Annotated in this window: 56 protein-coding genes, 1 tRNA gene and 1 pseudogene (1 of these 58 cut by a window edge); 29 read left to right on the top strand and 29 right to left on the bottom strand. The window is 61.1% G+C overall.

The genetic code is table 11. The annotated features are described in order from the left end of the window. The 6 genes from AB4Y87_RS15635 to AB4Y87_RS15610 form a co-directional block, all read right to left on the bottom strand. Positions 1 to 484, bottom strand: partial view of a DNA-3-methyladenine glycosylase I gene (locus AB4Y87_RS15635; protein ID WP_442005241.1) — the 5' portion only. Its footprint begins 134 nt before the window's first position; the window shows 484 of its 618 coding nt (coding positions 1-484); it begins with the start codon at positions 482 to 484; its stop codon lies off the left edge, out of view. 102 nt (positions 485 to 586) lie between these two features. Next, positions 587 to 1303 carry an alpha-ketoglutarate-dependent dioxygenase AlkB family protein gene (locus tag AB4Y87_RS15630; RefSeq protein ID WP_442005240.1) on the bottom strand — a complete coding sequence of 239 codons (717 nt, stop codon included), beginning with the start codon at positions 1301 to 1303 and terminating at the stop codon, positions 587 to 589. Then, positions 1300 to 1929 (bottom strand): methylated-DNA--[protein]-cysteine S-methyltransferase, encoded by a 630-nt coding sequence (locus AB4Y87_RS15625; RefSeq protein ID WP_442005239.1) that lies wholly within the window; start codon positions 1927 to 1929, stop codon positions 1300 to 1302. Before AB4Y87_RS15625 ends, AB4Y87_RS15630 begins: the two co-directional genes overlap by 4 nt. After that, on the bottom strand, positions 1926 to 2504 hold the full coding sequence (locus tag AB4Y87_RS15620) for an RNA polymerase sigma factor (protein ID WP_442005238.1): 579 nt from the start codon (positions 2502 to 2504) through the stop codon (positions 1926 to 1928). Before AB4Y87_RS15620 ends, AB4Y87_RS15625 begins: the two co-directional genes overlap by 4 nt. Next, the gene (locus AB4Y87_RS15615) at positions 2504 to 3013 is read right to left on the bottom strand and encodes a methylated-DNA--[protein]-cysteine S-methyltransferase (RefSeq protein WP_442005237.1); all 510 of its coding nucleotides are present in this window, start codon (positions 3011 to 3013) and stop codon (positions 2504 to 2506) included. Before AB4Y87_RS15615 ends, AB4Y87_RS15620 begins: the two co-directional genes overlap by 1 nt. Before the next feature lie 45 nt (positions 3014 to 3058). Beyond that, on the bottom strand, positions 3059 to 3313 hold the full coding sequence (locus AB4Y87_RS15610) for a cell division protein CrgA (protein ID WP_442005236.1): 255 nt from the start codon (positions 3311 to 3313) through the stop codon (positions 3059 to 3061). A 158-nt stretch (positions 3314 to 3471) separates the two neighbouring features. Here AB4Y87_RS15610 and AB4Y87_RS15605 point away from each other — a divergent pair, with 158 nt between their 5' ends. Together AB4Y87_RS15605 and AB4Y87_RS15600 are read left to right on the top strand one after the other, a co-directional pair. After that, positions 3472 to 4296 (top strand): class E sortase, encoded by an 825-nt coding sequence (locus AB4Y87_RS15605; RefSeq protein WP_442005287.1) that lies wholly within the window; start codon positions 3472 to 3474, stop codon positions 4294 to 4296. 170 nt (positions 4297 to 4466) lie between these two features. Then, entirely contained in the window at positions 4467 to 5108 is a 642-nt protein-coding gene (locus tag AB4Y87_RS15600; protein WP_224094520.1) for an aminodeoxychorismate/anthranilate synthase component II, read from the top strand. A 30-nt stretch (positions 5109 to 5138) separates the two neighbouring features. On the opposite strand, the gene pknB is transcribed toward AB4Y87_RS15600, so the two are convergent. From pknB to AB4Y87_RS15565, 7 genes are read right to left on the bottom strand one after another with little or no spacing between them, the layout of a single operon-like run. Beyond that, the gene (pknB, locus tag AB4Y87_RS15595; RefSeq protein WP_442005235.1) at positions 5139 to 7040 is read right to left on the bottom strand and encodes a Stk1 family PASTA domain-containing Ser/Thr kinase; all 1902 of its coding nucleotides are present in this window, start codon (positions 7038 to 7040) and stop codon (positions 5139 to 5141) included. A 9-nt stretch (positions 7041 to 7049) separates the two neighbouring features. After that, positions 7050 to 8900, bottom strand: a complete 1851-nt coding sequence (locus AB4Y87_RS15590; RefSeq protein ID WP_442005234.1) for a protein kinase domain-containing protein — start codon at positions 8898 to 8900, stop codon at positions 7050 to 7052. After that, positions 8897 to 10354, bottom strand: coding sequence for a penicillin-binding transpeptidase domain-containing protein (locus AB4Y87_RS15585; protein WP_442005233.1), 1458 nt, complete (start codon positions 10352 to 10354; stop codon positions 8897 to 8899). The genes AB4Y87_RS15590 and AB4Y87_RS15585 overlap by 4 nt, the downstream gene beginning before the upstream one ends. Beyond that, a complete protein-coding gene (locus AB4Y87_RS15580; protein WP_442005232.1) occupies positions 10351 to 11781 on the bottom strand; it encodes an FtsW/RodA/SpoVE family cell cycle protein in 1431 nt (476 codons plus the stop codon). The genes AB4Y87_RS15585 and AB4Y87_RS15580 overlap by 4 nt, the downstream gene beginning before the upstream one ends. After that, positions 11778 to 13469, bottom strand: coding sequence for a PP2C family protein-serine/threonine phosphatase (locus AB4Y87_RS15575; RefSeq protein ID WP_442005231.1), 1692 nt, complete (start codon positions 13467 to 13469; stop codon positions 11778 to 11780). Before AB4Y87_RS15575 ends, AB4Y87_RS15580 begins: the two co-directional genes overlap by 4 nt. Positions 13470 to 13472: 3 nt before the next feature. After that, positions 13473 to 13961 (bottom strand): FHA domain-containing protein FhaB/FipA, encoded by a 489-nt coding sequence (locus AB4Y87_RS15570; RefSeq protein WP_442005230.1) that lies wholly within the window; start codon positions 13959 to 13961, stop codon positions 13473 to 13475. Further along, positions 13958 to 14707: an FhaA domain-containing protein gene (locus tag AB4Y87_RS15565; RefSeq protein WP_442005229.1), complete on the bottom strand. Its 750-nt coding sequence runs from the start codon at positions 14705 to 14707 to the stop codon at positions 13958 to 13960. Before AB4Y87_RS15565 ends, AB4Y87_RS15570 begins: the two co-directional genes overlap by 4 nt. Positions 14708 to 15094: 387 nt before the next feature. Here AB4Y87_RS15565 and AB4Y87_RS15560 point away from each other — a divergent pair. Then, positions 15095 to 15177 (top strand) — tRNA-Leu (locus AB4Y87_RS15560). Positions 15178 to 15239: 62 nt separating this feature from the next. Here the strand turns inward: AB4Y87_RS15560 and AB4Y87_RS15555 are convergent. The 3 genes from AB4Y87_RS15555 to AB4Y87_RS15545 all read right to left on the bottom strand — a co-directional run bounded on the left by AB4Y87_RS15555 (position 15240) and on the right by AB4Y87_RS15545 (position 17895). Beyond that, a complete protein-coding gene (locus AB4Y87_RS15555; protein ID WP_442005228.1) occupies positions 15240 to 15938 on the bottom strand; it encodes a FadR/GntR family transcriptional regulator in 699 nt (232 codons plus the stop codon). Between the two features lie 10 nt (positions 15939 to 15948). Beyond that, positions 15949 to 17076: an L-talarate/galactarate dehydratase gene (locus AB4Y87_RS15550; RefSeq protein ID WP_442005227.1), complete on the bottom strand. Its 1128-nt coding sequence runs from the start codon at positions 17074 to 17076 to the stop codon at positions 15949 to 15951. An 84-nt stretch (positions 17077 to 17160) separates the two neighbouring features. Then, positions 17161 to 17895 (bottom strand): TetR/AcrR family transcriptional regulator, encoded by a 735-nt coding sequence (locus AB4Y87_RS15545; protein ID WP_442005226.1) that lies wholly within the window; start codon positions 17893 to 17895, stop codon positions 17161 to 17163. 80 nt (positions 17896 to 17975) lie between these two features. On the opposite strand from AB4Y87_RS15545, the gene AB4Y87_RS15540 reads away from it, so the two are divergent. After that, a complete protein-coding gene (locus AB4Y87_RS15540; RefSeq protein ID WP_442005286.1) occupies positions 17976 to 19379 on the top strand; it encodes a flavin monoamine oxidase family protein in 1404 nt (467 codons plus the stop codon). Between the two features lie 58 nt (positions 19380 to 19437). Here the strand turns inward: AB4Y87_RS15540 and AB4Y87_RS15535 are convergent, their stop codons facing one another. Further along, a complete protein-coding gene (locus AB4Y87_RS15535; RefSeq protein ID WP_442005225.1) occupies positions 19438 to 20022 on the bottom strand; it encodes a hypothetical protein in 585 nt (194 codons plus the stop codon). A 113-nt stretch (positions 20023 to 20135) separates the two neighbouring features. Between AB4Y87_RS15535 and AB4Y87_RS15530 the strand changes: the two genes are divergently transcribed. Continuing rightward, complete coding sequence (locus AB4Y87_RS15530; protein ID WP_442005224.1) at positions 20136 to 20516, top strand: VOC family protein; 381 nt, start codon at positions 20136 to 20138, stop codon at positions 20514 to 20516. A 68-nt stretch (positions 20517 to 20584) separates the two neighbouring features. On the opposite strand, the gene AB4Y87_RS15525 is transcribed toward AB4Y87_RS15530, so the two are convergent. After that, complete coding sequence (locus AB4Y87_RS15525; protein WP_223935217.1) at positions 20585 to 21034, bottom strand: DUF5997 family protein; 450 nt, start codon at positions 21032 to 21034, stop codon at positions 20585 to 20587. A 33-nt stretch (positions 21035 to 21067) separates the two neighbouring features. Here AB4Y87_RS15525 and AB4Y87_RS15520 point away from each other — a divergent pair, with 33 nt between their 5' ends. Next, the gene (locus tag AB4Y87_RS15520) at positions 21068 to 21793 is read left to right on the top strand and encodes a LysR family transcriptional regulator substrate-binding protein (RefSeq protein WP_442005223.1); all 726 of its coding nucleotides are present in this window, start codon (positions 21068 to 21070) and stop codon (positions 21791 to 21793) included. Here the strand turns inward: AB4Y87_RS15520 and AB4Y87_RS15515 are convergent, their stop codons facing one another. Then, on the bottom strand, positions 21794 to 22492 hold the full coding sequence (locus AB4Y87_RS15515) for a GntR family transcriptional regulator (RefSeq protein ID WP_442005222.1): 699 nt from the start codon (positions 22490 to 22492) through the stop codon (positions 21794 to 21796). Between the two features lie 109 nt (positions 22493 to 22601). Between AB4Y87_RS15515 and AB4Y87_RS15510 the strand changes: the two genes are divergently transcribed. The 4 genes from AB4Y87_RS15510 to AB4Y87_RS15495 are packed head-to-tail and all read left to right on the top strand — an operon-like array spanning position 22602 to position 28227. Then, the gene (locus AB4Y87_RS15510) at positions 22602 to 23360 is read left to right on the top strand and encodes a LamB/YcsF family protein (protein ID WP_442005221.1); all 759 of its coding nucleotides are present in this window, start codon (positions 22602 to 22604) and stop codon (positions 23358 to 23360) included. A 45-nt stretch (positions 23361 to 23405) separates the two neighbouring features. Further along, a complete protein-coding gene (locus tag AB4Y87_RS15505) occupies positions 23406 to 24740 on the top strand; it encodes an MFS transporter (RefSeq protein WP_442005220.1) in 1335 nt (444 codons plus the stop codon). An 18-nt stretch (positions 24741 to 24758) separates the two neighbouring features. Beyond that, positions 24759 to 26444 carry a 5-oxoprolinase/urea amidolyase family protein gene (locus AB4Y87_RS15500; protein WP_442005285.1) on the top strand — a complete coding sequence of 562 codons (1686 nt, stop codon included), beginning with the start codon at positions 24759 to 24761 and terminating at the stop codon, positions 26442 to 26444. 7 nt (positions 26445 to 26451) lie between these two features. Continuing rightward, positions 26452 to 28227: an acetyl/propionyl/methylcrotonyl-CoA carboxylase subunit alpha gene (locus tag AB4Y87_RS15495; protein ID WP_442005219.1), complete on the top strand. Its 1776-nt coding sequence runs from the start codon at positions 26452 to 26454 to the stop codon at positions 28225 to 28227. 106 nt (positions 28228 to 28333) lie between these two features. On the opposite strand, the gene AB4Y87_RS15490 is transcribed toward AB4Y87_RS15495, so the two are convergent. The 4 genes from AB4Y87_RS15490 to AB4Y87_RS15475 form a co-directional block, all read right to left on the bottom strand. Beyond that, entirely contained in the window at positions 28334 to 29587 is a 1254-nt protein-coding gene (locus AB4Y87_RS15490) for a D-arabinono-1,4-lactone oxidase (protein ID WP_442005218.1), read from the bottom strand. 115 nt (positions 29588 to 29702) lie between these two features. Then, the gene (locus tag AB4Y87_RS15485) at positions 29703 to 30695 is read right to left on the bottom strand and encodes a bile acid:sodium symporter family protein (protein ID WP_442005217.1); all 993 of its coding nucleotides are present in this window, start codon (positions 30693 to 30695) and stop codon (positions 29703 to 29705) included. Between the two features lie 96 nt (positions 30696 to 30791). Next, the gene (locus tag AB4Y87_RS15480) at positions 30792 to 32288 is read right to left on the bottom strand and encodes a SulP family inorganic anion transporter (protein ID WP_442005216.1); all 1497 of its coding nucleotides are present in this window, start codon (positions 32286 to 32288) and stop codon (positions 30792 to 30794) included. A 7-nt stretch (positions 32289 to 32295) separates the two neighbouring features. After that, positions 32296 to 33402, bottom strand: a complete 1107-nt coding sequence (locus tag AB4Y87_RS15475; protein ID WP_216924310.1) for a GTP pyrophosphokinase — start codon at positions 33400 to 33402, stop codon at positions 32296 to 32298. 109 nt (positions 33403 to 33511) lie between these two features. On the opposite strand from AB4Y87_RS15475, the gene AB4Y87_RS15470 reads away from it, so the two are divergent. Genes AB4Y87_RS15470 through AB4Y87_RS15455 form a run of 4 tightly spaced genes read left to right on the top strand, consistent with a single transcriptional unit; the run spans position 33512 to position 36734 of the window. After that, complete coding sequence (locus tag AB4Y87_RS15470; RefSeq protein WP_442005215.1) at positions 33512 to 34333, top strand: alpha/beta hydrolase; 822 nt, start codon at positions 33512 to 33514, stop codon at positions 34331 to 34333. A 41-nt stretch (positions 34334 to 34374) separates the two neighbouring features. After that, on the top strand, positions 34375 to 35316 hold the full coding sequence (locus AB4Y87_RS15465) for a carbohydrate kinase family protein (RefSeq protein ID WP_442005214.1): 942 nt from the start codon (positions 34375 to 34377) through the stop codon (positions 35314 to 35316). Between the two features lie 39 nt (positions 35317 to 35355). Then, the gene (locus AB4Y87_RS15460) at positions 35356 to 35883 is read left to right on the top strand and encodes a YbhB/YbcL family Raf kinase inhibitor-like protein (protein ID WP_442005213.1); all 528 of its coding nucleotides are present in this window, start codon (positions 35356 to 35358) and stop codon (positions 35881 to 35883) included. Positions 35884 to 35924: 41 nt separating this feature from the next. Then, on the top strand, positions 35925 to 36734 hold the full coding sequence (locus AB4Y87_RS15455) for an HAD family hydrolase (RefSeq protein WP_442005212.1): 810 nt from the start codon (positions 35925 to 35927) through the stop codon (positions 36732 to 36734). On the opposite strand, the gene AB4Y87_RS15450 is transcribed toward AB4Y87_RS15455, so the two are convergent. After that, positions 36731 to 37552, bottom strand: a complete 822-nt coding sequence (locus tag AB4Y87_RS15450) for a methyltransferase family protein (RefSeq protein ID WP_442005211.1) — start codon at positions 37550 to 37552, stop codon at positions 36731 to 36733. The genes AB4Y87_RS15455 and AB4Y87_RS15450 overlap by 4 nt on opposite strands. 53 nt (positions 37553 to 37605) lie before the next feature. Then, positions 37606 to 38487: pseudogene (locus AB4Y87_RS15445) on the bottom strand (SDR family oxidoreductase); the annotation flags it as partial. 110 nt (positions 38488 to 38597) lie between these two features. On the opposite strand from AB4Y87_RS15445, the gene AB4Y87_RS15440 reads away from it, so the two are divergent. The 5 genes from AB4Y87_RS15440 to AB4Y87_RS15420 all read left to right on the top strand — a co-directional run bounded on the left by AB4Y87_RS15440 (position 38598) and on the right by AB4Y87_RS15420 (position 41563). Further along, positions 38598 to 38867 carry a hypothetical protein gene (locus AB4Y87_RS15440; RefSeq protein WP_442005210.1) on the top strand — a complete coding sequence of 90 codons (270 nt, stop codon included), beginning with the start codon at positions 38598 to 38600 and terminating at the stop codon, positions 38865 to 38867. Positions 38868 to 38880: 13 nt separating this feature from the next. Further along, entirely contained in the window at positions 38881 to 39678 is a 798-nt protein-coding gene (locus AB4Y87_RS15435; RefSeq protein WP_442005209.1) for a glycerophosphodiester phosphodiesterase, read from the top strand. A 199-nt stretch (positions 39679 to 39877) separates the two neighbouring features. After that, on the top strand, positions 39878 to 40156 hold the full coding sequence (locus AB4Y87_RS15430) for a hypothetical protein (protein WP_442005208.1): 279 nt from the start codon (positions 39878 to 39880) through the stop codon (positions 40154 to 40156). A 44-nt stretch (positions 40157 to 40200) separates the two neighbouring features. Next, on the top strand, positions 40201 to 40431 hold the full coding sequence (locus tag AB4Y87_RS15425; protein ID WP_442005207.1) for a hypothetical protein: 231 nt from the start codon (positions 40201 to 40203) through the stop codon (positions 40429 to 40431). Further along, positions 40424 to 41563 carry a baeRF2 domain-containing protein gene (locus AB4Y87_RS15420; RefSeq protein ID WP_442005206.1) on the top strand — a complete coding sequence of 380 codons (1140 nt, stop codon included), beginning with the start codon at positions 40424 to 40426 and terminating at the stop codon, positions 41561 to 41563. The genes AB4Y87_RS15425 and AB4Y87_RS15420 overlap by 8 nt, the downstream gene beginning before the upstream one ends. Positions 41564 to 41621: 58 nt before the next feature. On the opposite strand, the gene AB4Y87_RS15415 is transcribed toward AB4Y87_RS15420, so the two are convergent. Continuing rightward, on the bottom strand, positions 41622 to 43454 hold the full coding sequence (locus AB4Y87_RS15415; protein WP_442005284.1) for a glycoside hydrolase family 2 protein: 1833 nt from the start codon (positions 43452 to 43454) through the stop codon (positions 41622 to 41624). Between the two features lie 202 nt (positions 43455 to 43656). Between AB4Y87_RS15415 and AB4Y87_RS15410 the strand changes: the two genes are divergently transcribed. Both AB4Y87_RS15410 and AB4Y87_RS15405 read left to right on the top strand, forming a co-directional pair. Beyond that, positions 43657 to 44619 (top strand): D-2-hydroxyacid dehydrogenase family protein, encoded by a 963-nt coding sequence (locus AB4Y87_RS15410; RefSeq protein ID WP_442005205.1) that lies wholly within the window; start codon positions 43657 to 43659, stop codon positions 44617 to 44619. A gap of 55 nt (positions 44620 to 44674) precedes the next feature. Continuing rightward, positions 44675 to 45817: a glycerate kinase gene (locus AB4Y87_RS15405; protein WP_442005204.1), complete on the top strand. Its 1143-nt coding sequence runs from the start codon at positions 44675 to 44677 to the stop codon at positions 45815 to 45817. 11 nt (positions 45818 to 45828) lie between these two features. Here the strand turns inward: AB4Y87_RS15405 and AB4Y87_RS15400 are convergent, their stop codons facing one another. Continuing rightward, positions 45829 to 46086 (bottom strand): DUF2630 family protein, encoded by a 258-nt coding sequence (locus AB4Y87_RS15400; RefSeq protein ID WP_442005203.1) that lies wholly within the window; start codon positions 46084 to 46086, stop codon positions 45829 to 45831. 94 nt (positions 46087 to 46180) lie between these two features. Here AB4Y87_RS15400 and AB4Y87_RS15395 point away from each other — a divergent pair, with 94 nt between their 5' ends. Beyond that, on the top strand, positions 46181 to 46624 hold the full coding sequence (locus AB4Y87_RS15395; protein WP_442005202.1) for a YdeI/OmpD-associated family protein: 444 nt from the start codon (positions 46181 to 46183) through the stop codon (positions 46622 to 46624). Positions 46625 to 46654: 30 nt separating this feature from the next. Here AB4Y87_RS15395 and AB4Y87_RS15390 read toward each other — a convergent pair whose 3' ends face one another. Further along, entirely contained in the window at positions 46655 to 47206 is a 552-nt protein-coding gene (locus AB4Y87_RS15390; protein WP_442005201.1) for a dihydrofolate reductase family protein, read from the bottom strand. Positions 47207 to 47217: 11 nt separating this feature from the next. After that, positions 47218 to 47526 carry a hypothetical protein gene (locus AB4Y87_RS15385; protein WP_442005200.1) on the bottom strand — a complete coding sequence of 103 codons (309 nt, stop codon included), beginning with the start codon at positions 47524 to 47526 and terminating at the stop codon, positions 47218 to 47220. A 736-nt stretch (positions 47527 to 48262) separates the two neighbouring features. Between AB4Y87_RS15385 and AB4Y87_RS15380 the strand changes: the two genes are divergently transcribed. The 7 genes from AB4Y87_RS15380 to AB4Y87_RS15350 all read left to right on the top strand — a co-directional run bounded on the left by AB4Y87_RS15380 (position 48263) and on the right by AB4Y87_RS15350 (position 55494). Continuing rightward, the gene (locus AB4Y87_RS15380; protein ID WP_442005199.1) at positions 48263 to 49312 is read left to right on the top strand and encodes a hypothetical protein; all 1050 of its coding nucleotides are present in this window, start codon (positions 48263 to 48265) and stop codon (positions 49310 to 49312) included. Between the two features lie 49 nt (positions 49313 to 49361). Beyond that, entirely contained in the window at positions 49362 to 50999 is a 1638-nt protein-coding gene (locus tag AB4Y87_RS15375; RefSeq protein ID WP_442005198.1) for a carbamoyltransferase C-terminal domain-containing protein, read from the top strand. Positions 51000 to 51079: 80 nt separating this feature from the next. Beyond that, a complete protein-coding gene (locus AB4Y87_RS15370; protein ID WP_442005197.1) occupies positions 51080 to 51982 on the top strand; it encodes a hypothetical protein in 903 nt (300 codons plus the stop codon). A 376-nt stretch (positions 51983 to 52358) separates the two neighbouring features. Beyond that, positions 52359 to 52703 carry an HAD hydrolase family protein gene (locus AB4Y87_RS15365; RefSeq protein WP_442005196.1) on the top strand — a complete coding sequence of 115 codons (345 nt, stop codon included), beginning with the start codon at positions 52359 to 52361 and terminating at the stop codon, positions 52701 to 52703. Positions 52704 to 52753: 50 nt separating this feature from the next. Continuing rightward, a complete protein-coding gene (locus AB4Y87_RS15360; protein ID WP_442005195.1) occupies positions 52754 to 53245 on the top strand; it encodes an NUDIX hydrolase in 492 nt (163 codons plus the stop codon). Next, positions 53238 to 54452 (top strand): MFS transporter, encoded by a 1215-nt coding sequence (locus AB4Y87_RS15355; protein ID WP_442005194.1) that lies wholly within the window; start codon positions 53238 to 53240, stop codon positions 54450 to 54452. Before AB4Y87_RS15360 ends, AB4Y87_RS15355 begins: the two co-directional genes overlap by 8 nt. Further along, the gene (locus tag AB4Y87_RS15350) at positions 54436 to 55494 is read left to right on the top strand and encodes a galactosyltransferase-related protein (protein ID WP_442005193.1); all 1059 of its coding nucleotides are present in this window, start codon (positions 54436 to 54438) and stop codon (positions 55492 to 55494) included. Before AB4Y87_RS15355 ends, AB4Y87_RS15350 begins: the two co-directional genes overlap by 17 nt. The last annotated feature ends 332 nt before the right edge of the window (positions 55495 to 55826 follow it).

The raw sequence follows: 55826 nt of genomic DNA, 5'->3' as shown, positions 1-55826 counted from the left end.
TGCGGAGCGCCTTGGACAGAGCAAGGGATTCGGGCGAGGTGGTGGGGATTTCTGCGTAGGATCGGGGCGCAGGGGTGGTTTCCGGCTTGAAAGACCACACGAAGTCCACCAGCCCGCCCTCTGTCCTCAGGGCGATGGTGGCCTTGGCGTTGGTGATGGCGGCCTGGATCTTCAGGCGGTTCCTGACGATGCCTGCGTCCAGCATGAGCCGCTCGACATCCGCGTCTGTGAAAGCAGCGACGCTTTCAGGGTGGAAATCCAGGAAAGCCTTCCGGAAGGCATCCCGTTTCCGAAGAATGGTTGCCCATGACAAGCCGGCTTGGAAGGCTTCCAAGCTGATGCGCTCATACATTCCTTGCTCGTCCCGGACCGGCATGCCCCACTCGTGATCGTAGTAAGCCTGCATCAGGGGATCCGAGGCAGCCCACAACGGCCGCGCCAAGCCGTCCTGTCCGATGATGATGCCGGTTTCCTCCGTGGTCATGAATGCTCCTCTGCGGCCGTCCCGCGGACGCCAACCCTTGCTCTTGCCTTTAGGGACATTCTGCCCGCTACCTGTGACATTTTTGCCGCTGGGATCCAGTCGCTAGGACAACCCGGTGACACGCATGGTGATATTGATTCGTCCATGCGAGAGCCCACATCCTTCCGGACAGGTTCCGGGGAGGACCTTTGGGATGCCGTGATACGCAAACCTTGATGCTCCGCCGAAAACGAAAAGGTCCCCGGATTGGAGTTTGACGTCCGTATATGGCTTGGTCCGCGTCTGGGTGTTGCCGAAGCGGAAGAGGCACGTCTCCCCGATGCTGAGGGACACTACCGGAGCATCGGAACGTTCATCCTTGTCCTGATGCATCCCCATGGCGGCACCGCGATCGTAGAAGTTCACCAGTGCGGCATCGGGTGTGTAATTGCCAGCGAGTTCGCCGAGCGCCTCGTTGCCTTCCGGCCCCGACGAGTAAGCATCCAATACGGCCTTCCTGCCCAAGCGAACCATCCACTCCGGGAACTCGAGTACGGGCTGGCCGTTTACATCCGTAGCTTCCCGCGTGTAGCGGTAGGGCTGCCAATGCCAGCCAAGGCAAACGGTCCGGACAGACATCTGGTGCCCTCCCGGCAGCGTGGCCGCACGCAGCGGCACCGGGCCTTTCGTCCATTCGCCAAAGCGTTGCACGATCCACCTCTGCTGCTCCAGGCTCAGCCAGCCGGGCACGTGCACGGCGCCTGGAGCTATAACCCGAGGCGCGGCGTCGTGGGTGTCAGGTTGGATAAGCGTCAACGGAAACAGGGCGTCCCCGCTCATGCGGCGGCCTCAAGCGTGAGGAGCCTTCGCTTCGCTGCCGTTCCGCCGAGGTAACCGCCGAAAGTGCCGTCGGACTTCACCACGCGGTGGCAAGGAACGATGACCGGCAGCGGGTTGGTGGCGCAAGCCGTTCCAACGGCGCGCACAGCTTTGGGGCTGCCGGCGGCCTGGGCCACTTGTGCGTAACTTTCGGTCCTTCCGTAGGCGATCTGCGGCAGGTGGTGGAGGACGTTGAGGCGGAACCCGCGTGCGAGCTGGAAATCCAAGGGAAGGTTGAAATCTTTACGGGTGCCGCTGAAATACTCGTCCAATTGGCGGGCAGCGGCCTCAAGCCGAGATGGCGCATGCAGAATGCGGGGACTCACCGTGTTGGCCAGCAACTCCAATACGGCCTCGTGGTTCTCACGCTCAAACGCCACGCGCACTACACCATGCTCCGTAGCCGCCAAAAGCAACTTGCCCACAGGAGAGTCCACCACCCTGTAAGCAATGTCCAGGGAATGGCTTTCCTGTGCAGAGCGGACAAGCCTCGCATGGAGGCTGGCCAGGGCAGGCTCGATTCCGGCGTCGAGGGGTTGAAGTAGTGTGGCAACCGCGGCGCGGTCCGAAAGGGATTCAAGAGTCATCGGATTTCTCCTTTCGCCGATGCTGGGACGGATGATGTAGTCACGGCCGTGGAATGAACCAGGAGGGCTCGTTCGGATTCGGGCTCGTCACGGAGCATGGAACGGAGGGCTTTCACACCGTCGGACCCCGCACGTCGTGCGGCATCTGGTGTCCCGCCGAGAAGTGACGCAACGTCCCGATATGGGAGGCCCGCCAAATAGTGGTAGGCCACTGCCTGGCGTTGTTTAGGTGGCAACTGCCCGACGGCGTTGAGTAGCTCCGCTTGGTTGTCACCCGGAATGCCAATTTTCGAAGGCCGCTCGGGTGGCTCATCGACAGGCAAAGCGCGCCGATTACTGGAACGGATGAAGTCGATGCATTTCCGATGCGCAATAGTGACGAGCCAGGCCTCAAGGTTGGCATCCGCAGGGAGGGCGCCATAAGCCTGCAAAGCCGCAAGAAAGGTTTCGGACCACGCGTCGTCGGCATCGTGAAGGCCCACCACTGCACGGCATACCCGGAGCACAGTGCCGCCATGTTCCTGGACGACTGCTTCGAATGGCCTCTTGGTGTGGGCCGGCTGCCGGCGCTGCATCAGAAGAGCTTGCTCTCTTTCACGGCGGCAGGCTCTTCGAGCTCGAGGAGGAAGCGCTTGTTGCGCAATCCACCCGCGTAGCCGGTGAGTTGCCCGTTGCGCCCCACCACGCGGTGGCACGGGATGATGATGCTGATGGGGTTTCTCCCCACTGCGGATCCGACAGCCTGGGCCAGGTGGGGATCGCCCATCTCGAGAGCCACTTCACCGTAGCTGATGGTTTCCCCAAAGGGAATGTGTTGGAGCCGCTGCCAGACCTTCTCCTGGAAGGCATTGCCCCGGGCCTCAAAGGGAATGTCGAAGTCGGTGCGCTTTCCTTCGAGATACTCCCCGAGTTCGCCCCGGGTCTGCTCGAAGAGTGGTTCCTCGATCCCTGCCGGGACGCCAAAGTAGTCCGGCGGAGGCATGTGCCAATGGCCTTCGTAAAAGATGCCCGTCAAAAACTCCCCACGGGCAGTCAGCGTCAGCTGCCCCAGCGGGGAATTCATGGTGGTGTGCCTGGTGTTCATATCCTGTAGACGTTCGCGGGCACCGAAATGTGAGGTGTGGGATTCCTAGGCGCGCCAGCGCGTGGTCATGAGGAATCCGACGATTGCGATGCCGAACCCAGCCACGATGTTCCACGAAGCCCAGTCCTGAACTGGGAACCGGCCCTCAGTGATATAGAACGTGATGATCCAGATCAGTCCAATGATCATGAGGCCAAACATGACCGGCTTGTACCAAACGGGATTCGGCTTGTACTGCTGCGCGGCGGAAGTCTGCTGGGCCTGACGGGCAGGCCGCTTGCGGGGCTTGGACTCGGGCACGGATCCTCCTTGGCTGTTCGATTGAAACCCGATGCTGCCGGCCTTGGTATCCTGCAGGAAGGAAAAATTCCAGCGGTCAACGGCCACGCGGTGCTCCGGGTTGTTACTAGCTGTCAAGTCTAGCCGCAACCGGGGTAGGCCAGCGCCRCCCACGCCCTATACGAGGAGACCCTGTGGCGGACCAGCAGACGACGGCGGCTGCCGCCGTGCCGTCCGCCCAAGGGACGCAGGGAAAGCCTCCCAAGGCCCGGCGCACAGCTTCGGACGTTATCCGGAAAATCAGCCAGGTGCTGGGCGAGTTGCTCATCACCGCAGGCATTGTCCTCCTGCTTTTTGTGGGTTGGGAGCTGTGGTGGACCAACGTGGAGGCCGACGCCAAGCAGACCGAAGCCGTGAAGAGTTTTGCACAGGAGTTTGCGGGACCGGTAACGCCGGCCGTCAGCCAGGCTACCGACTACGGTCCGCCGGTCGTCGGGACAGCACCTGCCCATGGGAAAACGATCGGGATCATGTACATCCCGCGATTTGGTCCGGACTACACGCGGCCAATTATCGAGGGAACAGACCAGGATGTCCTGGACACACTGGGCCTGGGGCACTACGGAAACACCGGCATGCCCGGAGCCCTGGGCAATTTTGCCGTCGCAGGACACCGGCAAACGCACGGCGCTGTGCTGGATAACATCCACACCCTGGTCCCCGGGGACAAAATCTACGTCCAGACGCCAGACGGCTATTACACCTATGTCTTCCGCAACAACCAGATTGTGTTGCCCAGCCAAACCGACGTCCTGATGCCCGTCCCCACCCAACCCGGAGTCACGCCCCGTGAAAGCATCCTGACCATGACCAGTTGCAACCCGCGCTTCGGATCCCAGGAACGCATCATCGCCTATTCAGTCCTTGAGGGTTGGCAACCGGCCTCAGCGGGACCGCCATCGGAAATCGCCGCCCAAGTAGCCCAAGCCCAAGGAAAGGGGTAACGGATGTACGCCTGGATCTTTCGGAATTTGCCCGGCCCCTTGTGGGTGCGGATACTGACATCGGTGGCGCTTGTGGCCGTAGCCCTCGTCCTGATGGTGGAGTTCCTCTTCCCGTGGTTCTCACAATTCACTTCTTTGACCGACTCAACGATTGGTTTAGTGCAGCAGCCATGAGCTCAACAAAAATCCTCGTCGTGGACAACTACGACAGCTTCGTTTACACCCTGGTGGGCTACCTGCAAGAACTCGGCGCCGAGACAACCGTGGTCCGAAATGACGACGTGACACTCGCAGAAGCAAAAGAGCTTGCCGCAGCCCGTGACGGAGTCCTCATCTCTCCCGGTCCAGGAACGCCGGCAGAAGCCGGTGTTTGCATCGACCTCATCAAGTGGTGCGGCGAGGCCGCCAAGCCTATGTTCGGCGTCTGCCTTGGCCACCAGGCCCTTGCCGAAGCCTATGGCGGCGTGGTCACCCACGCGCCTGAGCTGATGCACGGCAAAACCTCGCCAGTGCAGCACGAAGGCAAGAGCGTCTTTGTCGGGCTTCCGTCGCCCGTTACGGCTACGCGCTACCACTCACTCGCTGCGGTTCGCGACTCGATCCCGGACGTCCTGGAGATCACAGCCGAGACCACCAACGGTGTGGTCATGGGTCTGCAGCACAAGACCGCTCCCCTCTGCGGCGTGCAGTTCCACCCGGAATCAGTCCTCACCGAAGGCGGCTACCAGATGCTGGGCAACTGGCTGGAGTCCCTTGGCATGACCGGCGCTGCCGAACGTGCTTCGAAGCTGAGCCCGCTGATCCAGCACTGAGGGTGGCGGCGGCTGAGGAGACGCGAGCCGTTAGTCCTTCTTGGTGGGCGTCGGCTTGGGGCTCGAGGTATCTGTTGGCGTAGGTGTGGGAGTTGGAGCCGGGGCTTTGGCTACCGTTACCGTGACTGTCTTGCCCTGATCCACTTCAGTATTGAAGGTTTCGCTTTGCGCCGTGACCTTGCCGGGGGTCACCTGGGAATTTTCCTGCTCCACCACCGCCATGACGAGGCCGTTTTCCTTCAAAAGCGCTTCGGCTTCCGACTGGGCAAGACCGATCAGTTGGGGCATCAGCACTTTGCCGGAGGAGACCTGCAGCTCAACGTTGGAACCCGCGGCTATGGGCGCCCCGGGGGCTGGACCCGTGGTGATGACGAGCCCGGTGGGAACCGTCGGGCTATGGGTCCTGACGCTGGAGATGTTGCCCGTGATTCCCAGGCGCCGGAGGGTGTCGCGGGCGTCTGACTCGGTGCGGCCCACAATGTCTGCAGGGATAGTTACCGAGCTGGGACCGCTGGAGATGTTGAGGATGACTTCGGCGTTCTGTTCAAGCATGGAGCCCGCGCTGGGTGCCGTGCCGATCGCCATGTCCTTGGCGACCTTGTCACTGGCCACACGTGCCGTTTTGGGGACCAGCTTTGCGGAGTAGAGCTCTTGCAGCGCCTGGGACTCCGACATGTTGGTCACCGAGGGAACCGCCACCCTGGCCGGTGTCGCGGGAGGCGCGTTGACGAGGCTGTAGATCCAGAATCCGGCGCCTGCGAGAACAAGGATAGTGAAGATTGCCAGCGTCGCCGCCCAAGTACGACGCCGGGACTTCTGGTGGGCGGACCGCTCCCGTTCGGGTGGGAGGTCCAGGGGAAGGGCTTCCTCCACCGGTTCCGCCATGGGGTCCTGGGTCGCGTCTTTGTAGTGCTCGACATCCAGGAATCCCACGGCTGTGGCGCTCAGGAGCTGGGTGTCCGGGTCTTCGGATGAAATGAGGTCGTTGGGGTCGGTAGGCGCCTCGCTGGTGGGGAGAGCGGGCACGGGGATGCCATTACTCGCGGCCCTGAGTGCCCGCCGGAAGGCAGCCGCATCCTGGAATCGGTCAGTCCGGCTCTTCTGCAGGGCCTTGGCAAGGACGGAATCCAAAGCCTCTGAAACTTCAGGGTTATGGACGCTGGGAAGGTCCGGTGTCTCCCGGACGTGCTGGTAGGCCACTGAAACCGGGCTGTCGCCTACGAATGGTGGCCTGCTGGTAAGCAGTTCATACAGGAGGCAGCCAGCAGAGTAGAGATCGCTGCGGGCATCAACGGTCTCCCCCCGTGCTTGTTCGGGGGAGAGGTATTGGGCTGTTCCCACCACAGCCTGCGTCTGCGTCATGGTGGCAGCGGAGTCAGCCATGGCGCGGGCGATGCCGAAGTCCATGACCTTGACGTCCCCGGTATCGGCACAGACCATGACGTTGGCGGGCTTGATATCGCGGTGCACAATGCCCGCCCGATGGCTGTACTCCAGCGCTGCGAGGACGCCAAGGGTGTAGCCGATGGAGTCTTCAACACCGAGTTCGTGCGCTTTGATCATGTCCCGCAGGGTCCGTCCTGCGACGAACTCCATCACGATGTATGGGACACGCACGTCCTCACCCGGCCCACCCGGGACCGAGTACTCACCGGTATCGAAGATGGCCACGATGGAAGGGTGGTTCAGTGCCGCGACAGCCTGGGCCTCGCGTTTGAAACGGGCCTGAAACTGGGGATCGCGGGCCAGGTCAGCGCGCAGGACTTTGACTGCAATGGTGCGCCCCAGCAGCGTATCTGATCCACGGTAGACGTCTGCCATGCCACCACGGCCGATCAGGTCACCGAGTTCGTAGCGACCATTGAGGATGCGCTGCGAAGAGACAGGTGTGCTCTCCTCTCGGTGCGCTGGACCGGGCCGTGGCGTAGACATGGCGGCTACTTATTTGCTCGGGCTGCCGGAGCCGCTGGGGCTGGCGCTCGGGGACGTCGGATTGCTCGGGACAAGCGACTTGGACAGGTGGTATGTGACTACGGAACCAGCGGCAACCTTTGTTCCAGGCGCCGGCTCGGACCGTACGAACGTGCCTGGTTTCTGGCCGACGGCACCGTTGACGGGATCGCCCGGGACCCACCGCAGGTTCGCGGCTTCGATCAGTCCCCGGACCTCGTCTTCGCTGAGGCCGACACCGATGCTGGGCACGGACACCATTTCCGGACCCTTGGAGTACTGGACAGTGATAACTTCCCCTGGATCAACAGGACCCGTGGGGTTAAGGTCGGTTACCGTACCCACCGCGGCAGTGTTGAATACTTCCTGCCCGTTTACCTGCAGACCCAATCCAACAAGCTGGCTGCGGACCGTTTCAAAGGGTTGTCCAAGATACTCCTCGGGGATCAGGTTGATCTTCTGGGGAGTGGACTGCGTTGGCGTCGGGGAGGGGGCCTGGGACGTCTGCGTTGGGGTGGCCGATTGCGACGTTGGACTTGCGCTCCGGCTCGGGCTTGCAGATGTGGACTCGCTCGGACCGGGATTTGGCGAGAAGAAGCCCGACTGTGAAATCAGGAAACCAACCAGTGCGAACAGCACCAGCAGGATCAGGGCAACGAGTGGCCAAGTCCATGGGCTGCGCTTCTTGCGCTCCGGCTCGACGTCGTCGAAGTTGTCGTCATCGCTGTAGATAACGTCTTCTTCGTCGTTCAGCTGCCGCTCTGCCTCAAGTGCATTTGCCCGCGACAAAGGGTTGTCGGCGGAAGCGCCGGCAGCTCCAAGGGCAGCCCCGGCTGCGCCTCCAACAGCGGCGGTGGCGCCGATCACCGGAAGCGCGGAAGTCGACGTCGCGGTGTGCTCCTTGCCAAACGGCGAGGTAACGACGCCGGTGGGGGCCGTAGCGGTATTGACCGGTGCCGTTAGGGGTCCAGTAGCGGCTTCGAAGAGGAGCATTCCAGGTACGGCCGCGTGGGCAGTGGCGATATCGCCGTTGCGGATAGCCTCGGCGGCCTCAGCAAGCTTGATGGCGTTGGCTGGACGGTTCTTGGGGTCCTTGGCGAGCATGGACATCAGGAGGGCGCGCACCGGAGTAGGCAGCGTCTCGGGAAGGGGTGGCGGAGCGTCGTTGACCTGCGCGAGGGCAATGGCGATCTGCGATTCACCGGAGAACGGACGGTGGCCGGTGAGGCATTCGTAACCGATGACGCCCAGCGAGTAGATGTCAGACGAGCCAGTGGCAGTTTGTCCTGTTGCCTGTTCGGGAGCAAGGTACTGGGCGGTGCCCATGACCTGGCCGGTCTGGGTCAGCGGGACCTGGTCAGCCAGGCGGGCGATACCGAAGTCGGTGACTTTGACGCGGTTGTCAGGCGTGATCAGCAGGTTGCCCGGCTTGATGTCGCGGTGGACCAGGCCCTGGGCATGTGCCACGGCCAGGGCGCGCGCCGTCTGGGAGATGATCGAAAGCGTCATGTCAGGCGACAGGACCTGCTCGCGCTCGAGGATGCCGCTCAACGGATGGCCCGGCACCAGTTCCATGACCAGGTAGGCAGAGCCGGCTTCTTCACCGTAATCGAAGACGTTGGCGATACCCACGTGGTTAAGGAGTGCCGTGTGGCGGGCTTCAGCGCGGAAACGCTGGAGGAAGCCTGGGTCCCCGGTGTATTCCTCCTTGAGCACCTTGATGGCAACGATCCTGCCCAGGATCTGGTCCTTGGCCTTCCAGACCTCGCCCATGCCGCCAATCGCAATGCGACTGGTCAGCTGGAACCTGCCGCCGAGTGTGATTCCCGAAGTAGGTCTCACTTATTCAACACCGCCTCAAAAATCTTCTTTGCGTTCGGACTGGTTAGCTTGGCGCCTGTGAGCACATCCACACCTTCCATGACGATGGTGACGGCCACTTGCGGATCGTTCGCCGGGGCGAACCCGGTGAACCAAGAGTTGTTCAAACCTGAATCGCCGAGCTCGGCGGTACCGGTCTTGCCGGCTACCTGGACCCCCGGGACGGCAGCGCCGCTGGCGATGCCGTTGGAGACCGCGCTGCTCATCCATTGGGTGATCTGGTTCGCGATGGGTTGGGTGGTGCTTGTACGGAGGGCCTCGGGCTTGAACTCGCTGATTACCCRGAGGTCCGGCGCCCGGACGGTCTTGATCAGATTGGGCTTCATCTGCACACCACCATTGGCAATTGCCGCCGTCATCAGGTTGATCTGCAGCGGAGTTGCCTTGACGTCGCGCTGGCCTACCGAGGATTGGGCAAGCTGCGCCTGGTCCAGATCCTTCGGGAAGACGCTGACGGCCTGCTGGAGCTTGAGCTGCTCGCCGAAGGTGTCTCCGAAGCCGAACTTCTCTGCCTGCCCCCGGATGGCGTCCTGGCCCAGATCCAGCGCGATGCTCGCAAAGGGCGTGTTGCACGACTGTTCTAGGGCGAAGGAGAACGTTGCCGTTTCACGGACGTTGCAGTTACCGCCAGCGTAGTTGGGCAGGCTCGCACTGGATCCAGGCAAGGGCAGGCTGCTGGGGTTCGGCAGTTCGCTGTCCTTGTTGTACTTGCCCGAATTCAGGGCGGCCGCAGTATCCACGAGCTTGAACACGGAGCCCGGAGACAGCAAGTTACCCGTGGGCCCGCTGACGTTCTGGTTCAAATTAATGCCCGGAATCTGGTTCAGCTGTGCGTAGTTCGCCGCTGCGGCGTTTCTGTCGTGGGTAGCGATCAGGTTGGGATCGTAGGAAGGCTTGGAAACCATGGCCAGGACGGCGCCTGTTTTCGGGTTGGTCACCACGATTGAGCCGCGCTGGCCTTCCGGAATAAGGTCATAGGCAAGTTTCTGGATGGCGGGATCCAGCGTCAGCTCCACCGAGGCGCCCTTGGGCTCATTGCCCAGGAACATTTGGCTGACGCGGTCCAGGAATAGTTGGTCGGAATTGCCGGCCAACTGATCGCTGAGGGACTGTTCGAGCCCGGTGGAACCAAAGCCCCTGGAGAAGTATCCAGTGATGCCGGCATATAGTTCGGGCTGCGTGTACTTGCGTTGGAACGCGCAGGATTCGTTTCCCGCGACAGATTCTGCAATTGGCTTGCCTCCTACGATGATCGCCCCACGGTCATTGCAGAACGATGCCAGGATGGCCCGCTGGTTCCAAGGATTGGCGTTGAGGTCGTCAGCCCCAATGACCTGGACATAGCTGATGGCACCGAAAATCAACGCGAACATGGCGACAGCAGCCATCCACGAACTTCTAATTGCCTGGTTCATGGATGCTTCACCGCTTCCGTGGGTGCGCCCGGTGTGGGTACGGCGGCCGACTTGCGGGCGGCCGGGTTGGTGCTGCTTGCAGGAGGTTTGTTGACCATCGGAGTGGTATCTATGGGCCCACGGGCCGTGTTGGAGATCATGAGCAGGAGGCCGACGATTATCCAGTTGGCCAAAAGCGAGGAACCACCAGCGGCCAGGAACGGCGTTGTGAGGCCCGTCAATGGGATGAGCCGGGTGACGCCGCCGATAACCACAAAGCACTGGAGCGCGATTGCGAAGGAGAGCCCGCAGGCCAACAACTTGCCGAACGCATCCCGGGTGCCCAAGGCGGCACGGAAACCGCGGGTAAAGAGCAACAGGTAGAGCATCACAACGGCAAACAGGCCAATAAGGCCCAGTTCTTCGCCAATGAGTGCCACGATCATGTCACTGTTGGCGAAGGGCACCAGGTCCGGCCGGCCCTGGCCGAGGCCCGTGCCCACCAGGCCACCGTCAGCCATGCCGAACAAACCTTGGACGATCTGTCCACTGCCACCGGGGGACCTGCCAAAGACTTCGGGCGTGAAGGCATTGATCCAGCTGTCGATCCGGAAAGCAACGTGCGAGAAGATCTTCGAAGCGATGAAGCCGCCGCCAAGGATCAGGGCCAGCCCGATCACTACCCACGAGATGCGGCTTGTGGCGACGTAGATCATCACAATGAAGAGGCCGAAGAAAAGGACTGACGATCCGAGGTCGCGCTGGAATACGAGGACGCCAATGCTCACCAACCAGGCAGTGATCATGGGACCGAGGTCCTTGAACCGCGGGAACTGCATGGGGCCAATTTTCCGTCCTGCCAGCAGGATGAGGTCCCGGTTGGAGGAAAGATACCCGGCAAAGAATATTGCCAGTGTGATCTTGGCAATTTCACCTGGCTGGAACGTCATAGGGCCGATCCGGATCCACACGCTTGCGCCCAGAACTTCACCGGCAGAGATGCCCGGAACCAGCGGCAAAATCAGAAGGAATGCACTCGCTGCCAAGGAAATGTAGGTAAACCGGCGCAGGATGCGGTGGTCCTTGAGGTACCAAATCACGGCGATGGATACCGCCATGGCAATAAGCGTCCAACGGAGCTGATTATTACCGGTATCGTCCCCAGGCCCGTCCATGCGGTGGATCAAAGCGAGGCCGAGCCCGTTCAAGGCAACAACGATCGGAAGTATTACTGGGTCGGCATACTTGGCGCGCAGCCTCAACACGACGTGGAAGGCAAAGGCAGCGACAGCCAAGAGGCTCGACTGGAACCAGAAGTCGCTGTCCAGTCCGCTTTCGGAGTTGATGCTTACCAAAGCACTGGCGCCGATGCCAACGGCAAGCGCAAGCACGATGAGCACCAGCTCAACATTGCGGCGCGGCTTGGGCGCGGTCTCAGTCTGGATCATTTTGCCGCCTCACAGGGAGTCGGTACGGGCGAAGGCGTGGGGCTGGCAATGGCCGCTGTACTTGGAATGGGAACACTTGTTGTCGCTGATGGAGTGGGGGAAGCGCTGGTGCTGGGACAGGTTCCTGACGTGCTGCCGTAGTTCTTCAGGTTCTCGACAATACGCTGCGCATCATCAAGGTCTCCGGCAGGAACGGTCTGCCGAACACTCTGTTGACCGTACTCGGGAAGGGACTCAACACGTAGGTCAGTGACAGCCTCAAGCCGGGACAGCTGGATGGGGCCGAGCCGCTGCGAAATGCCGTTGAAGATTGCTACACGGGAATCGTACTCGCCAACGTAATAGCGGGTCTGCGTCCAAGCGTAGCCAAGCCATAGGCCCACCACGACGCCGAGCACAACAACAGCTGCGACGGCGGGCATGAGCCAGCGAATGCGGCGTCTTGCCGGTTCTTCGACTTCCAGTCGGTCCTGCTCGGCTTTGTGGGTTAGGACAGTAGCCGCGCGTCGAGCAACGGTGCGGCCTGCCACCGTCGGGATTGATCCCGTTTCGGCAGCGGTAGCTGCAGCACCCACAAGCTCATGGGGACGGCTGGCGAGCTCTTCGCGAAGGACCTCAGCGGAAAGATGCTCACCTAGGTGGGGGTCAGTAGTGGTGGGCGGCTCTTTGGAGGTCCCGTCGTCGTCATCGGACTCAGTCTTCCCCGCAGTTGGGTCGCCATTGCTGAAGGATGAACCGGCGTCTGCAACCTTGCCATCCTTGGTCGCTGTTGCCTTAAGCTCGCCCGGACTGGCGTCTGCGGGCTTGCTGGCAGTGGGACCTTCCGTCGGCTTATCTGCAGCATTTGATTCCGGCTCGTCCAGCGCGGCAAGCGTCGCGGGAGGAACGACGTCGACGGCGGCCGTGTTGACGTCGTCGTCGGTCTCCTCAACAATCTCCAGCACGACCACGGTGACGTTGTCCGGGGCGCCGGCTTCCAACGTGAGATTAACGAGGGTTTCCGCACATTCCCGAAGATCCTTGGTTTCCCGGAATACCCGCTCCACCACGTGCCCTGCCACATAGTTGAGGCCATCTGAGCAGAGCAACCAGCGTTCGCCAGGCTCGACGTCGAGGGCATCCAAGTCCAGTTCAGGGCTGGCGTCGACGTCACCCAGGACGCGCATCAGAACGTTTTTGTGGGGATGTGTTTCGGCTTCTTCGGGACGGAGCCGGCCTTCATCAATGAGGCGCTGAACAAACGTGTGATCAATGCTGACTTGCTCGAACTTCTTGTTCCGCAGGCGGTAAGCCCGGGAATCGCCAATGTGGGCGAAATGCAGTTTGCGACCCTCAAGGAGCAGGGCGGTGACGGTGGTGCCCATGCCGGAGAGCTTGGGATTCTGATGCACCAGTTCAGACAGCAGCGAATTGGCGGTCTGGATCTCATCGGCGAGGATCGTGTCGGCGCCGTCCGAGTAGTCATCATGATCGAGGTGGATCATGTCCAGAACCGTGGAAGCCGAGGCGACGTCTCCGCCGGCGTGACCTCCCATACCATCGGCAACGACTGCCAGATGGCGGCCCACATATGCGGAGTCGTCATTCTTGGAGCGGATCCGTCCGACGTCGGATCGCGCGGCGTAGCGCATGATTAGTGGGCGCTCCGCCGGCGTTTCCTTGCCTTCCGGGGTCTCGGGAGAGGCCATGGACTACGGCCTCAATTCAATAACCGTCTTGCCGATTCTCACGGGAACGCCAAGCTCCACCGGCAGGGCACGGGTCAGCTGTTGATCGGCCAGGTAGGTGCCGTTGGTGGACCCGAGGTCCTCAATAAACCAGCGGCTGCCCTGCGGGAACAAGCGTGCATGCCGGCCGGAAGCGTAGTCGTCTTCCAGGACCAGGGTGGCTTCCTGCGCGCGGCCCAACAGGATGGGGCTCGCCGCCAAGGGAAGGGTGGTGCCTTTGAGGGGGCCTTCAGTGACCACCAAGTTGCGCGCATGTTGAATGGCAGGCGCCGGCGAGGAGGCCAGTTCGGGGTGCTTGCGGACCTCGCGTGCTGTGGGGGCTCCGGTCACTGCCTTGCGGCCGATCTGGAAGTCGCGGCGCATGGTGGACACGATGCTGAAGATCAAGACCCACAGCAACAGCAGGAAACCGAAGCGAAGTGCCGTGATGGTCAGTTCGCTGACGTCGTTCACGCGTGGCCACCCAGGGTCTGGGGGAGGAGGCGGAAAATGATCTTTGTACGTCCCATCGTGATGGTTGAGCCGTCAGTGAGCTCCACGCTGCCGTCCACCTTGTGCCCGTTGACGTAACTGCCATTGGTGGATCCAAGGTCAACGGCCCACGTGGTGCCGTTCTGGGTGCGGACCTCAAGGTGCTTCCTGGAAACCCCGGTGTCATCCACCAGGATGTCCGCTTCCGAAGAGCGGCCCAGCACGACCGACTGGGCATTGAGGGAATACCTTTGGCCGCCAATGTCCAGGACAGGCTGGAGTCGGGTGGGCTGCCGGGCGGGTGCAGCTGGAACATTTGGCCGTGGAGCCTGTGGCGCGGGAGCGGCGTCGTCGGAGGATTTCTCGGTCCGGGAAGTTATTTCGAAGTGTCCGGCGCGTTCCTCTTCATTTCGACGGAACGAAATCCGGACCGCGCCCTGGAGCGTGTAGCCCTGGCTGCGAACGTGCTGGATGACAACATCGCACAGTTCCTCTGCCAGCGGAGTCCCCCACTCCTGGGCCCGTCCGAAATCTTCGTCGCTGAGGAGGACATCGAAAACATTGGGGGCGAGAGTACGCCCGGCTGCGATCGTGATGGACTTATTGTCCAGCTCGCGCCGTAGCTTGCTCGCGATTTCCACCGGCTCAACACGTGCCCGCGACCCTGTGGAGAAGACATTGCGGACAGCCTTTTCAATGCCGCGCTCGACTTTGTCCAGCAAACCCATGGTCCTTCTCCTTTCCTCGCCGCGGCACCCACTGTGCCTGGTTCAATACTCGGTGCTTCGACCCGTCCACGCACACAGCAAAGTGAGCGCCGAACGGCCCTTCCACTTCCCGATACTACTGGGAGTGTCTGGGAATGGCCTTAATCCACAACGCCTTACGACGCGKAAAAGTTCGATTCCGGCCCGTCCTGACGGGGGAGCAAGGGCGTGAAATTTTCGTGCCGTTAAGCAGAAGTTGTGTGGGCTGGGGACTTCTCGGCGAGGTTGTCCCCACCCCGGTAGGGACTCGATTGGTGTTTTGTCTGGGATGTCCGTTATGCTTGATCTCGCTGCTTTTGAAGGAAACGAAGCTGGGAGACCGGTAGAACGTCCTGAAAAAGAAGTTGCGCGCGAGTGGCGGAACGGCAGACGCGCTGGCTTCAGGTGCCAGTATCCGAAAGGGTGTGGGGGTTCAAATCCCCCCTCGCGCACGCAATTGAAAGAGCCCCGGTCTTAGGATCGGGGCTCTTTTGTTTTGCCGGGTGCCTGACTCTCAGCCGCGCGGCGAACCCTTGAACCGGCGTCGTGAATTGCTTAGGTGCAAGCGCATGGCAGCCGAGGCAGCCGCTGGGTCGGCATCGGCGATGGCCGCGTATATAGAGGAGTGCTCGTGGACCACTTGCTCGAAGCGTTCGCGGGATTCCTCCTCGTCGCTGGCAAGGAGGCGTGTGCGCGGCATGGTGATCATCGTTTGGCCGAGCGCACTGATGCAGTCCGTATAAAAGGGATTGCCTGAGGCAGCAGCCACGGCCCGGTGGAACTCGAAGTCAGCCTTCATGGAATGCGCCGGGTGGCCGGAACTTGCCGTGAACTGCTCCAAGGCGCCGTGCACTGCCTTTAATTGATGCTCCGTGTGATTCAGGGCGGCCAACGCCGCGGCTTCAGTCTCCACACCGATCCTGAAGTCGAGCATCTGCAGCCGGTCTTCCATGCTGACAACCGGTCTGGTGCCCGGAGCCTGAAGAAGGCCGTCCGATGGCGGGGTCAGTGCGAAGCTGCCCCGCCCACGCTCGGTTTCGACAAGTCCCTCCGCCTGCAAACGGGTCAGGGCGGAGCGGACCACTGTCCGGCTGACGCCGAATTCGCTGATGAGGGTGTTTTCGCTGGGGAGTTTCTCACCTGGCTGGATGACGCCGTCGACGATGCGGTTGCGAAGGTCAGCGGCGAGATCCGCAGTCAGGTTTCGGCTCATGGGTTCAAGATTACGCGCCGAATTCCACGGATTCGGTGGTCCAGGCGCGGGCCTGCCCGCTCAACGTAACGCCGAGTCCGGGGCGGTCCGGGACGATCATGCGGCCGTTCTTGGTCTCGAGGCGTTCCTCGAACAATGGATCCAGCCAATCGAAGTGCTCAACCCACGGCTCGCGCGGATAGGCAGCGGCCAGATGGAGGTGGATCTCCATGGCGAAGTGCGGAGCCAGACCAAGGCCACGTTCGTCGGCAAGGGCTGCAAGGCGCAGGAACTGGGTGATGCCGCCAACGCGCGGTGCATCGGGCTGGATGATGTCGCAACTGTTGGCGTTGATAAGGCCCTTGTGTTCTGCAACGGAGGCCAGCATCTCGCCTGTGGCGATGGGCGTGTCCAAAACATGGGCAAGGTGCGCGTGACCCTCAAAATCGTAGGCGTCCAGCGGTTCTTCGATCCAGATGAGGTTGAATTCCTCAAGTTGGCGACCCATACGCAGGGCAGTAGCCCGGTCCCACTGTTGGTTGGCGTCCACCATGAGCGGTACGTCCCAGCCGATGTGTTCGCGGACGCCGGCCACGCGGCGAAGGTCTTCCTTGGAATCCGGGAGGCCAACTTTGATCTTGATACCGCCGATGCCTTCTTCGATGGACTGCGTTGCGCGTGCCTTAACCTCTTCCAATGTGGCGTTGAGGAAGCCCCCGGAGGTGTTGTAGGTCTGCACGGAGTCGCGGTAGGAGCCCAGCAGCTTGGCCAGGGGGAGTCCAGCGCGCTTGGCTTTGAGATCGTAAAGTGCGATGTCTATTGCTGCCAGGGCCTGGGTTGCAACGCCTGAGCGGCCCACTGAAGCTCCCGCCCAGAGAAGCTTGGTGTAGATCCTGCCGATGTCGTTGGGGTCCTCGCCAATAATGCCCTCCGCGACCTCCTTCGCGTGGGCGTACTGGGCCGGACCACCAGCGCGTTTTGAATAGCTGAATCCGATGCCGCTGTGGCCCTGCTCCGTAGTGATCTCGGCGAAGAGGAATACGACTTCGGTCATCGGCTTCTGACGGCCCGTGAAGACCTTGGCGTCGCTGATGGGCACGGTGAGGGGCAGACGGGCCGTTGACAGCTTGATGTGTCGAATGAGATCTACGGGGCTCATGGTTCTCCTAAGGGATGGGCATCTTTGCCTGAAACTTAGGATACAAGTTATTAACTTGTACTACAAGGAACTGCTGGTCGGAAACTACCGCCGCAGCGCCCCGAACCCGCTGATCAGAGCCTCGAGCCCCAAGTTAAAAGCAACGTCCGTTGGCCGCGGATGCTGCTCCAAGGCAAGTCTGTCGACGGCCGCGGTGAAGTTGGGCACCTGGTCGGCGAGCGAGCCGGCGTCGAAGATGTCTTCCGGCGCAGTGACGTCGTAAGCGGCCCCAAAGACGAAGGCCTCCAAGGCAACAATCGCCGAAATGATTTTCTCTTCCGGGAAGCCGGCGTCGCGGAATCCGGCGGTCACGGCCTCGTACATGGCCAGGGTCTTCGGGGCATTCGCGACAGGCAGCACGGCTATGACGGGGATCAGCGGAGTGTGCTCCGAGAACACGTCCCGGTAGGACCACGCCCAGCGGCGCACAGCCACATCCCACGGTTCCAGACCAAAAGCGGACACGTCAACCATCGCGGCCAAGTGGTCCTCTACAAGCAAGAGCACGTCGTCCTTGGATGCTACGTGGTTGTAGAGGGCGGATGGCGCAACGCCGAGTGAGCGTGCCAGGGCTGCCATGGTGAGTCCGTCGTAACCCTTGCTGCTGATTAACTCCAGGGCCGCCGTCGTGATGCCGTTTTGGTCCAGGATGCGTGCCATGGGCCGTCCGGCACGTCGCCGTGCCTTGCTGGCGGAAGCTGGGGCAGCGCCCGGCTCGGGTTCTGGAGCGGGTGTGGGTGCGGGCATCGGAAGCCTTTCTGCTGCCTGTATCTCCAGCATTATTCCATCGGGTCTTCCCAGTCGCTGACTTGGCCGCTATTATCAAATGTAAATGAACGCCATTCATTTATTGGTCAGCCATCACGGACGGCCACGGAGAGGACATCATGCAGAATCTTGATCGCGACGTTGTGATCGTCGGTGCCGGACCGTCAGGGTTGACGGCGGCACGTGAATTGAAGAAGGCCGGACTCAGCGTTGCAGTGCTTGAAGCACGCGACCGCGTGGGTGGCCGCACCTGGACCGACACGATCGACGGCGCCATGCTGGAAATCGGCGGCCAGTGGGTTTCCCCGGACCAGACGGCCCTCATGGACCTGCTGGACGAGCTCGGGCTCAAAATGTATTCGCGCTACCGCGACGGCGAGTCCGTTTACATTGGCGCCGACGGCAAACGCGTCCAGTACACGGGCGACACCTTCCCCGTAAATGAGCACACCAAGGCCGAAATGGACAAGCTCGTTGCCATCCTGGACGGGCTCGCCGCGGAGATCGGACCCACCGAGCCCTGGGCGCACCCCAAGGCCCGCGAACTGGACACCATCTCCTTCCACCACTGGCTCCGCCAGAACTCCAACGACGAGGAAGCCTGCAATAACATCGGGCTCTTCATCGCCGGCGGGATGCTCACCAAGCCCGCCCACGCCTTCTCTGCGCTGCAGGCCGTCCTCATGGCCGCTTCCGCAGGCTCCTTCACCCACCTGACGGACGAAGACTTCATCCTGGACAAGCGCGTTATTGGTGGCATGCAGCAGGTTTCGCTGCTCCAGGCAGCCGAGCTGGGTTCCGACGTCGTCCTTAACAGCCCGGTTCGCACCATCAACTGGGACCTCGACCGCGTGACGGTCGAGTCTGAGCAAGCGACGGTGAACGCGCGCTATGTGATCATGGCCGTGCCGCCCAACCTGTACTCGCGCGTTTCCTTCAACCCGCCCCTGCCGCGCCGCCAGCACCAGATGCACCAGCACCAGTCACTGGGCTTGGTCATCAAGGTTCACGCTGTGTACAGCACGCCGTTCTGGCGCGAAGCAGGCCTCTCCGGCACCGGTTTCAGCGCCGGCGCCTTGGTGCAGGAGGTCTACGACAACACCAACCACGGCGATTCCCGCGGTACCTTGGTGGGCTTCATTTCCGATGAAAAGGCCGACGCCGTGTTCGAGCTCAGCGCCGAAGACCGCAAGAAGGCCGTCCTTGAGTCGATTGCCGGCTTCCTCGGCGACAAGGCCCTGACCCCTGAGGTCTACTACGAATCGGACTGGGGCTCTGAGGAATGGACCCGAGGCGCCTACGCATCCAGCTATGATCTGGGCGGCCTGCACCGCTACGGCAAGGACCAGCACGCGAACGTGGGACCGATCTACTGGTCCTCGTCCGATCTCGCGGCCGAGGGCTACCAGCACGTGGACGGCGCGGTCCGGATGGGCCAGGCAACCGCTGCCCGCATCGTCGAGGCGAACAAGTTGAGCGCGCTGCCGGTCGGCTAGTGCCCACGCCGAGGTGGCACTTAACACCCATGTTTCCGCGTGGGATTGGTGTTAAGTGTCACCTCGGCGCGGGTTGTCCGGCTCCGGGCAAGGCTTGTCCCGGCGTCGGCACGCCTGCCGCTCGCTCCGCCTCGATGAGTGCCTGGGTCAGACGCTCTACGGCGGCTTGGTAGTCAGTCCCGGGTGTCACCCGGCAGCGCTCAGCCTCCCGCATGGCGCGGGCAAGGGCAGCTGTCTCGGCCGTTCTGACGTCCGTCATTGCGGGGAAGTCTATGGCCTGCCCGGGATCGAGTTCGTAGCGCTGCCACTGTTGGAGGACGCTCGCGTGGCGGGCGGCAGCTTCCGCAAAACCAGGCCGACGCCGGGGCTCAGCTGAGTGGAGACGCTCCACCCTGCGGCTGGTCGCCAGCGTTGCTGCTGCAGTGGCCATCGCGACGAAGACCATGATCAGTCCGGCCGGCGCCCATTCCACTGCGGGAACCACGATGGCCGGAAGAATCACCACCAGGCCCGCGAAGAGATCCCAGAAGATCGTGTCCGGTTCCGGGCCGCGCCCATGCGTGAGTTTTCTGTGGAGGACGAACGTGGTTGCCGCTGTTGCGAGCACCAAGGCTACGCCCCACAGGAGCATCATGGCGGGCATTTGACCACCTCCAGGCGAGTACGCGCTGCTGTGATTTCAGTATGCGCCAGAGTGTTTCCGGGCGACACCTCCCTCCGGACAATTCACCGCTCCGCGGGCGTAGCCTAGGCACCATGAGACTGAAAATGTGCAGCATCCACGTCAAGGACCCCGCTACGGCCCATGCTTTCTATACGGAAACGCTTGGCTTCGAAACCTTGATGGCCATGCCCGAGTACAACCTCTTCATCATCAAGGATCCCGGCGCAGATAACACTTCCGTGGGGCTCCTGCTGGAGCCCAGCGATAATCCGATCGGCGCCGACTACATGAATGCGTTGCATGAGGCTGGGCTGGCGACGATCACCTTTGGTGTGCCCGACGTCCAGGCTGAATATGAGCGTCTGCTGGCCGCCGGTGTGACGTTCCAGGGCGAACCCAGTGAGGATTTCTCCGGGATCAGCGCGGTCTTCGACGACGGGTGCGGGAACTTCGTCCAACTCCACCAGGACTAGTTAAACAGCGGTGGCCCTTAACACCTGTGGCCGGGACCAAAGGGTCCCGGCCACAGTCAAGCTCAAAACTACGCGTGATCACGCTTTGACGTCTTCGGGGCATCGCGCTTGGCCGCTGCGTTGTCCTTGGCTTCCTTGGTGGCTGCCTTCTTCGCAGCTTCGTCCTTGACCCGCTGGGCCTCGGCGCGGACTGCAGCGTGGGTGGCGCGCTCCACAACCAACCACTGGGGCGGAGCTTGCAGCAGCTCGGTGATTTCCGCCGTCGTGAGTGCTTCTTCGACGCCGCCGCGGGCGAGGCCGCTGATGGAGACGTTCAGCTTCTGCGCCACCACAGGGCGCGGGTGCGGGCCGTTGCGGCGGAGCTCGGCGAGCCACTCCGGCGGGTTGGCCTGGAGTTCGGCGAATTCTTCGCGGGAGATGGACGAATCCTGGAACTCCTGGGGTGTCGCTGGCAGGTAGATGCCGAGTTTCTTGGCAACGGTTGCCGGTTTCATGGACTGGGAGTTCGAGGACGTCATGCTTCAAGGGTATCTGGCCGGTACTGTGAGTGTGTGCCAGCCGCTGAAGAATCCACCCAAACAACCGAGCCCCCCACCGAGCTTCGCTTCGCTTATGTTGCGGGTGTGACCCCTGGGAAATGGATCCGGCGATGGGAAGAGCGGATGCCGGACGTCCCGTTGCACGCGTTCATGTCCGACGACGGCGAGCAGCTTTCGGTTTTGCGCGACGGTTCCGCTGACCTTAGCTTTGTTCGGTTGCCCGTGGACAAGGAAGGCCTGAACGTCATTCCCCTCTATGAAGAGCAGCCAGTGGTGGTCGCTCCAAAGGGGCACGAGATCTCAGTGTTCGAAGAAGTAGCGCTGGAGGACCTGTCCGAGGAGAACTTCCTGGATGTGGAAGAAATGGGCGGGCCCGATATGGCCTTGCAGGTGGTGGCTTCGGGAGCGGGATTGGCAATCCTGCCGATGTCAGTCGCCCGGCACCTGAATAACAAACAGACCGTGATGCGTCTTTTAACAGGCGCTCCCGGAACGCAGATTGGACTCGCTTGGCTTGCTGGAACAGATAGCCCGGTGATCGAGGAGTTCATCGGTATTGTGCGCGGCCGGACTGCGCAGAGTTCACGCCAGCCGTCCGCCCAGCAGGAGAAGCCGAAGAAGGCGCCCAAGCCGGATCGTCGCGGGGGCGGGGCCAAGAAGCCTGCCGTCGCGCAGCGATATGCGCCGAATCCTGATAAAGGCCGCGGCAAGGGTTCGCGCAAGAAGGGCAAGCGCTAATTATTCATCGTGGATGGTGGCCTGCTGCTGCTCTGACCGGTTGAGGTAGGCGAGCAGAAGGTCCCCGGCGCGCTCCAGGTCGCCGGATTCGAGTGCCGAGCAAATCTGCTCGTTTTCCTTGAGCCAGTCGCTGTAGAAGTGCGCGTTCATGGTGGCCTTGTGGAAGTACAGGCGCATCTCGGCGAGTACTTGGGCCATGATCGTGTTCAGCCTCCCGCTTTCGGCCAGGGCAACGATCGCCCCATGGAAATGCTGGTTGGCACTCCCCAGGCCCTCGTTGTCATTGGCGGCTGCTGCGCGCTTTCCCTCCTCGACGGCGGCCCTGATGGCGGCAATGCGCTCGGGGGAACCGCCGGCACGGATGGAACTGACCTCAATGGCGCGGCGGACTGTATAGACATCGTGAATGTCCCCTGCTTCCAAGGTGGCGACGTACACTCCGCGGTTGGGGTGACGGACCAGGAGCCGTTCGCTGGCTAGTTCCGCGAAGGCTTCACGGACGGTGTTGCGGGAAACGCCCAAGTCCTCGGCGATGGTGGCTTCCGTGAGCTTGGCACCTGGCACGAGGAAGCCTTCGGCCAGCTGGTAGCGCAGTTCCTCGGCAACCCTCTCCGCAACCGAAGGCACCCGAAGGCGCATACGGGCGCCGGCGCCGTCGATGCCAGTTCTTTCGCTGGATTCCTGATCTGCACTGGCCATGACACCAAAATTACACGATTGCCAAAAATTAGGATCGCTGGATTGTTGAACAATCCGGTAATCTGGTGCATCCTTGATGTAACGCACATCACGAGGCAGGAATCACACCATGGCAGTCATCGACCTGAACAGCGACGTCGGAGAGTCATTCGGACGTTGGACGCTTGGCGACGACGCAGCCATGTTCGAATCCGTTTCCAGTGCCAACGTTGCGTGCGGGTTCCACGCTGGCGACCCCAGCGTTATCCGCAGCACCTGCAAGAAGGCGGCTGCGGCCGGCGTCGTGATCGGCGCCCATGTCGGGTACCGGGACCTTGCAGGATTCGGCCGCCGCTTCCTGGACATTGACCCCAGGGAACTGGCAGACGATGTGGTTTACCAGATCGGCGCCCTGCAAGCACTGGCGGCCACGACGGGTGCGAGCGTCCAATACGTGAAGCCCCACGGCGGTCTCTACAACGCGATCGTCACGCACACCGCTCAGGCAAAGGCCGTGGTTGAGGCTGTGAAATCAGTCGATCCCAACCTTCCGATCCTCGGTCTCCCCGGTTCCGAAGTCCTCCGTCTTGCAGATGCAGCTGGACTTCGTGGAGTTTCCGAAGCTTTCGCGGACCGCGCCTACAACCCGGACGGAACCCTCGTCCCACGAACCCAAGCAGGCGCCGTCCTTCACAATCCCGCCGAAGTGGCGGAGCACGTTGTGCGGATGGCCACCGAACAGTCCGTCAGGACCATCGATGGTTCCATCCTGAAGATCCGCGCAGAGAGCATCTGCGTGCATGGTGACTCACCAGGAGCCGTCGCGATGGCTACCGCGGTGAAGTCCGCTCTCGACGACGCCGCCGTCAGCATCGGCTCGTTCCTCTAAATCCCCAAGCTTGAGCACAACCCCCTCATCCCCCCGGAGGAAACCATGACCAGCACCAACGCAGCCAAGGCCGTGACAAGGAAGCCACCGGCCGGCGCCCTCAAGGCTTACGTAGCCAGCCTCACCGGCACATCGCTTGAGTATTACGACTTCGCTATCTACTCCGTGGCTTCGGCCCTGGTGTTCCCGAAGATCTTCTTCCCCGGCAACGATGAGTTCGTTGCACTACTGCTCTCCTTCTCAGCCTTTGCCGTGGGCTACTTGGCCCGTCCAATCGGTGGCGTCATCTTTGGCCGCTTGGGCGACAAGATTGGCCGCAAGTACGTCCTGGTATTCACGCTCGTACTTATCGGACTCGCGACGGTCCTCATCGGTGCGCTACCCGATTACTCAGTGATCGGCGTGGCCGCACCCACCATCCTGGTTCTTCTTCGCCTCGCCCAGGGCATCGGCGTCGGCGGCGAATGGGGAGGAGCGGTTCTGCTGTCCAGCGAATTCGGCGACCCCAACAAGCGTGGCTTCTGGTCCTCCGCTGCACAGATCGGCCCGCCCGCAGGCAACCTGATGGCCAACGGCGTGCTCGCCATCCTTGCTGCTTCGTTGAGTAACGAGGCCTTCCTCTCCTGGGGCTGGCGCGTCGCCTTTCTCGCCTCCGCACTCCTGGTGGGCTTTGGTCTGATCATCCGCCTCAAGCTCGAAGAAACCCCCGTCTTCAAGGCAATTCAGGCCCACGGCGAACGACCCAAAGCACCCATCAAGGAGGTCTTCACCACCGAACCCAAGGCCTTGGTTTCGGCAGCGCTGTCCCGGGTCTGCCCTGACGTTCTCTACGCGCTGTTCACGGTGTTTGTTGCGGTGTACGCCACCAAGCAACTTGGCATGACCACGGGCAATGTCCTGGCTGCCATTCTCATCGGATCCGCATTCCAGCTGTTTCTCATTCCGTTGGCCGGCGCCCTCACCGACCGCTTCAACCGCCGCCTTGTCTACGGCGTCACGGCCGCCGCTACGGCCGTCTATGTTCCCCTGTTCTTCCTCATGATCCAGGGCAAGTCAGTGGTTATGTTGACCATCGGCACAGTGATCGGTCTGGCACTCCACGCCTTCATGTATGGCCCGCAGGCCGCTTTCATCACTGAGCAGTTCCCCGCCCGCCTACGCTACGCCGGCAGCTCCTTGGCTTACACCCTTGCCGGCGTAATTGGTGGAGCCGTTGCGCCCATCATCTTCACGGCTCTCTACGGCGCGGCGTCCGGCGGCTGGTATTTGATCGCGGGGTACCTCGTCCTGACAGCAGTTGTCACGATCGTGGGCATGGTCCTGGGCCGGGATCCGAAGCCTGAAGAAGACGTTCGCCTGCTTCAGGGGTCGGCCGCCTAATTGGCGGCGAAGCGGATGATGGAGACCGTGATGCAAACGACCACCGCGAAGCAATCCAGCACAGCGAAGCAATCGGCTACAGCGAAAAGGGTCCGCTCCGTGCGACCCGTCGGCACCCGTGCCGTCCTTGCGGAGCTGGATGGGCTGCAGGACGTACTGGCCCTGCAGGACATGCTCTACAAGTCTCCGCTCCCGGGCCAGGTAGACGTCCTGGCAGCTGCCGAAACAGTGATGGTCGTTGGCGAATCCGCTGCGGCAACGCGCGCCATCGGCGCCCGTTTGCTCGAACTGGAACTCACCGCGACCGAGGTTACTGACTCCGGGCTGGTGGTGATCGATACCGTGTACGACGGCGATGACCTCGCCGACGTGGCGGAACTCACCGGGCTGAGCGTGGAGGGCGTCATTGCAGCCCACACATGCCAGATCTGGACTGTTGCATTCGCGGGCTTCGCTCCCGGATTCGGCTACATGGTGGGCGAGAATGAAGTCCTCACGGTTCCCCGCCGCTCCTCGCCGCGCACCGCAGTTCCCGCTGGATCCGTGGCCCTCGGCGGTCAGTACTCGGCTGTCTATCCCCGGCGTTCTCCCGGCGGTTGGCAGCTGATTGGCCGAACGGGAGCCCGAATGTGGGACCTTGACCGTCCCCAACCGGCCCTGGTTCGGCCCGGTGACAGAGTGCAGTACCGCGCTGTTCGGGAGGTTGTCACAGCCGGTGCCGAGCACCAATCGGAACCCGACGCTGACAACCACACGGACTCCGGCCTACGGATACTCAACCCCGGCGCTCAAAGCCTTATCGAGGACCTGGGCCGCAGAGGCTACGGGGCCTTGGGGGTCTCGGCGGCTGGTGCGTTGGACCGAGCATCGCTCCGCCGGGCCAACCGTCTTGTCGGCAACACTTCCTCGGCCGCAGCCATCGAAACCGTCAATGGCGGGCTGACCGTGGAAGCGGTCGGTGATCAGGTGATTGCTGTGACAGGTGCGCCTACCACCCTGACCGTCCAGTCGCCGTCGTCAGCTGAATTTGAGGAGTCCGACGGCGACGCCCAGGAGATGGTGCGAACCGTTCCGATGGCTGCTCCCTTCGCGTTGCTCGACGGCGAAGTACTGACCCTCGGACCGCCCGAGGCAGGGTTCCGGAACTACGTCGCAATCCGCGGTGGCATCGCGGTTCCCGGAGTCCTGGGGAGTCGTTCAGCCGATACGATGTCCGGGATCGGACCTGCCCCATTGGTGGTTGGGCAGGAGCTCCCGGTGGGCGACGCCACGGCCTCTACGGCCGTTGGAAGCCCGGAGCTGCAGCCGAATTTTCCGGGCCTCGGTGTAACAGTGCTCGATGTGGTTCCCGGACCGCGCGCCGATTGGTTCGACCAGTCCGCAATCGAGTCCCTAACAAGCCAGGAATGGCTGGTCACACCCCAGTCCAACCGTGTGGGCATGCGACTGGATGGCACTCCGCTCAAGCGCAGCCGCGAGGGCGAACTTCCCAGCGAGGGAACCATGGCAGGCGCCCTCCAGATCCCGCCCGCCGGCCTCCCCGTGCTCTTCCTGGCCGACCATCCCATCACCGGCGGTTACCCCGTGATCGGCGTGGTTCGCGACGAACACCTTGACCTTGCCGGGCAGGTCCCCATAGGCGGACGGATCCGGTTCCGGATGGTCCCCGATTCCCCCGACTTCACCAAGAGCCCAGAGAAGTGAGTATTTGATGCGAAAGGTCCTGATTGCGAACCGCGGAGAGATCGCCGTTCGCGTCGCCCGAGCCTGCGATGACGCCGGCATTTCGTCCGTAGCCGTTTATGCGGACATCGACGCCGACGCCATGCACGTAGGTGCCGCGGATGAAGCCTATAGCCTGGGCGGAAACAGCCCTGCTGAGACCTACCTGAACGTTGGGAAGCTGCTCGCCGTTGCGGAACAGTCGGGGGCTGACGCCGTCCATCCCGGCTATGGCTTCCTCTCAGAAAACGCTGACTTTGCGCAAGCAGTCCTCGACGCCGGACTCGAGTGGATCGGTCCCTCGCCTGAGTCGATCCGACAGTTGGGCAACAAGATCACTGCCCGCGAGATCGCCATCCGTGCTGGTGCGCCTCTTGTGGCCGGCAGTGATGGGCCGGTTGCCACTTCTGCCGAAGCCCGGGCCTTTGCCGAGGAACACGGACTTCCGGTCGCTATCAAGGCTGCCTTCGGCGGGGGTGGTCGGGGGCTCAAGGTAGTCCGCGAACTCGCGGAAGTGGAGGAGGCATTCGATTCCGCAGTGCGTGAAGCCATCACAGCATTCGGGCGCGGTGAATGCTTCGTGGAACAGTACCTGGACAGGCCGCGGCACGTGGAGGCGCAGGTCATCGCCGATACCCATGGCAACGTCGTTGTGGTGGGTACGCGCGACTGCTCCCTCCAACGCCGTCACCAGAAGCTCGTGGAAGAGGCACCTGCGCCTTTCCTCACCGAGTCCCAACAGCAACAGATCTATGGCGCCGCCAAAGCAATCGTCCGCGAGGCCGGCTACTTCGGCGCCGGGACTGTTGAATTCCTGGTCTCCGCAGATGGGGCCGTGGCCTTCCTCGAGGTAAACACGCGCCTGCAGGTGGAGCACCCGATAACCGAGGAAACGGCTGGGATTGACCTCGTTCAGGAACAGTTCCGTATTGCAGCCGGCCTGCCCTTGAGCATTACCGAGGATCCCATAGCCCGCGGCCATTCGTTTGAGTTCCGCATCAACGCTGAGGACGTTGGCCGCGGATTCCTGCCCTCCCCGGGCACAGTGGCATCGTTCCAAGTGCCCACGGGTCCCGGCATTCGACTGGACACCGGCGTGCGCGCGGGCTCGTTTATTGCACCGCAGTTTGATTCGCTCTTGGCCAAATTGATTGTTACTGGTGCCGACCGCCAGCAAGCGCTGCGGCGTGCACGCCGTGCACTTGCCGAAATGGAGATCACCGGAGTGCCCACCGTGTTGCCGTTCCACCGCGCTGTAGTGGAGTCCGATGACTTTACATCCGTAGCCGGGCTGCGCGTTCACACCCGATGGATCGAGACAGACTTCGCAGACCAGATCCCCGTTGATTCCGAATACAACGTGGTTGCCCCGAGTGGGGTGCGGCGCACCATCACTGTGGATGTCGACGGCAAGCGGCTGGCCGTGGGCCTTCCGGCTGATCTTCTGGATGGTTGGGCGCGGTCAGGGCAGGGGCTCCCCTCAGGTTCGGTTGTCACTGGGCTACCGAGTGATTACCTGGAAGGACCTGATTCAGGGGGAGAATCGCCAGCCGAATCAGCCCTGGTTTCCAGCATGGCCGGCACAGTTGTGAAGTGGCTCGTTGAACCCGGGACCGAAGTCTCGGCAGGTGACCCCTTGCTGGTGGTGGAGGCCATGAAGATGGAAACGCAGGTGGCAGCACACCGTGCGGGTACGCTCTCTGAGGTGCTCTCGGCACCTGGCGGTGTGGTGACCGCGGGTGCTGTGCTGGCGCACATCCAGTAGTAGCTACTAGTCCGTAGCCAACCCGCTATTCCCTCGCTGGGCCCCCTGACACACAGGGGGACAGCAACGGAATAGCGGCTTGGCAACTTGATGGGCGCGAATGGTCCTAGGCCTGCGTTGCCGCAGAGATGCCCAGCACGCTGTCCAGCAGGTCATTCCGGAACTTGCCAGAAGGATCGTTGGTGACGGCGAGGCTGCAGAAGTCCTCGAAGCGCGGATAGAGCGCGGCGAAGTCGTACAGGCTTGGCGTGAAGAGCTTGCCCCAGTGCGGCCTCGCGCCGAAGGGGCGCAGTGCTTCCTCCAGTTCCGGCAGTACCGCTTCCACCTGGGCTTGCAGTGGCTTCCACGTGAAGTGAAGGGCGACGCTTTGCTGCCGGTAGAAGGGGCTGAGCCAGAACTCATCAGCGGCTACTGTGCGGATTTCGGAGATGAACAACAGCGGTGCCAGCTTGTCCGCCAGCTCTCGGACAGCTTCAAGCGCGGCGGGTGCGTGCTCCAAGGGCAGCAGGAATTCGCTCTGCAGCTCCTCACCGTTGCTTGGTGTGAATTCGTGGCGGAAGTGCGGCAGGCGGTCCAGCCATTTGCCGGGCTCGTCCAGCTGACCCGTGCAGTTCTCCGCGGACATGTCCGGCAAGGGATGCATCGCCGCCGTGGCTGCGGTTGCTCCGAACAGGTCCGGCAACGGAGCTTCGGTGTCCAGTGCCTTGAGCCAGATCTGCGGGATGGACTCGCCGGTGTAATTGGTGAAGAAGCTGACGCTGTACGCGGCAGATGCGATGTTTGCGAAGTCAGACAGGGCCCGCTCCCATGGAAGTCCCGTGAGCACACGCTGCCGCATCTGATAGCTCGGCCGGACGGCCAATTCCAGTCCTGTGACGATCCCAAGGGCGCCGAGTCCCACAACGCTGGCGAGGAACTCGTCGTCGTCCGGCGTAAGCGTCACTAGCTCGCCGTTTGCACGCACCAGATCAATGCTTTCGACGGCGCCAGCCAGGGAGGGATTGCCGACACCACTGCCGTGCGTCCCCGTTTGGATGGCTCCCGCTACCGAGATGTGGGGGAGCGAGGCGAGGTTGTGGATGGCATAACCCTGTTCCTCAACTGCCCGGCATAGTGCGCCATAGCTGATGCCGCCGCTGACCTTGACGGTGCCCTTTGAGGGATCAAGTGAGATTTCCTGGGGCAAGGCATCCAAGAGAATGTGGATGCCATCGGTGTCTGCGACGTTGTTGAACGAGTGGCGGGAACCGAGGGCCTTGATCCGCGACGCGTTGGCAACAAGCTCCCGCAGCTGGTCCACGGACGTGGGCCTCTGGACTTCGGCGGACGAGTACTCGAGGTTTCCTGCCCAGTTCTTCATTGCATGATCTTCCCACTTGGTGACTTATCGGCTCCCGCAATTGTTAACGTTCACAACTAATTGCGTCAAGAGGCGTCCAACTGGTTGAAGCAGTCTTAGCTGGAGCCTTGGGACGCTAGTCCTTCAGTGGTCGGCGAGCCAGCCAGGCCGCGACAATCGCGCCGGAGATGTTGTGCCACAGGGAGAAGACGGCAGAGGGCAGCGCAGCCAGCGGACTGAAGTGCGCCGTGGCAAGGGTCGCGGCCAGACCGGAGTTCTGCATGCCCACTTCGAAGGCCAGGGCGCGGCGGGCCTTGTCATCCAGACGGCCGAGCTTCCCAGCCAGATAGCCCAAGCCCAGCCCAAAGCCATTGTGGAGGACGACTGCCAGGAACACGATGGCGCCGGCTGCGACGATCTTGCTGGCGCTGCCGGCCACGACGATCGCCACGATCAGTGAAATCACGACGGCGGACGCCCACGGAAGTGCCGGAAGCACCTTTGCGACGAGCTTGGACAGGAAGAGTCGAGCGAGCAGGCCGGCGATGACCGGAAGCAACACGGTCTTCACGATGTCCAGCACCATGGCGCCAGCATCAATGTGCAGGAACGAACCGGCCAACAGGAGAGTTAGTGCCGGCGTGACGATGGGGGCGATCAACGTGGAGACCGAGGCAACAGCGACCGACAAGGCCACGTCACCCTTGGCCAGGAAGGCCATCACGTTGGACGCCGTACCGGACGGTGCGCAGCCCACAAGAATCAGGCCGACAGCGAGCTCGGGCGGTAGTTGAAGCAAGACAGCGATCAACCAGCCCGCCCCAGGCATGATCACGTAGTGCGCAACGATACCCAGTGCCACGGCCCACGGTCGTCGCGCCACAGAAGCGAAGTCGGGCGGCGTCAGCGTGAGGCCCATGCAGAACATGATCACGCCGAGCAGATAGGGGACGGCGACGCCCATCGGCTTGAACACTTCCGGAAGCAGGAACCCGAGGACGCCAGCCACCACAACCAGTAGCGGGAAAACCGTCACGGCTATTCGCGCAATCTTGGCCTCTGCGGCGAGGGCCGCATTGACGGGCGCCGGGGACGAAGTTTCGGTCTGGGAATTCGTTGCCTCAAGCATTTATCCATGCTCACATTGGTCCCGGGACGTAACCGAGTTCGTTACTTCGAGTACGGCGTATGTGTCAGATGACCGCTGTTTCAAAAACCGATTGGGTTAGCCGTTCAGCTTCCCCGCGAGGCGCTCACGCATGTGGATACTGGCTTCGTTGAGCCCGATGAACTCCACCTCACGCCCGTGGTTGCGGTACTTCTCAGTGACGGAATCAAGTACAGCAATAGTGGATGCATCCCAAAGGTGCGAGTTATGGAGATCGATGACCACACGATCTATTCCTTCCGAGGAATCCTTTGCGTAGTCGAACTGTGTGTACAGATCATTTGACGACGCGAAGAAGAGCTCGCCATCCACCGTGTACGTTGCCACGGTCTCACCGTTGAGCTCCAGTTCGGTCCGCTCTACGGTGGCGAAGTGGGCTACACGCCGCGCAAACAGCACCATGGCGGTCAAAACGCCGACGCCGACACCCACCGCCAGGTTGTGTGTTGCCACAACAGCGGCCACAGTGATCAGCATGACGGCGGTCTCTGACTTGGGTAGCCGCTTCAAGGTGGACGGCCGAACAGAGTGCCAGTTGAAGGTGATCAGGGAAACGAAGATCATCACGGCAACAAGCGCCGCCATGGGAATCATGCCCACAACGTCCCCAAGGACTACCACCAGGATCAGCAGGAACACGCCCGCCAAGAACGTTGAGAGCCGGCTCCGTGCGCCCGATCCCTTGACGTTGATCATGGTCTGTCCGATCACGGCACAGCCACCCAAGCCCCCGAGGAATCCTGTGACAATGTTGGCCACCCCCTGACCCCAGGAAACCCGTGTCTTGTTGGACCGCGTGTCCGTGATGTCGTCCACGAGCTTGGCTGTCAGGAGTGATTCCAGCAGGCCAACGAGGGCCATGGACAATGCGAAGGGCGCAATGATCTGGAACGTCTCCAGGTTCAGCGGGACATTCGGCAGGAAGAACCCCGGCAGGCTGTGGGGGAGCTCGCCTTTGTCACTGACCGTGGGAACATCGATATGCCCCAGAACGGTAACCAGAGTAATGACCACGATCGCCACGAGCGGCGCAGGAATGGCCGTGGTCAGGCGGGGTAGCCCAAAGACCATGGCGAGTCCCACAGCAACAATTGGATAGACCATCCAGGGGACGTTGAAGAGCTCGGGCATCTGCGAGATGAACACCAAAATTGCCAGTGCGTTCACGAAGCCAATCATCACCGACCGCGGAATGAAGCGCATGAGTCGCGTGACACCGAGGACAGCCAGGATGATCTGGAAGACACCTGCCAGGATGATCGTGGCGATCAGGTAGTCGAGTCCGTGCTCCTTCATCACGGGAGCGATGACCAATGCCACGGCTCCTGTCGCTGCAGAGATCATGGCTGGACGACCACCCACGAGAGCAGTCACCACGCCCATGGTGAAGGAAGCGAACAGCCCAATCCGGGGATCCACCCCCGCAATCACCGAAAAAGCAATGGCCTCCGGAATGAGCGCCAGTGCAACTACCAGTCCAGCCAGGGATTCCGTCAGCAGGCGGCGGGGCGAGCGGAAAGTCACCCGCAGTGACATGAGTTGCTCGGGAGTCATGGCGTCCTTACAGTGCAGTCTGGCGGTAACGCTCAATCTGCTTTAGACGCCGCTGGAGGCTGTCGCGCCGCGGGTGCGGAACGACGTCGGGCGCCTCAGCGGTGAGGTCAATATGTTCGGTTCCGTACTGCCACAGCAGGAGGTCATCCAGGAGGCGGTCGGGGCCCGGGGAGTAGCGGTGATCCAGGGCTTTGCGGACCTCTGTGATCCGGTTGGCACTCAAGAGCCCCGCGAGTTCCACGGTTTTGGTGAGTCCGTGGGCCGCAAGGAGTTCGGCAGCCCACCCCCAGTCGTCATCAACTTTACGGTCAACGTGGGGCAGGAGCGTACGCCAGACGTCCCGAACCCGGTTGGGAGTCAGCGGGGAAGCACCCTCGCCGTGCAGGTCCCAATAGCTTCTGACCTCTTCGTAGCGCTCGTGGAGGTCAGCGAAGGCGCTCTCCACGGTTTCCAGCATGGCCGCAGTGGCGGTGAACTGGCGATCGAAATGCGGAGTCCAGGCGCGCGGATCCTCCGCCTTGAAGCGGATATCATGCTCGATCTCGCTCCAGGCGTGCGCAAAAACCGTGCGGATCTGGCACTCGAAGAAGTAGCTGCCGTTGGCCGGCATGTCCGGGTTGAAGACGTGCTGATACTCCTTGACTGCCTCGTTCTGGATGGTGCGCAGGATGAGGTGCCGGCTGGAGTATCCGTACGTGCCCGATTCGATGGAACCAATGTCCTTCTCGCGGTCTCCGCGGCAATCGAAGAGCTGGCGCTGGCGCTTGATGATGTTGGCTACGGCTGCGTTCTCGGCGGGCAGTTTGGTGATGACGCGGATGCCCACCATGTCATTCAAGGTGCGGAAAGGGTCCGGGAATTTGAGGACCCGCGGGCCGCCCGGCTCCAAAGGATCATCCGTGCGTGAGATTTTTTCGCGGAACGACTCCACGGTCTTGGTTCGTCCGGTGACAAACAGGGGAGTGACCTCGGCGTCGTTGAGCATGTCCCTTAGGGTGAGCAGCACATCCCGTGTGACCCGCTTCAGCGCAGGGCGAACGCGCTCATAGAGCGCCACGTTCGCATCCACTGCATCGCGCTGGTCCTGGTCCAGGCTGTCCCAATTGCTTGCCATGCCCCCAGCTTACGGGGCGGGTCCGACACTGGCGCGGGCCACCCGCCCTCGGGGTGCCCTAGCCAAAGTTGCGGGACGTCACGATAGGCTCGGTACAAAGGAGGGCGCAATGTTGCGGCACAAGTACAGCTACGGCGAACACCCCAGTCAATGGGGCGAACTCTTCATACCTGAACCGAACAACGGAAACCATCGCGGCGCGTCAGCCGTCGCGGGTGGCGTCGCGGTTGTCATCCATGGCGGCTACTGGCGCTCACAGTACGGCGCCGAGCTCGGCGAGCCCTTGGCCCGGGACCTCGCGGCGCATGGAATAACGGCCTGGAACCTTGAATACCGGCGGGCCGGCAACGGCGGTGGTTGGCCCCATACGTTCGAAGACATTCTGGCCGGCATTGACCATCTCGCCGAAATCGCCGGAAAGCACGAGCTCCACCTTGGCAAGGTAGTCGCTTTGGGGCACTCGGCCGGAGGTCACTTGGCTGTGTGGGCGGCCGGACGGCAGCGCCTCTCGGCCATCGGAACGCCCGACGCCGACCGCCAACTCGTGCGTGGATCTGAAGATAACGCCGTGCACCTGACCGGCGTTGTCAGCCAGTCCGGCCTGCTGAACCTGGCCGCGGCCGAAAAGCTGAACCTCAGTAACGGTGCCGTCTGCAACCTTATGGGTGGCGATTCAGCTAGATACCCCAAAAGGCATAAATACGCAGATCCCATGAGTTCACTGCCCATTGATGTTCCAGTTTTCGCCGTTCATGCCACCGACGACGAAGACGTTCCAGCCAGCCAGTCCGAGGCCTATGTCGCAGCGGCAACCGCAGCCGGCAGCGCAGCCCAGTTGCTCCGCGTTCCTGGGGATCACTTCGATCTCATAGATCCAAAGGCCGTGGCCTACAAGAAATGCCGCGAATTAGTACAACGCCTGCTCTCCTGAATCACTGGTAGCGCCCGCCCTTCCTCTGGCAGAGTGGTCCCATGCTGACTGTGATTGGCGAGGCCTTGGTTGACGTTGTGCAGCGCCCCAGCGGAATCGAGGCGCACGTTGGCGGAAGCCCACTCAACGTCGCCGTTGGCTTGGCGCGCTTGGATCATCCCGTGCAGTTCATCGGGCGGTTTGGCCAGGACGCGTACGGCGATTCCGTCGCGGCGCATCTCCGGTCCAGTTCCGTGATGGTCCCTCTTCCGCCCGACGGCAAACCCACCAGCGTAGCCACGGCAGTGATCGACGACGACGGCGCCGCCACCTACACCTTCGATCTCACCTGGGATTTGCCGGGCCTCGGGGGGCGGTTGCCGCTCATGCTGCAGGGCGCCACTTTGCTGCATACGGGTTCGATAGCCACCGCCTTGGAGCCCGGTGCCGCGGACGTGCTTGCCGCCGTCGAGCATGCCCATCCGAGCAGCACTATCAGCTTCGATCCCAACTGCCGCCCCAGCATCATTACTGACCGCGAGTATGCACGGAGGCAGGCCGAACGCTTCGTAGTGCTCTCCGACGTGGTGAAGGCTTCTGACGAAGATCTCGAATGGCTGTATCCGGGTGTAGATCCACTGGAATCAGCACGCAAGTGGTTGTCCTTGGGCGGTACGGAAGGACCTGCGCTGGTGGTGGTCACGCGGGGTGCGCGCGGCCCGTGGGGAATCACAGCCATCGGCGAGACCCAGGTCCCCGCACCTTCCGTGACGGTGGTGGATACCGTTGGTGCCGGCGATTCGTTCATGGCGGGGCTGCTGTCAGCGATAGTGGACCGCGGGCTTGACGGTGCGCAAAACCGCGGAGCACTCAGAGCCATGCCGGCTGAGACCCTTGCCGCCATCATGGACCACGCGACGCGTGCTGCCGCAGTCACGGTGTCACGGGCTGGCGCCAATCCGCCGACGCGGGCCGAGCTCAACCATAGGGCTGTTGCAAGCTAAAACTGTTGCCGGCGAAGTCCGGCCAAGAGGAGGTGCGCCATGAAAGACCACGATCCTTATGCTGCGACGCCCGCGCCGGAATTACAGGTTGCGAGCGAGTCATTCAGCGGCGGCGATACTCTCGGCCCCGATCAACGGAGCGGGATTCTGGGTGCGGGTGGCCAGGACATTTCTCCTCAGCTGAGCTGGAGCGGAGCTCCGGAAGGAACAAGGAGTTTCGCGGTCACTATGTGGGACCCGGATGCTCCCGGTCGCGGGGGCTACTGGCATTGGGCGGTACTTAATATTCCTCCTGAAGTATCAAGCCTTCCGGCCGACGCGGGCGGCCCAAACGGTCATGCGTTGCCCGCTGGCGCGTTCCAGTTAAAGAACGACGGCGGCCGCACCGGCTACCTTGGGGCGGCCCCGCCCAGAGGGCATGGACCGCATCGGTACATAGTGGCCGTACATGCGCTGGACGTGGAGGACCTGGGCATCGAAAAGGATTCCGAAGCACGCATACTTGCTTCAGCCCTTCCCTCGCACACCTTGGCGCGCGGAACCATCACGGGTATGTTCGAGCGTTAGTGGCGGCCTTTGGGTTCTCAACAGCCACGTAGACTGACATGATGCGGCTCGTAGCAAGTGATATTGACGGCACCATCCTCGGTCATGACGGCAAGATCAGTGATCGGACCGTCAAGGCATTCAAAGCATGCCGGGATGCCGGGGTGGAGCTTGTGTTCGTCACGGGCCGCCCGCCGCGGTGGTTGTACCCGCTTCAGGAGCAGCTCGGCCACAGCGGAATCGTGATCTGTTCCAACGGCGCAGTGGTGTGGGATCTCGAAACGGAGAAGCCCATTTCTTCTTGCACCTTGGATATCAAATCCATTTTCGAAGCGCGCCGAATCATCAAGTCCCTGCGGCCGGATGCGTTGTTCGCAGTGGAAACTCTGACTGGTTTCCAACTGGAGCCGGGCTTTCTCGAGAATGAAACCAGTGAGCTCCTCGCGGAGTTCACTCCCGCACCGCTGGATCAGACGCTAACGGCGGATGACGCCGTCGTGAAGTTCCTGGCGATAACCCGTAAGGGCACCCCGGACGAATTCCTTGCCGAAGTTCAGCCCGCTGTTGCCCATCTGGTCAGCACCACGCACTCGGCGCCGCGCACGGCGATGCTTGAGATGTCCGTGCCCGGCATCAACAAGGCCGTCACCCTCGCGAAGTACGCTGAGTCGCTGGGTATCGAGGCCGCCGACGTTGTGGCATTCGGGGATATGCCCAACGACATCGAGATGCTCCGCTGGGCCGGCCACGGCTACGCCATGGCAAGCGGCCACCCGGAAGCCATCCTCGCTGCGGGGCAGCAGGCACCGCACTTCGACGACGACGGCGTGGCCCAGATCCTCGAGGCGAAACTGACGGAGCAAACGGTCTAGCCACGTCCGACACGAGGGATCCAGCAGCGCACCGACTCGCGGTAGCTGATGAATTCGGCACCAAAACGCTCTTCGAGATCGGCTTCCTCCACCGGCCGGACGGCATAGTTCCACAGCAGTGAGCCGAGAACTGCGTAGGCGATGACTAGCCATGACCCGAGAATGAGGCCGACAGCGGCACCTTGGGTAATGCCCGCAACAGCCATGGGGTTACGAATCCAGCGGTACGGTCCGGCGATGACCAAGCGGTTCGGCATGGCTGAGGCGACGCCCAGCGCGCTTGCGAGCATCAGAAGCAGCGCTCCGGCAGGGGCAGCGATCGGCGGAAATGGCAGGGTCACTTCCCATCGCTGTTCGAGGAACGTCAGGCCTACGGGGATGACCGCCAGGAAGAGTCCCCAGAAGAGGATCATTTGGCCGATCGTTGCTCCCACGTTTGTTGTCGTACGACGTCCAGCGGCTGAACGGAAAGCGAAGGGCCCTTGGCTGATCCAAGCCGTGGGAATCCCGCCCAGGACGACGATGCTGAGGGCGGCCAGGGAACAAACGGCGGCGGCAATCATCATCAAAACGCCCAAACCTGCTTCAGTTGTCACCGTGGCGTAGACCCCGAGGGCGAACGCTACGATTCCTGTCCAAGCGGTGGCGACAAAGGCGGCGGCCTTCACGGCGGTTGCCGCCAGGGCGGAGGCAATGACGAAAAGGGGAATGTCAAAGATCGCAACGGCGACGGGATCGAGGCTACCTAGTGTGGCTTCCCGCATAACGGGCGACAGGAAGACGGCGATCCACCACGAAAGACCGGCGGCCGCCTGCATCGCAAAATAGGCTCGGCACAGCAGCTGCAAGCCCGATCTTGTACCTTGAGGTTTCACGGATGCCGGACGCCGTCACCTGCCAGCACTGCCCGGTAGCCCTCCATGTAGGTGGGGAAGGCGAACTCGAAGCCAGTCCCGCGCAGCCTTTGGTTGGAGCAGCGTTTGTCGCCAGGGCCGGCGGGGGCGTCTTCCAACGCCGTCGGTGGTTCAGGGCTTCCCATTTCCAAGGCAAGAAACCGTATGACGTCACCCATCTCGGCCGCATGGTCGTCTACACCTACATAGACCGGATCCGGGTCCTGACCCATGGTGGTGAGGTGGACGATCATGGCCGCGGCGTCGTCCCTGTGCACACGGTTGGTGTGCCGGGGTTGTGCTGGAATCACGGCCTGCCCTGACCGGACTTGGTCGATCAATCGCGTTCGCCCCGGACCGTAAATGCCGCCGAGCCGCAGGATGATGGGTTGGGTTCTGGTACCCCGGGTGCGGGCAAGGAACAGATTTTCAGCCTCCACCAGCACCTTGCCGCTGAAACGCGTGGGCTCGGTGGGTGTGGTTTCGTCCACCGCCCCTCCGTCGGAGTCCTTATATACGGCTGTGGAGGAGACGAATAGCATGCGGGCCGGTTCGACAGAATCGCGTTCCAAGGCCTCCAGAACATTTTGCAAGCCGTTTATGTACGCCGCCCGGTACGCCTCCTCGGTGGAAGAATCGGCGGCTACTGCGATCACAACAATGTCCACATCTGCTGGGATGACCGGAACTTCACGTGCGAGGTTCGCGTGCATGCCCCGGATCGCCGCGGGGAGCTTTTCCGGAGAACGGCGGAGACCGATTACGTCATGGCCCAACTCTGCGAAACGCTGTCCGGCTTCGGTTCCAAGGTCGCCGCACCCGGCAATCAACACAGTCATGCCACTAGTTTGGCAGCCCTGACGCGCGCAAAGCTGTCACCAACTTCCCAGACTCCATACAACCCGCGTTCAACTTGCGCCCGTAGGCTTTCAGCCACAGACCCGTTTAGCTTGTTGGATGTAGGGGAATCATGGCCAAGCGTAGGATCAACGACTTCAACACCGCTCCATTGCGGCGGATCGAACCGGATCACCACTGGAGGTCGCTTCGCCAGGGCGACCGCGTGAGCGTGACACTAACGCCGGGGTACGAATCGGCTGGCATAGTGGACGCCGTTACCAGTGATGCAACGGCAGTTTGGGTGGAGCTCGACGGCGGTCGGGGCCGCACGCTGGTGCACATCAGCGATGGCGTGGCGGTGGTTCCCCTGGAGAAGGTGACGGTCACAGAGGAGTCGTAGGCGCCCATGCCCAATGGGCTACGCTTCGGATGTGACGCTGCCCTATTTCCTCCGCAAGGACGGCACGGTGGGCCCGCTGGCCTTCGCCCATCGCGGATTCTCCATAAATGGCCTGGAGAACTCCATGGCTGCTTTCCGTGCCGCCGTTGAACTCGGCACCTTGCACCTTGAAACTGACGTGCACACCACTTCAGATGGCGTCCCGCTCGTTTTCCACGATTCATCCTTGGACCGGGTCACGGATTCGTCCGGGCGGATCGCTGAACTAACGGCAGCCGAGGTGGGGCAGTCCCGGATTGGCGGAGTGGAATCCGTGCCGACTTTCGACGAGCTGGTGGCAGCCTTCCCCGATGCCCGCCTGAACCTGGACGTGAAGGACTGGAATTCTGTTAAACCGATGGCCGAGGCTATCGAGAAGCACGGCATCCACGGCCGGGTGTTGGTAACGAGCTTCTCTGACCGGCGTCGTCGCGCAGTATTGAAACTCCTCAGCCAGCGGGCGGCTTCTTCGGCTGGTAGCACCCTGACCGCGCTTTTCGTACTTCTTGGACCCGTGCTGCCGGCGCGCTTGGCCCGCAAGGTGCTCACCGGCGTCGATGCTTTCCAAGTGCCGGTCCGCTATGGGCGATTCCCCGTGGTGACTCCAGGTTTTGTTCGCCGCGCCCATCGCTTGGGCGTCCAAGTTCACGTCTGGACCATCAACGAGCCCGCTGAAATGTGGCGTCTATTGGATCTGGGTGTGGACGGTATCGTGTCCGACCGGCTGGACCTGCTGAAGGACGTTCTGGTGCGCCGCGGGCAGTGGGTCTAGCCCCATTTTGTTCCCACCGAGATGGCATGTAATACCGATTCCGCTTCGGAACATTGGGTTCAAATGCCATCTCGGTGGGAACTTACTCAGTACCCTTTCTATTTGGGGTAGGCCCGGATTAAGGTCGAAGTATCCGTACTCTTCGTTGGCACATGGCTCGCCAATCACGTGCCGGCATCGGAAGGAAGGAAAATCTGACATGGCTTCGGAATCTCACACCACCACGGATCACGACGAGATTCGCAAGTGGGTTGAAAGCAACGACGGTAAACCGGCCAGCGTCAAAAAGACCGGCGACAAGAACGACGTGGGTATCCTGCGTATCGATTTCCCCGGCGGAGCTGGCGAAGATTCGCTGGAACACATCAGTTGGGACGAATGGTTCGACAAGTTCGAGGAGAGCAAGCTGGCTTTCCTCTACCAAGCAAAAAAGGCCAGCGGCGAGGACAGCACCTTCTTTAAGTTGGTGAGCCGTTAGGCGCGACCAGAACGTAAAGCGAGTACATCGGAAGGATGATTACCGTGGCTGAGCGAGGAAACTCAAAGCACGGATCGCATCTGGATGACCAGATGCAGCACGAGACCGAGGGAATGATCAGGGGAAACAAACCAACCCATGTGGAAGAGGGTCGGGAGACCGAGCCCTTCCCCGATGAGACAGACGCGCAAGAAGTCCGTGAGGCCTTAAACCCCAATACCGCTTCTGGTACTTCTGCAGATGCCGCAGCGGAGGAGGGAGACTCCAGTGAGTGAAGCGCTGAGAAAGTACGCGGATATTTACCGGCAGCCAGGACCGTGGTGCTCGGCCTATCTGGAGGCGAGTACGGGAACAGTGGACAGCCTCGAAGCTGCCGACGTCCAACCTGACAACGTGCGGGATGCGTTGGCGGGGCAGGGAGCGTCCAAGGAAGATCTGGCCGCCATGGAATCCGCTATCCAACCCGCCGAGGGACTGCCCGCCCCGGTTAGCCGTTTTGTGTTGGTGCGGGATGGGCAGGTGATGGTTAATGAGCTGTTGCCCGGGCCACTCTCGGGGCCCGAAAGAATTTCCATGGACTCCATTCCCGACCTGCTGCCTTTGATGAAGCACCAGCCGGACGAGTTCCCATATGTCGTGGCCGAAGTCAGCCGCGATGAAGGCGAAATCCGACTACATCGGGCCGGCAGGCCGACTGTTGAGGAGAGCCAGCACGTCCAGGGCTCGGACGAGAATCTCAAAAAGGTTCCCAGCGGCGGTTGGTCACAGGGGCGGTATCAACACCACACTGAGGAGATTTGGCGGCGCAATGCCGATCAGGTGGTGAATGAAATCGACAAGGTTGTGAGGGAAAAACGAGCCCGCCTGCTGGTCCTTGCCGGTGACATCAGGGCGCGGCAACTCGTTGCCGATCAACTGTCCGAGGCGAGCAAGGCCATCCTGCGCATGGTGGATGCCCATACCCTGGCCCCTGGTTCCGACCGTCAAAAGTTCGACGACGAGGTTAATTCCTTGGTTGCCCAGCAGTGGGCGGAGGAACAACAGCAGCTGATGGAGCGCTTGGCCGAGCAGGAAGGGCAGGCCAACCCCGAGTCGGCTACTGGAAACGGGGCTGTGGTTCACGCCCTCCAGCAAGCCCAGGTGGATGTGCTGATCCTCGATGATCAAGCGCTCTCCGAACACACCCTGCTTGCGCTGGGTGCTGAACCGTGGATCGCCAGCTCTGAGGACGAAGCCTTGGGAGCTGAAGTTCTAGGAAAGGTCCCTGCACCCGCGGCCATGGTGCGTGCTGCGGCTCTAACGGATGCCCGCGTTCAGCTGGTCCCCTCCGCTGCGTTGCCTGACGGCGTCCAGGTGGCAGCCCTGCTCCGGTGGCCCACTGGACCGGAACGGCCGGGAGGCGCGTAACCATTCGACCAGAAAGGCCAAGGCGTCGAGCCTTGGCCTTTCCTTTAGGCGATTGCTTTTATTCGTTGTGGGCTTCGATGGCTGCCTTACGGACCTGGCTGGCCCGGATCCGCTCGAGATCGAACTTGCCCTTCCGATCGAAAGTGAAGATGCCATTCTTTTCCTGGAAGACGTCCGTCAGCTGCGTATAGCAGTAACCGAACATGTCCGGGTTATCCAGGAGCACGCCACATAGTGCGTCGAAGCGAGCATAGAACTCCTCCTCGCTTCTGACGCGCTGCCCGTAACCCCACGACGTCGATACATCAGTTCCGAGGCCCGCTTCTGCTGACGCTTGGCGCGCCTCCGTTTCGTTCCACCAAATGCCGCCGAATTCCGACACGAAATACGGCTGGCCGGCGTAAGGAACGGAGTATTCCTCACCCTGCGGGTTCCGGTTTACAAAGGGCTTCCCGTCCGAAAGGCCCTGCTGCTCGATCCGGAACTTGTCCGGATTCTGCTCGTAGGAATGGGAATCGTAAATGTCTGTTTCGCGGATGCGGTGCGAGTACCCCGATGCATCGATGACAGGCCGCGTGGGGTCGGTCAATTTCGTGGCAAGGAACATGGCCTGCGTGACATCATCCAGTACCGTGAGTCGATCGTGCAGGACCTGGTGTGTTTCGTTCAGCGGGCACCATCCGATGATCGAGGGATGGTTGAAGTCGCGCTGCAGCACCTCAAGCCATTGGGCTACGAAACTCGCTGTCGGCTTCTGGTTGTGGCCAACGGTTCCTCCTCCGGAGACGCCCCAGTCGCCGAACTCGCCCCAGACCAAGTAGCCGAGTCTGTCTGCATGGTAGAGAAAACGCTCTTCGAAGACTTTTTGGTGGAGTCGTGCACCGTTGAATCCTGCCGTCATGGCCAACTCGATGTCCTTGATTAATGCAGCGTCATCCGGCGAAGTCATCAGCGACTCCGGCCAATAGCCCTGATCCAGCACCAGTCTTTGGAACACGTTCTTGCCGTTGAGACGAACCACTTTGCCATCAAGGGCAACTGAACGAACGGCTGCGTAGCTGCTGACGCGGTCAACCGCGGTTCCGGCAGCGTCCCGAACCGTCACCTCAAGGTCATAAAGGAAGGGATCCTCAATGCACCAAGGGCGCAGGGATTCGGCGGGAATGCTCAGCCGGAATGTTGGCGTGAGGTCCAAGTCTGCCTTGGCCGTGGCTTCCACCCTCAGATCGTCCTTATCGCTGAGGACAGCGGTCACCGTGTGCCCCGTGCGGTTCTGGCTGATCGGAACCTCAATCGTGATGCTTGAGTCGGCCAGGTTGGGAGTCATTCGGAGCCGTTTGATGTGGACCTCGGGTACAGCTTCCATCCAGACCGTCTGCCAGATTCCAGTGGTGCGGGTGTACTGGCAATGAGTGTTGTTGTACCAGGTTGCCTGCTTGCCCCGGGCCTGCGTTTCGTGCCGCGAATCGCGGGCCCGGACAACAATGACCGCTTCCGTGCCGGGTTCGGCCACTCCACCAAGATCGGCGGTGAAGGGGGTGAAACCACCCCTGTGGCGGCCCACTTCAATGCCGTTCACCCAGACAGTCGCGTCGTGATCCACAGCGCCGAAGTGCAGGAGGACGTTCTGGCCGGCCCACTCCTGGGGAATGGTCACCGTACGTCGGTACCAAACAGCTTCCATGAAATCCACGTGCGCAATTCCGGAAAGTTCCGACTCCGGGGCGAACGGCACCAGAATCTCACCCGTGAGCTCGCGCTTGGCGAGTCCGCGCTCCAAACCCGAGTCGCCGGCGTCGATCTCAAAACCCCAGGTTCCGTTGAGGTTTATCCAGTTCTCGCGGACAAGTTGGGGACGAGGATGCTCGGGCTTGGGAAGGGCCGGCATCATCTTGGGCTCTGTCAACGCATCTCCTTGGAAGGGGAAGGGTTCAATTTCCAGTCAAGCGCATCGCCGGAAAATGTGCATCTACCGGCCCGCCTGCTCGGCGCACGGCACTAAATTGTCTCTGTCCGCATTGTCTCTGGTCGCCGCATTGGAATCGTGACGTGAGATGGTGTTTGTACACCAGCCGCTGCGCGAGGAGATTGACGTGACGAGTTTCCGCTTGGCCATCATTGATGATTATCAGCAGGTCGCCAGCGACTACGCCCCTTGGGATTCACTGCTCGACGACGGCGTGAAGGTCAGCGTTTTCAGCGCACCATTTGTTTCGGAAGAGCAAGCCGTGGCAGCCTTGGCGCCGTTCGACATCATTGTGGCGATGCGTGAACGGACGCGCTTCCCTCGTCGCGTGCTCGAGTCATTGACCAACCTGAAACTGCTCGTGACTACGGGCATGGCCAATGCTGCGATCGACCTTGAGGCGGCGTCGGAGCGGGGCGTCCTGGTGTCCGGAACGGGCGGTTCGCCTGCAGCGGCACCGGAGATGACGTGGGCGTTGCTGCTCGCTTTTGCCCGCAACCTGGTTATGGAGGAAAACTCGCTGCGGGCAGGCGACTGGCAGACCGCCGTCGGGTTTGAACTCGAAGGCAAGACGCTCGGAATCGTCGGCCTCGGCAAGATAGGGAAGCGAATCGCGGGCTACGCGAAAGCCTTCGGCATGGATGTGCTCGCTTGGAGCCAGAACCTTGCGGCAGAGGCGGCCGAGGAGGCTGGTGCTCGAAAGGTCACCAAGGAGGAGCTGTTCCGGGAATCCGACGTGGTGACGTTGCACCTACGGCTGTCCGATCGGACCGAGGGCATAGTCGGTTCGGAAGAATTGAGGCTCCTGGGTCCCGAGGGCGTACTCATCAATACCGCGCGCGGGCCACTCGTGGACGAGGCAGCGCTGATTCGTGCACTGGAGGAAGGCTGGATTCGCGGCGCTGCCATGGATGTCTTTGATGAGGAGCCGCTGCCGGCTGGGCATGCTTTGCTTCATTCATCGCGAACCGTGCTCTCGCCACATATCGGCTACGTGACACACGAAAGTTACCGGCAGTTCTACGGCGGCGCATTCGAGGACGTTAAGGCCTGGCTTGAGGGCGCGCCCATTCGTGCGCTGAACGACTGACGCCATCTTCGTAATGGGCAACCGCTTTCCCGGCAAAAGCTGGCAAGATGGACCCATGCGTATCCTCATCGCCCCGGACAAATTCAAGGGATCCCTGACCGCCGCGGAAGCCGCATCAGCCATGGCCGAGGGCGCCTTACGCGTCTATCCAGACGCCATAACTACCCAATTTCCGGTAGCTGACGGTGGCGAAGGTACCCTCGACGCCGCCATCGCCGCTGGCTACGAAGAGCGGAACCACGCCGTTGTGGGTCCAATTCTCAAGCCGGTCGGAGCTTCCTGGGCCATCCGTAAAGATTCTTTCGGCGGAGCCACTGCTGTAATCGAAACCGCCCAGGCTTCGGGTTTGGCCTTCATGGAGCCCACCCCCGAGAATTCGTTGCGGGCCCACAGCTACGGCTGCGGACAGCTCATAGCCGCTGCGCTTGACGCCGGCGCCACCGAGATTGTGTTGGGACTTGGCGGTTCCGCAATGTCCGACGCCGGTAGCGGCGCCTTGCGTGCGCTGGGGCTCAAGCCCGTGGACGCTGCCGGAAATGTGGTGCCGCTTGGCGGAGGTTTCCTTGCCGACGTCGTTGCCCTGGACATCTCCGAGTTGGATCCGCGGCTTTCGCGCGCCAAGTTCCGGATCGCCGTCGACGTCCAAAACCCGCTGTTCGGCCCGGATGGCGCCGCGTATGTTTTCGGCCCGCAGAAGGGGGCAGACGAAGACGCTGTTGAAAAGCTCGACGCCGGCCTCCGTAACTGGGCCTCGCTCCTTCGGGAAGCCACGGGCCGGGACGTCAACGTTCCGGGAGCCGGAGCGGCAGGCGGGTTCCCGGCGTCGTTCCTTGCCTTTACCGACTCCGCGCTTGAAGGCGGCTTCGCGCTGGTCGCCGGACTCACAGGCCTTGCTTCGCACCTCAGCGAGGCGGACCTCGTGATTACGGGCGAGGGTTCCATGGATGAGCAGTCGCTCACCGGTAAAGCGCCCATCGCCTTGGCTGATGCCGCAAGCGTGTACGGAATACCCGTGGTCGCTGTGGCAGGCCGAATCACGGTGACGCCCGAGGATCTCGCCAAACACGGGATAGTTGCTGCGGCCCAGTTGTTGGACGTCGCTCAGCGCAAGGACGGTGTTCCGGACGTCGCCGACGCCGTTGCCAATGCAGCCAAGTATGTTGCATGGGCTACAAGTCAGGTGCTTGAGGGGGCCTAGCTTCTTCTGGGCTACTGCCTGTAGCCCTCGACCTCGCCGATGGGTCGCGGTTCGGCGTCGTCGGGATTCTCACCAGCGTGCTTCTTGGCCCGGCGCTGGCGGAGCAAGTCCCAGCACTGGTCGAGTTGAGCCTCAAGCTGGGCCAAGCGGGCGCGGCTGCCGTCGCCGTCGACGTCGTCCTCAATTCCGCCCCCGACCGCTGCATCCCGCAGGCGGTGCTCCTCTTCCACGAGTGACTGAATCCGTTCCAGAAGATCCTGCTCGTCCATGGTTCGCTCTCCTTGGTTCACTGGATAGTTGCTTATACGAACGTAGTCTGGCTGGCCGGATGCGTCTACGGGTGGCCGACGGCATACTGGGGACATGAAATTCACTACGACCATCGTCGGCGATGGCAACAAGGCTGGCATTGAGGTTCCCGAGGATATTGTTAGTGCGCTCGATGCCGGCAAGCGGCCCCCAGTAGTTGTAACCATCAACGGCCAGAGCTATCGCAGCAGCATCGCGGTGATGGGTGGGAAGTACATGGTGGGTGTCAGCTCTGCGAACAGGGACCTGACTGGGGCGTCCGCAGGCGACACCGTGGACGTGAATCTGGAAGTGGACACCCAACCGCGTGTAATCGAGGTTCCGGACGACCTCGCTGCGGCCCTTGAGGCGGAGCCCGAGGCGAAAGCCTTCTACGGGACGTTGAATTACAGTGCCCAGCGCCGATACGTGGAACCGATTGGGGACGCCAAAACGGAGGAGACCCGGGCTCGGCGGATCGCGAAGGCTGTCGCTGATTTGAAGGCGGGGAAGAAGTAGGGTTTAGGCCGGGCCGCCGCGCGGGGCGTTTCAGTCCTGGCGTCGGCTGTAAGTGCTCACAACGTTGCCTTTGCTCGTGGCGTACTGATCCTCCAGAACGAGGCGGCTCAATGGGTCGCCGTCCTCAAAGAGTCGCCGTCCACTGCCGGCAACCACGGGGTGGGTCATGAGGGTCAGCTCATCCAGGACGCCCGCGAACAGCAGTTGTCGCACTACGGAGATGCTGCCGCAGACTGCGATCTCTCCACCGTCACGCCCTTTCAGGTCAGTGACGAACTGCTCCAGCGGCCCATCGATGAGGTGCGAGTTCTCCCATTCGAGGGGCTCGGACAGCGTGCGAGATGCCACGAACTTCTCCACGGGGTTGATGAAGGCGGCAAAATCTTCGTCTTGCGAAGCATTCGGCCAATATCCGGCCCACTCCTGGTAGCTGATTCGGCCTAGAACCACCGTGTCCACAGTGTTGATCATCTTGGTCAGTCCCTTGCCCAGTTCGTCGTCGAAGCTGTCGAACTGGAACTTGAACGGGTCCTGAACTACGCCATCCACGGAGTGGAACAGGCCGGCGGTTACCTTGCGCATCGGTTCTCCTTTTAGGCTGCCGCCGTTGCCAGGCGACGACGGGACGGCAGTTCAGTGACGTTGCTCGACTCAGTGTTCAAGCGGACGGGAACTTCGAAGAGTTCCGCGTAGACCTGAAGCTCGCCGAGCGCGTCCGTGTCAACGGTGGCTTCGGAAAGGTCCATCTCGACGTTCAGGCCGCCGCCAAGGCTCTTGGTTCGCTGCACCACGGGGTAGAGGCCCTGCACGCTCGAAGTAGTGACGTGACCGGTTGCGGCAATCTGGATCTGTTCGACGTCAACGTCGCCTCGAACAACGACGGAGAGGTTCTCGCTGGTCAATGTTCTGCCTTTCATCAGATTGCTGCCACGCTGCAGCGTCCCCAGCGTATGTGCACGGTGTGACCTGCGCAACATTACGGCGGCACGGCTTGCATCGGCGGTGGCCGCCAGCCAGGCCACTGTTAACGCAGGCGTCGATGTTCTGCGCTGCGCTTCAGGGTCAGCGTCATAAGCACTTGCCGGCGTCACGTTGACCCGCATCGGCCGAAGAAGCTGATGGGACTGGTCAGCTAACCGGCCGAACGCTCAGCTACGTCACGGACGTCGAGGTTGAAGCGCTCTACAGCCGAAACCAGGTCGGCATCCTGGGTATGACCGGTCGCTGGATTACCCTTACATGCAGTGCCCCCAAAATACAGTGATGGTATCCCGGCGATCATGACGCCAAATCCTCCTATTTCTTTATTATGACTTCTGATCAGGCTTACAGTCGGCATTATTCCATTGTAATTTCCGTTTTCTGCAGCGACCCCTCAACGACGTGTTAGAGTAAATTTCGGTAAACGGAACAAGAATGATTGGTGTCATTAAGACCGTTCGCATGGACGACGGTCTGGCTTGACCCTTCGGGAATAATTTTCCGAGCCAGACGCATCGAGTAAACATACGGATAAGTTATGGGGACCCGTTGAATAATCCATTTAATTCCCAGTTGCCACGCCTTGGGGTAGGTCCAATGTCGCGGCTTACCGTTCAAGCCATGACTGATGTTGCCTATCGGCAACAGGCACCAATCATGGCGATTGCAAGTCGGCGCCAGATTGACCATAAAGAGGCAGGCGGCGGGTATGTGGAAAATTGGACCTCGGCCGAGTTCGCCTCTTCTCTTTCGGCAAATGACCCCTCCGGCCTCATTGCAATCTGCCGCGACCACGGAGGACCTTGGCAGCAACCACTTCAATGGTCTGCTGATCCAGTGGTGGAGCTCGAGAATGCACTCGCCTCTTTCCGGAGCGATATCGACGCGGGCTTCAACCTTCTGCATATCGACACGTCCAAGGCGTCGAGCGGTTCAGTCGATATCGAGAGCGCCCTCGATCGACTAACTCTGCTCTACAGAGGGGCCTGGGAGCATGCCCGCCTCAAGGGTCGAGACATTTCCTTCGAAATTGGCTTTGAGGTTCAAGGCGAGGAGATGAACGATCCCCGGCAATTTCAAGTGGAACTGAACCGAGCCCTTGATGGTCTTTCCGCAGCAGAATTGCCGATGCCTGTCTTTGTCGTTGCCCAGACGGGCACGAAGGTGGTCGAGGACAAGAATACCGGCGCCCTGGTGCGGGGTGACCGGAACAGGGTCCTCGACGGAATCAGTGTCCTTTCAGCGCTCTGCCATGACGCCTCTGTCCAGCTGAAGGCTCACAACGTTGACTATTTAGACCCCGCCGAGGTCACTCAGCTCATGACGGCCGGCGTAGATGCCATTAACGTTGCGCCTGAGTTCGGGGTCATCGAGACACGTGTCCTTCTCCAAGCCATGCGGGACCTAGATGCCCGTGATCTCCGTGAGGCTTTCGTCAGTGCTGCAGTGGAATCAGGCAGATGGAAGTCCTGGATCGTGGCAGGCAAGACATACGATCCCGAAACGCTCGCCATCTTGTCCGGACACTACATATTCAGTTCGGAAACTGGGAAGCGGATTCGAAACGAGGTCGACCGAAGACGCGCCGAGATGGGACAGCCGTCCGTTGATATCGAAATACTCGACGCGCTCCGCTCGAGCATCGAGGGCTACCAATCCGCAACGCAAAAGACAACGAACAAGACGGAGGCACACGTAAATGGCTGACTGGATTCTTGGCCTTGGTGGATCTTCGCACGACTACTCAGCTGCCCTCATGCACGGCAACGACATCATTGTTGCTATCGAAGAGGAACGCATCTCTCGGGTTAAGTACGGCCTCGGTAACGGCTTCCAAAACCCTATCCGGGGAGCCATTCAGTATTGCTTGGATTACGCCGGAATCGGACTAGACGATATTCATTCAGTTGTCTCAAGCGATTTGCTCCCGCATCGGGTCCGCTCAATGTTCGCGGCGGACCAGTTAACCCTCTACCCTCACCACCTTTCTCACGCGGCATCCGCGTGGCTCCTGACTTCGCCAGGAGAAGAAGGAGGCGTCATCGTCTATGACGGGCTTGGGTCGGTCGCCGAACATCCGGGCCCGGATATGCGCGCCAAGCGTGAGACGTTCACGTTCTATGCAGTGTCCTCGCTAGGCGATTTCACCCGTGTTGGTGGGACGTACGGCGAAGGATTTGTCGAACACACAATGTTTCCAATGGGCTACACCAATTCGGTAGGACAGATTTACGAGATCGTCAATGCAGCTGTTGGGTTCGCCGGCCTCGAGTCAGGCAAAACGATGGGGCTAGCAGGCTGGGGTAGTCCTCAGTACTTGGATGAATTTGCTAAGCATGCCCGGATTGGAGACTCGCTGGACTCGCTCTTCCAATTCAGCCCCTTCGATGGCTTCCTAGAAGAGCTTCAAGCAATTAAAGACCGCGATGGTGACACTTTCGCCACTCATGCGGATCTGGCAGCGACGGTTCAGACGATTCTCGAGAGGGTGCTGCTGCGCGGGTACGAGCTCCTTCGCGACGAGGCCCCCACTGGAACGCTAGCAATTGCGGGCGGTTGTGGGCTCAACACGGTTGCCAACGGAGTTCTTGCCGCACGGGCAGCAGCCGACGGGAGGAGAGTGCTTATCCCACCTCACTCCGGCGATGCCGGTCTTTCATTTGGCGCCCTTTATCTCTTCGCAAAGGAACGTGATGCCGAAGTTCAGGTCACCTTCCGAGGTAAAGCAGTCGATGATCGGGTCGCTCGGCCGTCCAAAACGTACGCTGCAGATGCGGCCCGCGCAGAAGTACGAATGTTCTACCCGGATCTTCTTGTTGAGCCGAGCCTGATGAGTCCTGAACAACTGGCTGCCCGTTTGGCAGATGGAGAAATCATTGCTGTATTCGAGGGTTCATCCGAATTCGGACCTCGCGCCCTTGGCGGCCGCTCAATTCTGGCCGACCCGCGCAAAAGCATGGTCAGGGAGCGAATTAACCGTCAAATCAAATATCGGGAGCCTTTCCGCCCCATAGCTCCTCTCATCCTGGATAGTGAATTTAGCGACTACTTCGAGCCGTCGAGTGCAGCGGACCCTTTCATGCTGAAAGTCGCGCAGGCAACTGAACTCTGCAAGGCATCAGCTCCTGCTGTAGTTCATATTGACGGCGGCTCGCGAGTTCAAACGGTGCCCTCAGAAGGAGACAGCTTTCTTACAAGAACGCTTCGCGAGTTCTTTGCCATCACAGGGGTGCCGATCCTGGTAAACACGTCGTTCAACAGGCGTGGTGAGCCCATTGTCGAGACTCCTCTCCAGGCGCTCCGTGCCCTCCATGAAATGCCTCTCGACGGCCTCTGGCTGGAAGGCCAGTTCGTAACCCGCGTTCCATCGCACTTTCCCCCCGCTGTCAGATGAATGTCGCGTCTCGTGTGATCCCTACGGACGCAGGGCGAAAAGTAGAAATTCTGGCGGGTGTTGACGCGCGAAATCTCATCGTGCGTAAAACCGCAGAAGAAGGGGCGGACGCCTCCCCTTTGCTGGAACAGGCGAGACACCTGCACTACATGCATGACACCCACAATCTGCGCATGTACCCAGAGGTCATTCGGACCTTCGACACTGGCTTTGACATGACTTTTGTGCGCGGCGAAACGTTGTCCTCGTACCTCGATAAATCCAGTCATGCGGACGACGCCATTGCCAATGCTGTTGACGCATTATTCGATCTTGCTCTCACGCTACGGAAGCCGTGGCACCAGGAGGCCGAGCATAGGATCAACTTCCTTCGCGCAGAAGCACTGGAGCGGCGGGGCCGGTTTAAGCGAGCCATCGCCAAGACACACCTATCCTTGAAACCGTCGACGCGATCTCTCGTTTCGCTGCTCGATCAGGTCGTAGCGGACTCCTCGAACTGGGTCTCGCGTGCCATCGACAGCCAAAATGTGGATCAACGGGCCAGACTTTCAATAGCCGTTCACGGTGATTTTGTGCCCTCAAACGTCATTCTCCATGGGCCAGAAACGACGTTTCTAGACGTGCGTGGGGTCTGGTATCAAGGGGTCCCTTTATGGGATCCAATCATGGATCTGGCATCTTTCTGTGTCTTTGCAGAGTCGATTTGGCCAGCTCTGGCGGACTCTGGATTTGCCACGCCCATGCGCCATCCCTTTAGGGAGGGCGAAGTTTTGACGGCCGCCTTAAAATCCATCGCGCTCCAAGCATGGCTTCGAAACGACGCGCATTGGCGGGCGCGGTTCGACGTTTACCGGGGCTTTCGTGTCCTAGGCAATATTGCAAACCATCTCACCACGACTCGCCAAGACGGATTTGACCACGCGATAGCTGTGCTGGGCCCCTACCTATCAATCTCCAAGAGGATTGCTGCTCATGCCACCTGATGTTCGGAATCGGTCGCTTGTCTTCGATTTTGACGGCACTTTGGCGTACCCGAAAGCTCCAATTGGGAAGGACATCTCCGATCGGCTTGGCCTGATTCTTTCCGTCGGAAGAACGTGCATGGGCATCATCACGAGCGCGCCCGCGAAAGACCTTCGGAAACGCATCCCGTCGGTTTTATGGACGTTTGCATGTTCCGATAATCTGATTCTTTTGCCTGACGGGGGAACTTCTCGGATTCCGGAGGGGCAGCCCTCGCCCGAGCCCCCCGGACCATCTGCTAGCTCCGTTGATTCCCTAACGGCCCTCGCTAACTCGGTTGCCCGCGAGCTCGGCCTTCCAAACCCAATGCTCTCGATGTCCGGAAGTCAGCTTCTCGTGTCCTTCACATCCGAGACCGCGGCGCAACAATCGCGCGAGGGCCAAGCACGCGACGCATATTTTCTTCTTGCAGGCCGGGCCAACCTTGGAGTTAACGTCTACCGGGCGGGACAGCGGTCGGTCTCTGTCGTAGCCGACAATTGGAATAAATTGCGAGCGTTGGAATGGCTGGCGACGAGATGGGGCATTGCCCTTGAAGACCTGACCTATATGGGTGATGACTTCGGGCCTGGAGGTAACGACGAGCCCATCCGCAACTCCGCAGCGCATGTTGTGTCGGTCGAGACCCCCCAAGAAACGTTCCTCCGCGTCGACGCCCTGATGAAAGAAGAAGACCTATGAATGAAGCTCACTGGGACCGGCTGGAGGCGACCAGGGCGTACGCAGGTCGCGTGAAGTTGACCGACTACCTCGTTCGCCTGCCCAGCGGCGAGTTGGGCCATTACGAAGTTGACGAGAGCATGCCCTTTGCCGTGGCCGTGCTGATCGAGCAAGACGATGAAATACTTTTGACCCGCCAGTACCGCTTCCCTCTAAACGCCTGGATTTTTGACTTACCGGGAGGTGCCGGCGAGGAAGGAGAACTTCCTGAGATTGCCGCGCGCCGTGAAGTGCAGGAAGAGCTCGGACTAAGCATTGATTCCATAGTGGCCCTTCAACACTTCTTCCCAAATCCTGGACGGTCAGCTTGGCCGGTTTATTTGTTTCTCGCCAAAGTCGCCGAGGAAGGCCTGGCTGCTCTAGACGACCCTTGGGAACGAGTAGCAGGTCGGCGCGTTAAGAAGTCCCATGTCAGGGAAATGATCGCGGCGGGCGAGCTTGTTGATCCGTCTCTTCTCATAGCTTGGCAGAGCGCTACGGCGAAGGGCCTTCTCGGTGTTTAGCGACAGAGCCCCTACCGCCCAGAGAAACAACTCTCTTCTCTTCGGCGCGGTCATGGTTGATGCCGTAGGAGTTGGGTTCTTCCTCCCGATCTCTCTCCTAGTGCTCATTCGACGTAATGGACTCGACTCGGTCGACGCAGGTGCCGCAGTAACCGTCGGGGCGCTCGTGGCCATCTGTACGATTCCGAGCGCGGGCCAGCTGGTGGGTCGACTCGGGCCGCGTCGCGGGCTACAGACCAGCAATTTACTTTCTGCAGTAGGAGCTGGCCTCTATCTGGTTGCGTATTCGTCCCCCTTGGCAGCGGTAGCGAGTTTTGTCGGAATGTTCGGTGACAAGGTATATGGCGCCGCGTGGCCGGCGCTTGTTGCCTCGATGTTCGGCCGCGACAGGGTTGGGAGCTGGCTGGCGACGGCGAATGCTGTTCGTACAGGCGCCGTGGCAGTCGGTTCCATCGCTGCGACTGTGCTTTTGGCCAGCGGTTCAACGCGCGCACTGACTTGGGCAGTGGTAGCCAATACCGCAAGCAAGACGCTCTCTATGCTGGCTGTCGCATGGCTGAGATCCGAGAAGTGGGCTCCATCCGAGAAAACTTCTTTCAAGGATGTACTTGAACCTTTGGCAAACCGTTCATTTATGCGTCTCCTGACAGGGCAGACACTCTTATCAGTTGCTTGGGCGGTGACGCCGGTAGTCTTTCCGCTCCTGCTCGTGGCCGGCCTCGGATTACCCGTTTTCTGGGCCACAGTTGTGCTCGCCGTGCGTTRTGGCGTGATCGCTCTCTTGCAAATCCCTATCAGAAAAGCGACCAATAGCTGGTCAGATTCAACCGTCATGGGAACGACGTACGTCCTAGTCCTTGCCTCTCTCATCCTCTGCTCCGTGATGCTGTCGTCTCGTAGCCACAATTTTTCAGTGACGGGATCGGCGGCTCTCATCGCAGTGGTCGGTATAGCACTGGCGGAAATTCTCTCAAAACCAGCCGCGTCGCAAGCAGCTGTACTGGCATCGCCCACCGGCCGCGAAATACCTTTCATGGCCCTCTTTCAACTCTCCTGGACCCTGTCATATGCCGCTGCGCCGCTACTAGTAGGAGTAGGCGTCGAGAAGCCGCTCTTTATGTGGGTTGCCCTGATTCTGCTAGTCGGAGCTGGTGGCTTCGTCCAATTGATCCCCCAACTGAAGGAATGGCATGCAAAGCTTCGATGAGGATGAGACCGCTAGACAAGATGACTGTGAGTTGATAGCCGCAGCCGCAATAACGGCCGTTGACATCAACGCGCCTGCCCAAAGTCTTCCGCGCTGGAAACAGGCAGAGCTGCTTTACGAAGCTGCTCGTATTGCGGTGTCCGAGGTACTGCCTGGCGACCCTTCTTGGTCAACCCTGCAAAATCTGGACGCCCCTCAATCGCGAGCCCTGTACAGAACCGCTGTCATGTCGCTCGAGCTGAGCAAAGCGAATGGGAACGGTAAAACTCGGGAACTTGCTGAGCGCGTGCGTGAAGGCGCAAGGCTCATCTACTTCACTAGTCCCTTTACCTTTTCGATCCAGACGGCGACCAAAGACAGGGTAGTCTCAGGACCTCAGATTCGCGTCGTAGTGCCATTTCGAGACGATTCAACGCGGCAATCTCGGTTTCAGAATCTGATCACACTCGTCGAACGTCTGAATCAACAAACCCTACGGAAACAAATTCGAATCGTGGTCGTGGAAGGCGACATCTCTGAGCGTCACGAGTACTTGCTTTCATGCCTGGTCGATGAATATGTATACGTTCAACATTCGGGTCCGTTCAACAAATCGATGCTCGTAAATCGGGGTGTTGCATCATCCAACGGTGACGAGGATATTCTGATTCTCGACGGCGACCTCTATCTGCCTGACAACTTTATTGAGCTAATCGTCCACGCTCGGCAAGAGAAGGGGAGGAACTTCGTGCCGGGAAACAGGGGGCTTTTTCTCGACAGCAAGTCCTCCGATGATCTGCGCAATCATGACACACCTGACGCCGCCATCGAGCTTTCCGGCTATGCACTAGCCGATCCTCGAGGTCTTTGCGTCGCTACCAACGTTAGAGACTTCCGAGCCATTGGCGGCTTTGATGAATCGTTTATTGGTTGGGGAGGGGAAGATCGGGACTTTCACATGAGGCTGAATGCGGCGAGACGTGTTGGTCGACTCAGGGGTGATTTGTTTCACTTGGCTCATCAGCGTCCCGACATGAATCCGTACACAGAGTCACTCGCCTGAGGCTGCCCCGAGCCCGGACAGGTGGTTAGTTGGTTAGGCTGCCAGTGTGAATTGGCGGCGTTCGTACTCTAACGGGCTGAGACAGCCGATGCTGGAGTGGCGCCTTCGGCCGTTGTACCACCCGTCGATCCAGGTGTAAGCGCTGCGGCGTGCAGCGTCGAGATGGAAGAACCGCGCCAGATCCGCCCGCGCCAGCTCACCCCTAAACCGCCCAAAAACAGCGGTCTGATCATCACTGAGGAATTCCACCGCCACGCCCTCACACTACCGAACCACGAGGCTTAGCGTTCAATCCTGTTCCATTACTACCAAGACCCCGGCCCGCTCCTGCT

This window comes from Paenarthrobacter sp. RAF54_2, assembly GCF_052113945.1.
Taxonomy (GTDB): domain Bacteria; phylum Actinomycetota; class Actinomycetes; order Actinomycetales; family Micrococcaceae; genus Arthrobacter.
The sequence above is the reverse complement of the archived record's forward strand: the minus strand, read 5'-3'. Positions and strand labels throughout refer to the sequence as shown.

Coding starts and splice junctions, on each gene's coding strand:
- AB4Y87_RS15630 (WP_442005240.1), bottom strand. CDS start 1,303: ATGAGCGGGGACGCCCTGTTTCCGTTGACGCTTATCCAACCTGACACC.
- AB4Y87_RS15625 (WP_442005239.1), bottom strand. CDS start 1,929: ATGACTCTTGAATCCCTTTCGGACCGCGCCGCGGTTGCCACACTACTT.
- AB4Y87_RS15620 (WP_442005238.1), bottom strand. CDS start 2,504: ATGCAGCGCCGGCAGCCGGCCCACACCAAGAGGCCATTCGAAGCAGTC.
- AB4Y87_RS15615 (WP_442005237.1), bottom strand. CDS start 3,013: ATGAACACCAGGCACACCACCATGAATTCCCCGCTGGGGCAGCTGACG.
- AB4Y87_RS15600 (WP_224094520.1), top strand. CDS start 4,467: ATGAGCTCAACAAAAATCCTCGTCGTGGACAACTACGACAGCTTCGTT.
- pknB (WP_442005235.1), bottom strand. CDS start 7,040: ATGTCTACGCCACGGCCCGGTCCAGCGCACCGAGAGGAGAGCACACCT.
- AB4Y87_RS15580 (WP_442005232.1), bottom strand. CDS start 11,781: ATGATCCAGACTGAGACCGCGCCCAAGCCGCGCCGCAATGTTGAGCTG.
- AB4Y87_RS15575 (WP_442005231.1), bottom strand. CDS start 13,469: ATGGCCTCTCCCGAGACCCCGGAAGGCAAGGAAACGCCGGCGGAGCGC.
- AB4Y87_RS15565 (WP_442005229.1), bottom strand. CDS start 14,707: ATGGGTTTGCTGGACAAAGTCGAGCGCGGCATTGAAAAGGCTGTCCGC.
- AB4Y87_RS15555 (WP_442005228.1), bottom strand. CDS start 15,938: ATGAGCCGAAACCTGACTGCGGATCTCGCCGCTGACCTTCGCAACCGC.
- AB4Y87_RS15550 (WP_442005227.1), bottom strand. CDS start 17,076: ATGAGCCCCGTAGATCTCATTCGACACATCAAGCTGTCAACGGCCCGT.
- AB4Y87_RS15545 (WP_442005226.1), bottom strand. CDS start 17,895: ATGCTGGAGATACAGGCAGCAGAAAGGCTTCCGATGCCCGCACCCACA.
- AB4Y87_RS15535 (WP_442005225.1), bottom strand. CDS start 20,022: ATGCCCGCCATGATGCTCCTGTGGGGCGTAGCCTTGGTGCTCGCAACA.
- AB4Y87_RS15530 (WP_442005224.1), top strand. CDS start 20,136: ATGAGACTGAAAATGTGCAGCATCCACGTCAAGGACCCCGCTACGGCC.
- AB4Y87_RS15525 (WP_223935217.1), bottom strand. CDS start 21,034: ATGACGTCCTCGAACTCCCAGTCCATGAAACCGGCAACCGTTGCCAAG.
- AB4Y87_RS15515 (WP_442005222.1), bottom strand. CDS start 22,492: ATGGCCAGTGCAGATCAGGAATCCAGCGAAAGAACTGGCATCGACGGC.
- AB4Y87_RS15510 (WP_442005221.1), top strand. CDS start 22,602: ATGGCAGTCATCGACCTGAACAGCGACGTCGGAGAGTCATTCGGACGT.
- AB4Y87_RS15505 (WP_442005220.1), top strand. CDS start 23,406: ATGACCAGCACCAACGCAGCCAAGGCCGTGACAAGGAAGCCACCGGCC.
- AB4Y87_RS15500 (WP_442005285.1), top strand. CDS start 24,759: ATGGAGACCGTGATGCAAACGACCACCGCGAAGCAATCCAGCACAGCG.
- AB4Y87_RS15495 (WP_442005219.1), top strand. CDS start 26,452: ATGCGAAAGGTCCTGATTGCGAACCGCGGAGAGATCGCCGTTCGCGTC.
- AB4Y87_RS15490 (WP_442005218.1), bottom strand. CDS start 29,587: ATGAAGAACTGGGCAGGAAACCTCGAGTACTCGTCCGCCGAAGTCCAG.
- AB4Y87_RS15485 (WP_442005217.1), bottom strand. CDS start 30,695: ATGCTTGAGGCAACGAATTCCCAGACCGAAACTTCGTCCCCGGCGCCC.
- AB4Y87_RS15480 (WP_442005216.1), bottom strand. CDS start 32,288: ATGACTCCCGAGCAACTCATGTCACTGCGGGTGACTTTCCGCTCGCCC.
- AB4Y87_RS15475 (WP_216924310.1), bottom strand. CDS start 33,402: ATGGCAAGCAATTGGGACAGCCTGGACCAGGACCAGCGCGATGCAGTG.
- AB4Y87_RS15470 (WP_442005215.1), top strand. CDS start 33,512: ATGTTGCGGCACAAGTACAGCTACGGCGAACACCCCAGTCAATGGGGC.
- AB4Y87_RS15465 (WP_442005214.1), top strand. CDS start 34,375: ATGCTGACTGTGATTGGCGAGGCCTTGGTTGACGTTGTGCAGCGCCCC.
- AB4Y87_RS15460 (WP_442005213.1), top strand. CDS start 35,356: ATGAAAGACCACGATCCTTATGCTGCGACGCCCGCGCCGGAATTACAG.
- AB4Y87_RS15455 (WP_442005212.1), top strand. CDS start 35,925: ATGCGGCTCGTAGCAAGTGATATTGACGGCACCATCCTCGGTCATGAC.
- AB4Y87_RS15450 (WP_442005211.1), bottom strand. CDS start 37,552: ATGCAGGCGGCCGCCGGTCTTTCGTGGTGGATCGCCGTCTTCCTGTCG.
- AB4Y87_RS15440 (WP_442005210.1), top strand. CDS start 38,598: ATGGCCAAGCGTAGGATCAACGACTTCAACACCGCTCCATTGCGGCGG.
- AB4Y87_RS15435 (WP_442005209.1), top strand. CDS start 38,881: ATGGGCTACGCTTCGGATGTGACGCTGCCCTATTTCCTCCGCAAGGAC.
- AB4Y87_RS15430 (WP_442005208.1), top strand. CDS start 39,878: ATGGCTTCGGAATCTCACACCACCACGGATCACGACGAGATTCGCAAG.
- AB4Y87_RS15415 (WP_442005284.1), bottom strand. CDS start 43,454: ATGATGCCGGCCCTTCCCAAGCCCGAGCATCCTCGTCCCCAACTTGTC.
- AB4Y87_RS15405 (WP_442005204.1), top strand. CDS start 44,675: ATGCGTATCCTCATCGCCCCGGACAAATTCAAGGGATCCCTGACCGCC.
- AB4Y87_RS15400 (WP_442005203.1), bottom strand. CDS start 46,086: ATGGACGAGCAGGATCTTCTGGAACGGATTCAGTCACTCGTGGAAGAG.
- AB4Y87_RS15395 (WP_442005202.1), top strand. CDS start 46,181: ATGAAATTCACTACGACCATCGTCGGCGATGGCAACAAGGCTGGCATT.
- AB4Y87_RS15390 (WP_442005201.1), bottom strand. CDS start 47,206: ATGCGCAAGGTAACCGCCGGCCTGTTCCACTCCGTGGATGGCGTAGTT.
- AB4Y87_RS15380 (WP_442005199.1), top strand. CDS start 48,263: ATGGCGATTGCAAGTCGGCGCCAGATTGACCATAAAGAGGCAGGCGGC.
- AB4Y87_RS15375 (WP_442005198.1), top strand. CDS start 49,362: ATGCACGGCAACGACATCATTGTTGCTATCGAAGAGGAACGCATCTCT.
- AB4Y87_RS15350 (WP_442005193.1), top strand. CDS start 54,436: ATGCAAAGCTTCGATGAGGATGAGACCGCTAGACAAGATGACTGTGAG.